The following is a 48,367-nucleotide window of genomic DNA, read 5'->3' as shown; positions in this document are numbered from 1 at the left end:
GGGGTTCCGTGGGGGGGCGGGGGGGCGCCCCGCCCCCCCGCCCGCCGTGGGGGGCCGCCGCCCCCCTACCCCGCCCCGGGGGGCGCCCGGCTTGCCCCCGACCGGAGGAGACCGTCATGCAGACGTTCCTGCCCCACCCCGGCTTCCGGGAGTCGGCGCTCGCCCTGGACCGCCGCCGGCTGGGCAAGCAGCGGGTGGAGGCGCTCCAGGTGCTGCGCGGACTCACCGTGCCCGGCTACGGCTGGCGCCGGCACCCGGCGGTGCGGATGTGGACCGGCTACGAGGAGGCCCTCGTCCGCTACGGCCTGGAGATATGCCGGGTCTGGCGGGAGCAGGGCCACCAGGACGGCTGTGCCGCCCAGCTCGTCGCCGGCCTCGCCGAGTCCCGTCCCGGCATCCCGGTGCGCTGCCAGCCGGAGCTGGCGGCCGCCGGGGAACTGCCGCCCTGGCTCGGCGACGACGCCTTCCACCTCAGTCACCGCTCGGCGCTGGTGCGCAAGGACCCGGATGCCTACGCCGGACAGTTCCCCGGGGTCCCGGACGACCTGCCCTACGTGTGGCCGGCCTCGGACCGCGAGCCGGGGGAGGCGGACACCACCGCGTAGGACCGTCAGGACGCCTGGCCGCCGGCGAGCTGCTTCATGTCGACGGTCTCACCGGCCGGCGGCTGCTCCGGCCGCACCGGCTCGTTGTAGTCGCTGAACGTCATGCTGCCCGGGTTCTTGCCGCCCTCGGTCGTGGTGCGCAGGAGGTAGGGCTCGTCCTCGGTGGCCACGTGCAGGCCCAGCTGCTCGCCCTCCGCGGTCTTCTTGGTCAGTTGCAGCGCCTCCTCGCCGTCCACCTCCGTCGTGGAGCCGCGCTTGAGGTCCTTGCGCTCGGACTTGTCCTCGTCCAGCGCGGCGATGAAGCCCTGCTTGTCGCAGACACCGGCCAGGGACGCGTCGTCGGCCGGCATCTTCACCCACTTGTCCCGCAGCTTGGGCACCATCTGCTGGGCCGCGGCGGGCTGCTGCTGGAGGGCGGTGCGCCAGTACTGCTCGTCACCGCGCAGGTAGAGCGTCGCGTCGGTGTGCCGCACCTCCGCCTTCCCCTTGCCGGTGTCGATGGTGCCCTGACAGTTCTTCTCCTGGTCCACGGCGACGTCGACGGCGAGGGTGCTGCCGTCGGGCAGGCGGGTGTCGCCCTTCATGTGCACGGACTTCGCCTGGCGGGTGGCCTCGACCGCCTTCGCGGCGACGGCGTCGGCGCTCTGCCCCTCGAAGGGCTTGCCGTCGTCACCCGAGCCGTCGCCGCAGCCGGCGAGTAGGGCGAGCGAGACGCTCGCGGTCGCCACGGCGGTCGCCACTTTGCTGGTGCGCACAGTCGATCCCCTCTTCGAAACGCCAATTCCCTTGCAAACCCGGCCTGTTGACGCCGGAGCGTTCCGATTACCCCGATTCCCGCGTCCCTCACGTGATGACGGATTCGTGATCCTTCCGTGAAGAAGTCCCCGCGCGAAGTGGTCCCCGACAGCGGCCGGGAAGTGGACCTCTCGACGGACCGCCGGGCTTCCTAACGTCGTGTCCATGAACGCCACCACCACGCGCGGCACCCTGCTCGCCGCGCTCGCCTGTGTCCTCGTCGGAGGCTCCTTCACCGCCAACAGCCTGCTCGGCGACTACCCGTACGCGGGCGGCCAGTTCCTGCGCTACGCACTGGCGTTCCTGCTGCTTCTCCCGCTCGCCGGCCCGGGCGCCGGAGCCCGGCTGCGCACCCTCGGGGCCGGCCGGTGGCTCCGGCTGGCCCTGCTGGCCGCCGTCGGCATGGTCGGGTTCAACCTGGCCGTCCTCGCCGCCGAACGCACCGCCGAACCGGCGGTACCCGGTGTCTTCGTGGGCTGCGCGCCGGTGGTCGTGGCCGTGCTCGTCCCGCTCCTCGACGGACGCCGGCCGCAACGGGCCGTGCTCCACGGCGCCACGCTCGTGGCCGTCGGGGCGTTCACGGTCCAGGGCTGGGGACGCACCGACGGCGCGGGCCTCGCCTTCTCCGTGTGCGCCCTGGCCGGCGAGGTCGGATTCGCGGTGCTCGCCGTGCCCGTCCTGCGGCCCCTCGGCCCGCGGCTGCTGTCCGCGGTGGTGTGCGGGATCGCCGCCGTCGAGTCCGCCGTGGCCGGCGTGTCGGCCGACGGCGCCGGGTGGCTGCGGCGGCCGGACGCGGTGGAGACCGGTGCGCTCCTGTGGCAGGCCGTGGTGGTCACCGTCGTCGGGTTCGTGTGCTGGTACATGGGCATGCAGCGCATCGGGGCCGAGCGTGCCACCCTGTTCTCCGGCCTGATCCCCGTCGCCGCCGCCTGCACGGCCCCGCTCGTCGGCACGGGTGCCTACGGTGCCGCGCAGGCCGCGGGCAGCGCCCTGGTCTTCGCGGGGGTGGCCGTGGGATCGGGTGCCCTGCCCCGGTTCGCCCGGCGCCGCGGCGCCGGGACGGGTCACGGGTTCGCGGAGCGCTCCTTGGAGAAGCTGTAGAGGTCCTCGGACGTCCTGACCAGCTCCCGCTGTTCCCGCCGGGAACCCACCATGGGCGGTGAACCGTGCAGCGGCACCTGGGCGCTCTCCGGCAGGAACCTCACCGTCACCAGGCCGATGGCGCCGGCCACCATCAGGTAGTAGGCGGGCATGAGGTCGTCGCCGGTGATGCTCACGAGGGCCTCGGTGACCAGCGGAGTGGTGCCGCCGAAGGCGGCGACGGCGAAGTTGAAGCCGATCCCCATGGCCGCGTAGCGGACGGCGGTGGGGAAGAGCGCGGGCAGGGTGGCCGCGCTCGGCGCGGCGAAGCAGGCGAGCAGCGTGGACAGCAGCAGCACCCCGAGGACGGGCGCCGCGGTGCCGTGCGCCCTGAGGAGCAGGAACGCCGGCACGGCGAGGACGATCATCGCCGCCGCGCCGACGGCGTAGAGCGGACGGCGGCCGACGTGGTCGCTGAGCCGGCCGAGGAAGGTGATCAGGACGACGATCCACAGCATGCCGATCAGCACCAGCACGTCGGCGAAGGCGCTGGAACGGTCCAGGGTCTCGGTCTGGTAGGTCGGCAGGTAGCCGGTGACCATGTAGTTGGTGACGTTGTAGAGCAGCACGATGCCCATGCACACGAGCAGGGGGCGCCAGTGCTCCCTGACGATGGTCTTGAACTCGCTGCCCGCCGACTCCTGGGCGAGGCTCTTCTCGTGTTCGTCGAGCTGTTGCTGGAAGGCGGGGGACTCCTCCAGCTTGAGCCGCATGTACAGGCCGATGACGCCGAGCGGACCGGCGATCAGGAACGGCAGCCGCCAGCCCCAGGACAGCATCTGGGCGTCGGTGAGCCACAGGTTCAGGCCGGTGACGAGCGCCGAGCCGAGGGCGTAGCCGACGAAGGTGCCGAAGTCGAGCCAGCTGGAGAGGAAGCCGCGCCGCCGGTCGGGCGAGTACTCGGCGACGAAGGTGGTGGCCCCGCCGTACTCACCGCCGGTGGAGAAGCCCTGGACCATCCGGGCGAGCAGCAGCAGGACCGGGGCGGCGAGGCCGATGGTGGCGTAACTGGGGATCAGTCCGATGGAGAACGTGCCGGCCGCCATCATGATCATGGTGGTGGCGAGCACCTTCTGCCGGCCGATGCGGTCCCCGAGGGGACCGAAGACGAGGCCGCCGAGCGGGCGCACCACGAACGCGGCGGCGAAGGTGGCGAACGACGAGATGACCTGGGCGGCCGGGGAGGCGCCGGGGAAGAACACCTTGCCGATGGTGGCGGCCAGGTAGCTGTAGACGCCGAAGTCGAACCACTCCATGCAGTTGCCCAGCGCCGACGCGCCGACCGCGCGTTTGAGCAGCGGCTTCTCGACGACCTGGACGTCCTCCTCGCGGAAGGCCCGCTTGGAGCGGCGGAGCCGGCCGGCCAGCTCCTCCCGCACCTGCCGCGGCAGGGCCGCGACCGTGCTCGGCATCTTCGTCCGGCCGCGGGGGCCGGTTGGACCGTCAGGCTTCGCGTCCGTCACGCTGCCGCCTTTCTGTGACTGCACCACGTTTCGCCTCAGCGAATTCTGCGCCGCAATGATCGATCGGCGCATGTCAGAGCTGCTGCCCGTGTTCACGCGGGTCACACCGCCGCATGCGCATGTCCGGGCCGCCCGATCTCCACGATGACGCCCGCAGCGTTTGCGACGTCGAACGTTGGGCGAACGTGGGCGCGCACCCCGGCAGGGGGTCGCGGGGGTGCGCGCGGTTCGGGTGCGGGGCCGCTCAGGGCTGTGCGGGCATGGTCCAGCAGTTGGAACCGGCCGGCTTGCCGTCCAGTCGGTCGGTGAGCCAGGAGATGGCGGTTCCCTGGTCGGTGAGCAGCGGAGCGGCGTGGTCGAGCAGGCCGCTGCCCACGCCCGGGAGCAGGACCGGCGCGTAGGTGACCCGGCCGCCCCTGCGGCACCAGTCGACGGCCAGCTGACGGGCCTGGCCGTGCGGGACGAGGCCGTCGCCGACACCCGTGGCAACGCGCACCGGCCCGCTCGGCTTCGAGGTGCCGATGCGCTGCTCGTCGAGGAAGGCCTGGAGCGCGGGCTCGGCGCGGACGATGTCGCCGAGCGACTGTCCGGCCTTCGTCCAGGACGTGCTCTCGTCGCCGCCGTAGGAGAAGAGCGCGTCGCCGATGCACATGGTCGACAGGTCCTCCAGCGCCTTCTCGCCCTCGGCGTTCACATACCGGTCGGCGATGGGCCGCAGGGACGGCTCGGCCTGGAGGAAGCCGTTGAGCGACCAGCCCAGCGCGCCCGCGAGGTCGCTGCCGTCGATCGCCTCCATCACCTTGGCCAGGTCCGCGGGCGGGGCGCCCGCGTAGGTGCCGGCCAGTTCCACGTCCGGGGCGTAGGACGGCTGGAGTTCGGCCGCGGCGGCCGTGGCCCCGCCGCCCTGGCTGTAGCCGAACAGTCCCACCCTCGAGCCGGCGGTGACCGACGCCGAGTCCAGGGAGCGTGCGGCACGCACGGCGTCCAGCACCGCATGGGCCTCGTCGACGCGGTTGACGTAGGTGTGCAGCCGGTCGGTGGCGCCGAGGCCCGCGTAGTCGGTGACGACGACCGCGACGCCGCGCGCCAGCAGCCGGTAGACCGACAGGTCCTCGTACCCGACCGAGACGGTCTCGGTGCCCAGCCGCAACGGGTGCTCGAGGCCCATCGACGCGGCGCACTGGTCGCCCTGGCCCATGGTGCCGGGGGCGACCACGACCAGCGGGCGCGGCCCGCCGCCGTGCCAGCGGGCCGTCGGCTCGATGTAGGCGCCGGTCACGGCGACCGGCTCGCCGTTCGAGTCCGTGGACTTGTACATCAGCCGGGTCGCCCGTCCCGGCAGGGGGCCGCCGAGGCTGGGCAGGCTCAGGGCGAGGCGCAGCGGCTCGCTGCGGATCAGGGCCCCGTCGGCGTCGGGCAGCGTGGCGGGTGGGGTGTAGAAGGCGGGTATCTCGACGCCGCGGGACACCACCGCGGCGGGACCGTCCGCCGCGGCCGCCGGTACGGCCTGGGCGCCGAGCGCGAGCGCCGCGGCGACGGCCGCGGCGAGCATGCGTGGACGTGCGGGCATGGCGAACTCCTGGGGAAGGGCCGGGCCGGCCGTCCGCCGGTCCGGGTGGGTGAGAGGCCGTGGTCGCGCTGCTGCTGTGGGTGTCGGGACCGTAACCGGCCAGGAGTTACCGCGGGTAGCAGGCGATAGGTTACGGTTCAGTAACTTGACGGTCTGTCCAACAGCGGTCACCCGACGGCTGCTGCCGCACAGGTTGACGACCCGTCACCACGTCCACGAGGCGACAGATCGTGACCCATCCCTTCCACGGGTCGGTTCCGTACCCGGCCCCTGTGCCGCTACCGCCTGCTGCGCACCAGCAGGTACAGGAAGTACGGCGTTCCGATCACCGCCGTCATGAGCCCGGCGCCGAGCTGGGCCGGGGCGATCACCGTGCGGCCCAGCAGGTCGGCCGTGCAGACGAGCGCCGCGCCCAGCAGCATCGCGACGGGGACGACCCGCACGTGCCGTCGGCCCACCAGGGCGCGCGCCGCGTGCGGTGCCACCAGGCCCACGAAGCCGATGGTGCCCGCGCAGGCCACGGCGGTCGCGCTGAGCAGCACGCTCAGCACCAGGAAGCCGAGGCGCCCCGGGCCCAGCGACAGGCCGAGCAGACGGGGCGTGTCCTCGTCCAGGGAGATCAGGTCCAGCTCCGTGCGCCGGGCCACCGCCACGACCGTGCCCACGGCCAGCACCAGGGCGACCGGCAGCACGTCCGGCAGGGTGCGCCCGTAGGTGGAACCCGACAGCCACGTCAGCGCCTTGGTGGCGTTGAACGGGTCGGTGAGCACGATCAGCAGGCTGATCAGCGCCGTCGTCGCGGCGGCGACACCGATGCCCACGAGGACCAGCCGGTTCTGCCGGAAACCGCCCCGCGCGGCGAGCCCGAAGACGACGACCGCCGTCACACCGGCCCCCGCGAACGCGGCCCCGGCGACCTCCCAGCCGCCGGCGACGGGCGCGGTCGTCACCAGGAGCACGGCACCCAGCGCCGCCCCGCCGGAGACGCCCAGGACACTCGGTTCCGCCAGCGGGTTGCGGGTGACGGCCTGCACCAGCGTGCCGGACAGGGCGAGCGCCGCACCCGCGCCCAGCGCCGCGAGCACCCGTGGCACCCGGGTGTCCAGGACGAAGGAGACGGTTCGCCCGGCCTTCCCCTGGGCCCAGTTCACGACGTCACCGAGCAGCAGCTTGCTGTCGCCCACCAGGACGGCGGCGACGACCAGGCCGAGCAGGACGGCCACGAGAACGGCCACCGTCGCGAGGAACACCGCCCGGCTCGGGATGCGCAGCCGGTCCGGCGCCCCGGCCCCCGCGGTGTCCCGCAGCCGCACTGCCGTCACGACCAGGAACACGGCGCCGACCAGGCTCGTCACGACGCCCGTGGGCACGGCCACCGACAGGTCGTCCGGCACCAGGGCCCGCAGCAGCACGTCCGACCCGAGCACCAGGGCCGCGCCGCTGAGCGCGGCCACCGGCAGGGTCGCGCGGGAGCGGGCGAACCCGCGGAACCGGCGGGCGAGCGGACGCACCAGGGCGGGCGCGGCCAGGCCGACGAAGCCGATGGGGCCGGCCAGCGTGACCGCAGCCGCGGACAGCAGCGCCGCCAGGACGACCACCGTGACACGCGTGGCCCGCACCGGGACGCCCACACCGCGTGCCGCGTCGTCGCCGAGGGCGAGCGCGTCGATCCGACGGGCGGTCAGCAGCAGTCCCGCCAGGCCGACCAGAGCGACCGGCAGCATCTGGAGGACACCGTCGAACCCGTTCTGGGCGATGCTGCCCTGGTTCCACTGGTACAGGCCCTCGGTCCGTTCCGGGAACAGCAGGAGCAGCCCCTCGGTCACGGAGTTCAGCCCCAGCATCAGCGCGGTGCCGGCCAGGACGAGCCGGACGGTGCCCGTGCCGAGGCCGGACAGGCCGAGCACCACGGCCGCCGCCGCCAGACCGCCGGCGAAGGCGACACCGGAAGAGGCGATCATGGGGAGCGAGACGCCCGCGGCCCCGACCAGCCCGAGGGCCAGGTACGAACCGGCGTTCACCGCGAGGGTGTCGGGCGAGGCGAGGACATTGCGGCTGACCGCCTGGAGCACGGCGCCGGCCGTGCCGAGCACGGCGCCGACCAGGAGACCGGCGGTCATGCGCGGCAGCCGGGACGCGACGACGACGGACGCGTCGTCGGGGGCGGCCCGCCCGGTCAGGGCCTTGAACACCTCGGCGGGTCCGACGGCGGCGGTGCCCTGGGTGATGTCCACGACCGCGAGGACGGCGACCAGGAGGACGAGCCCGGCCGTCACCGCGGCCGCGCCCGGCCGGGACGCGGGAGCCGTCGACGGACGGGCGGCGGGCTTCGTTGCGGTGACGGCCATGGCCCCGCTACTTCGTCAGCGCGCCGACGAGGGCGTCGATGTACGCCGACATCGAGGCCGGGCCGCCGAACATCCAGATGCCGTCGTCGAGCCGGTGCACGTCGCCGGCCTTCACGAACGGCAGGGACTTCCAGACCGAGTTCTTGGCCAGCGCGCCGGTGAACGGGGTGGCGTTCGGGTCGCCGTCGTTGCCGATGTAGGCGAACCGCACGCCCGCGGGCAGCTCGGTCAGCCCCTCGACGTCGGTGGAGCCGAGACCGTAGGCCTCGTCGCCCTTCACCTTCCAGGCGTTGTTCAGGCCGACCGCCTCGTTGACCTCGCCGATGAGCGACGTCGCCGTGTAGGGGCGGACGGAGACCTGGTTGGAGGTGACGTAGCCGTCGGCGAAGGCGATCTCCTTGTCGGCCATTCCCGCGTCGGCCAGGGCCTTCTTGCCCTCGGCGATCTTCGCCTGGAAGGTGTCGCGGACCGTCTTCGCCCGGTCCGCGGTGCCCGTGGCCCTGGCGATGAGGTCGACGTTCTCCAGCATCTGCCCGATCTGGTCCGCACCGTCGGCGGACGTGACCTCCAGCACCGGGGCGACCTCGCGCAGCTGCTTCACGGCGGCCGGCGGCAGGTCCGTGGTGGCGACGATCAGATCGGGGGCGAGCGAGGCGACGGTGTCCATGCTCGGCTCGCCGCGCGTGCCGATGTCCTTGGGCTCGTTCCTCAGCGGGGCGGCGGTGTCCCAGGTCCGGTAGCCCTTGACGTCGGCGACGCCGACCGGGTCGACACCGAGCGAGACGAGGCTCTCGACGACGTTCCACTCGGTGGCGACGACCTTGGTGGCCGGGCCGTCGAGCTTCACCTCGGTACCCTTGCCGTCCTTCAGCGTGATGGCCTCGGAGGCCTTCTTCTCCGTCTTGTCGGCGGCGGGTTCGGTGGTGCCGCAGGCGGCGAGGGTGAGCGCCGCGGCGGTGGTGGCTGCCGCGGTGAGCAGGAGGCGTCTCATGAGGTGGTGCCGAGCCTTTCGGTTCGTATGTGGTGGCGGCCGATCGGGCGGGTGCGCAGACGGCCGGTCAGGGGGTCGGTGTCGACGTCGATCCGGATGCCGTAGACGGCGGTCAGGCGTTCCGGCGTCAGGACGTCCTCGGGCGGGCCGTCGGCGACGATCCGGCCCGCTTCGAGCAGCGTGATCCGGTCGGCGACGGCCGCCGCCTGGTCGAGGTCGTGCAGGACGACGCCGACGGCGATCCCGTGGTCGTCCGCCAGATCACGCATGAGGTCGAGGAGTTCGACCTGGTAGCGCAGGTCGAGGTAGGTCGTCGGCTCGTCGAGGAGCAGTACGCCGGTCTCCTGGGCGAGACAGCTCGCGAGCCAGACCCGCTGCAACTGCCCGCCGGACAGGTGGTCGGCGCCGCGGTCGGCGAGGCCGTCGACCCCGGTGAGCGCGAGCGCCCGGTCCACGGCGGCCGGACCGTCCGGATCGGGCCGCCCCCAGCGGCCCCGGTACGGATAGCGGCCGAACTCGACGACGTCCCGTACGGTCAGTCCGCCGGGCGTCGGCCTCCCCTGCGTCAGCAGCGCGACGTGGCGGGAGAACTCACGCGCCGTCAGCGCCAGTCCGTCGGTGGTGCCGTCGATGCTGAGCGTGGCGCTGCGGGCCCGCTGCAGCCGGGCGATCGTCCGCAGCAGCGTCGACTTCCCGCTGCCGTTCGGACCCACCAGGACGGTCACTTCACCGGGCCTGAGCCCGACCGCGGCGTCGTGTACGACATCGACACCGTCGTACGACACGGTCACGCCCACGGCCGACAGCTCATGGCCCCGCAGGCGCGGGGTACCGGCTGCGTCTTCACCAGATCTCACACAACGAAGGTTAGCCTAACCTAAGAAGTGCTGGTGACAGGGGTGCCGGACGCCGCGGGCCGCGGAGCCGCGCGCCCGGCCTGCCGTCCGGGGAGACTTGATCAACTCACCGGCGGGGTGCGGGACTTCCACAACCCGGCGCGGTTCAGGGACTGCGGGCAGTGCAGGTAGATCTCGTCGATCTCCAGGAGCAGCGCCAGGTCCGGACGCCGGCCGTCCCGCGCCATCGCGTCGAAGAACGGCGCGTCGGTGAGGACGCGGGCCCGGCCGTTGATCCGCAGCACCTCCTTGCCGCCGGGGATCAGGTAGAGGAGCCCGGCGTGCGGGTTGTCGAGGATGTTGTGGAAACTGTCCCCCCGCCGGTTGCCCGGCCGGTCCGGCAGGGCGATGGTGGCGGCGTCCAGTACCCGCGTGAAGCCCGGGGCGTCGCCGCGCGGGGAGACGTCGCAGTTGCCGTCCGCGTCCGAGGTGGCGAGCAGGCAGAAGGGGGAGCGGGCCAGCATGTCCCGGTCCTCGTCGGTGAGACGGTCATGGACCTTGTCGATCACGACGGGCCAGGGCTCGCCCAGCAGCTCGCGGAGTTCGGCGCGGGAGCCGACCTCGGTCCAGCCCCTGTCGGTGACGGCGCCGGGCCGGTCCTCGGTCGTGTCGATCGTGTGCGGCAAGGCCGGCTCCCCACAGGTGTGCGTCCGAAGCGAATGGTTGCACGCAGCACATTAACCGACGTTAGGTTCGGCTTACCTAACCGCCTGGCGAGGTCAGAAGGCGTACCGGATGCGCAGCCAGGGTGCGTGGGCGTCGGCCAGCGCGCGGAGCCGGGCGACCGCGTCCGCCTTGACGCCGGTGCGGTAGCGCACGTTGAGCGCCCCGTTCTCTGAGCGCTTGGCCTGCTGGAGCTCCGGCCGCCACAGGGTGTCCTCCGCACGCGGATGCCAGCCCAGGTTGACCTCGTGCAGCTCCCGGTTGTGCGTCAGCATGATCACCTCGGCGGCGGCCTGCCGCTTCACCCGGTCCGGCAGGACGTCGTCGAGGTGCCTCAGCAGCTCCGCCCAGGCCTCCTCCCAGCCGGGCCGCACGACCACGGGGGACAGGTTGAAGTGCACCTCGTACCCGGCGTCGAGGAAGTCGGCCGCCGCGGCGATGCGTTCCGCGACCGGGGAGGTGCGCACGTCCAGCAGCCGGGAGTCGTCCGGCGGCATCACCGAGAAGCGGATCCGGGTCCGGCCCCGCGGGTCGAGGGCGAGCAGGTCCGGGTTGACGAACTTGGTGGCGAAGGACGCCTTGGCCGTCGGCCACTGCCGGAAGGCGTGCACCAGGTCCGCCGTGTTGTCGCTGATCAGGGCGTCCACCGAGCAGTCGCCGTTCTCGCCGATGTCGTACACCCAGGCCTCGGGGTCGCACTGGTTCGGCTCGGGTTTGGGCCCCTGCCGGGCGATGTGCCGGCCGAGGTGGGCGACGATCCGGTCGATGTTGGTGAAGACGGTGACGGGGTTGGCGTACCCCTTGCGCCGGGGCACGTAGCAGTAGGCGCAGGCCATCGCGCAGCCGTTGGAGGCGCCCGGTGCGATCCAGTCCGCGGAGCGGCCGTTGGGGCGCGTGGTCAGCGTCTTCCTCTCGCCCAGGACGAGCGTCTCGCCCTTGACCCGCACCCAGCGCTCGACGTTGCCCTCGTTGCCGTGCAGACCGGGGATGCGCCAGTGGGAGCCGACCTCGACCACCCGGGCCTCGGGGAACCGGGCGATCACCTGACGGCCGCGCGGGGACGCGGCGGCGGCGGGCTCGGCGTGGATCTCGCGCACGGGCAGCAGCCGGCGGGCCGCCGCCGAGTCCCGGAACAGCGGCCCGGCGCCGGGTGCGGCGGCGGGCGCGGCGGCCGGGGACACGGGCGGCAGGGCGTCGAGGCCGAACAGGGTGCCGGAGCCGTCGTCCGGTGCGGTGGACGGGTCGTGCATGAGAGCTCCGGTGCGTATGTGCCAGGACGGACCGCCTCGGGCCTCGGAGTACCGCGGGACGGTCCCGGTCCCTCCACTGTACGAAAGCGCGCGGTGTCTCCCGTCCCGTCGGGGGCATACGCGTGACACGGCACCGGCCCGGTGCCACCTATCCGAAGGGGTGTACACCGTGCTCGCCATCATCGCGGCGGTCCTGTTCCTCATCGCCTGGCTGATCAACGCGGCGGAGATCTCGACCAACGACGTCTTCACCTCGACCAACGTCATGCTCATCGGCCTCGCCCTGCTGGCCCTGCACGTCGCCGGGATAGGCAGCGGCCTGGCGGCGCGCGGGCGCCGCCGTTGAGCCACCCGACCGGCGCCCCGGGCCGCAGGACGCGCGCGGCGCCCGCCTCCGTCAGGGGATGCGCGCCACGCCCGCGTAGATGCCGCTCTCCTTCGCGACGGGCGGCTCCTGGCCGGCGCCGTACCACTCGGTGGCGGTGACCAGACCCGGCGGCACCAGTTCCAGTCCGTCGAAGAACCGGGCCACCTCCGCCCGGGTGCGGAAGCCGAGCCTGATGCCGCCCTTGGCGTACTGGGCGATCACCTGCTCCGCCAGCTTGGGGAACAGGTCGATCGCGGCGTGCGAGAGCACCAGGTGGCTGCCCGGCGGAAGGGTGGCCACCAGGCCGCGGACGATGCCGTGGGCGTCCTGGTCGTCCGGGACGAAGTGCATCAGGGCGATCAGCGACAACGCGACGGGCCGGTCGAAGTCCAGGATCTCGCGGGCGTGCCGCACTATCTCCTGCGGCTCGCGCACGTCGGCCTGGATGTAGTCCGTGGCGCCCTCGGGGCTGCTGACCAGCAGTGCCTCCGCGTGCCGCAGCACGATCGGGTCGTTGTCGGCGTAGACGACCCTGGCCGCCGGCACCGTCCGCTGGACGATCTGGTGCAGGTTCGGCTCGGTGGGGATGCCCGTGCCGATGTCCAGGAACTGGTCGATGCCCTGAGCGGCGAGGTGGGCCACGGCGCGGTTCATGAACGCGCGGTTCTGCCGCGCCGCGTCCCGTGCCTCGGGCGGCAGCGTCTCGCCCACCGCCTCGTCGACGGGGTAGTTGTCCTTGCCGCCCAGCAGCCAGTCGTAGACCCGCGCGGGATGGGCCCGGCTGGTGTCGAGGCGAGGGGGCTGGGAATGGTCCGTCGTCATGGCACGCTCCGTCGTCCGGGAGGTGGGGGTTCGCCGCTGATCTCGATCATCGTACTGCCCGGCGATCGTGCCATGTGCGGTGTGTATGACCGGAGTTGAGGACGTCTGTGCCCCGGGAGCCCGGCGGGCTCCCGGGGTGCAGATCCCTCCCGTCCGCGGGGAAGGGGCAGTCCGCCCGGGTGGGCGGGTCAGCCGGCGGACACGTCCGTCACCGTCCACCGCTGGTTGGTACCGGAGTTGGGCGGCCAGGTCGTGACGGCCGCGCCCTGGTGCGTCGCCTGGCCGCCGACCTCCAGCAGGCGTCCGGTGGCGGCGTTGACGAGTGTCCAGGTGCCGTCGCCGGTGGTCGACAGGAGCCATTCGGTGGCCGCGTCGCGCCTTCCGGTGTCCCGTTCGGCCACCGGGACGTCGTCGCGTACGGCCAGCCGCGTGCCGGCCCGCGGGTCGGTGAAGACGTAGCGGTCGCGGACTCCGCTGCCGGGGCGCACCGCACTCAGCCGCCACTGCCGGCCGGCCGTGCCGCTCCCCGGGCCGAGGACCAGGCTCGTGCCGTCGTCCGCGACGGTGACGGCCCTGCCGCTCTGCACTCCGGTCAGCGTGTAGGTGTGGCCCCTGCGGAGAGCCGGGGCGTCCTGGGCGACACCGGAGACGCCCTTGATCTCGAAGGAGGTCACGGACTGCGCGGGCACGGTGAAGGTGGCCGCGCGGTCATGGACCCTGATCGGGGCCTGCTTCGCGAGTCTGCCGTCGGCGCTGGTCACGACCGGGGTGACGGTGGCCCCGCGGCCGACGCTGCGGAACTTCGACAGGTCGACGGTGACCGTGCGGGCCTCGGTCGTTCGGTTGACGTGGACGAGCGAGGCCCCCTTGCCGTCCCGGGTGACCGCGGCGGCGCTGGAGGTGTCGTCCGTCCTGATCAGCCGGTCGCCGGGCTTGATGAAGTGGGTGAAGTTGCGTGCCGTGTCGAACTTGGTGTTCGTCCGGATCGGGCAGGTCTCCAGGGTGTCCTGGGCGGTGCAGCCGAACGGGACCTGGATGCTGCCCCAGTTGCCGCCCTTCGCGGACTCGCCGCCGGGCTTCATGTTGTCGTAGTCCTCGACGGGCTGCCAGAACACCCAGGCGCGGGGCTCGAGTTCACGCAGGTCGTCGACGATCTGCTGGGCGAGGCCGAGGCCGGGCCGCATGTCCTCGAAGTCCTGCCCGTCGCCCCAGTCGCCGCCGACCTCGCTCATCCACAGCGGCTTGCCGGCGGCCTTGGCCAGGTCGCGCACGGTGGTGCGCTGGCCGGTGCCGTAGGTGTGCACGTTCATCTGGCCGACGAGGTCGCGGTCGGCCTGGGAGTACGCGCTCCAGTTCTTCGCGTAGGTGCCGGGGTTGGTCTCGTCCATCGCCGAGATGTCCGCCTCGACCTTCGCCTTCCTCAGCGCGGGGGCGAGGGCCTGGATCACCTTGCGCTGGAGCTCGGGGCCGATGTGGGCCCCCTCCTGCCGGCCGCCGACGGGTTCGCCGTCGGCCCCCAGCTGTGTGCCCCAGTACGGTGTGTTGGGCTCGTTGAACGGGTCGACGGTGTCGACCTCGATGCCCTCGGCCTTCTCCAGCCGCCTGGTCGCCCCCGCCAGATAGGCGGCGAAGTCGTCGACGGAGTCGGTCCTGAGCTGGTCGGCGGAGGAGTCGAAGCCGCCGGAGACGTAGCCGCTGACGGTCATGAACCACGGCGGCGAGTTGCTGAACGTCTCCCAGTGGTCGATGTCGTCCTTGATGCGCTCGACCCACCAGCGCTGGGTGGCGTCGGCGTCCTCGTTCCAGTCGGCCGGGTCGTCGGCGCTCCACCACTCGGTGTCCTCGCGGGTGGTGCCCGCGGGCGCCTTCCACCAGCCCTCGACGGCACCGCCGGCGCGCAGGTAGTCACCGACGTCGGGCGCGTTGCCGCCCCCGATGTTGTAGCGGGCGATGTTCAGCCCGAGGCCGTCGTCGCCGAAGAGGAGGCGGGCCAGCTTCTCGCGGATCTCGGGCGGGTAGTCGCCGGTGGCGTTGGCGAACCAGACCAGACTGGTGCCCCAGCCCTCGAACGCCTCCTGCTGGTACGACGGGTCCGGCCGCACGGTGACGGATGCGGCGGTCGCGGCGGGTTCGGCCTGTGCGGGGACACTGATCAGAGCGGCCCCGGTGGCCAGGGCGGTGAGCGCAGCGGCCCCGAGAAGGCGTCTGCTGCGGGTACGGCGTGCCATCGTGTGCTCCCAACGGGAAGGTGTGGTCGCTGCGGTGGCCCCTCCTGCCCGTGAGCGGGCAGGAGGGGACGCCCCCGGAGCGGGCGCGTGCCGCTCCGGGGAGTCGTGGGTGGTGTGCGGCAGGGGGCCGTCAGGCGGTGGGCGTGCGCACGACGGCGACAGCCCTGGGCCCCAGGACGACGGCGCCGGAGTCGTCGGTGGCGCCGACCAGGACGTCTCCGGCCGCGCCCGGGACGGTGACCGTCTCGTCGGTCCGGTTCACCAGGAACACGAACCGCCCGCCGGGACCGCGGCGCACGGTGGTCTCGACCAGCCCGCGCACCTCGGCGGGCAGGCCGCTCGCCACGCCGGCCGGCTCCAGCAGCCGCGGCAGCAGCGAGGTGAGCCCCTCGGCACCGAGCCGGGTGGACACGTACGCGGCCGAACCGCTGCCCGCCGGGCGCCGGGTGACGGCCGGGCGGCCCGCGTGGGCGCCCGTGCGGTACCGGACGAGTACCTCGGTCTCGGGCGCGGTGACGGTGAGGTGGTCGGTCCACAGGGCGCCGGTCGTGGCGTCGTCCAGCTCCACGGTCTGCCCCGCGGGCAGGGGGCCGAACTCCTCGACGCGGACGCCCAGCAGGTCCCGCAGGGCGCCCGGATAGCCGCCGAGCCAGACGTGGTCGTTCTCGTCCACGACGCCGGAGAAGTAGGTGGTGACCAGGTGCCCGCCCTGCTCCGCGAACCGGGTGAGCTCCTTGGCGAGGTCGGCGGGGACCATGTGCAGCACGGGTGCGATCAGCACCCGGTGGCGGGTCAGGTCGGCGCCGGTGGTGACCACGTCGGCGCGGACGCCGAGGGCGAGGAGCGCGGAGTACCAGTCGAGCGCCTCCTGGTGGTAGTCGAGCAGCGAGGTCGGGTGCGAGTCCTGCTCGCTCGCCCACCGCGACTCCCAGTCGAAGAGGATGCCGACCTCGGCGGGCTCCCGCTCGCTCCCGGCGACCGGCGCCAGGGTCCTCAGCGTGTCGCCGAGCGCGGTGACCGCGCGGAACAGCTCGCTGTCGGCACCGGCGTGCGGCACCATCGCCGAGTGGTACTTCTCGGCGCCGGCCGCGGACTGGCGCCACTGGAAGAAGCAGACCGCGTCGGCGCCGTGCGCCACGTGCGTCAGCGAGTCCCGGGCCAGCTCACCCGCGCCCTTCGCCAGATTGACCGGCTGCCAGTTCACCGCGCTGGTGGAGTGCTCCATCAGGAACCAGGGCCGGCCGCCCGCGATGCCGCTGGTGAGGTTCGCCGAGAAGGACAGCTCGTCGCGGGCCTGCGGGTGCGGGACGACGTAGTGGTCGTTGGCGACGAAGTCCACCTCGCCCGCCCAGTCCGCGTAGTTCATGCCCTTGGTGCCGGGCATCACCATGAAGTTGGTGGTGACGGGAACGCCCGGCGTGAGCTCCCGCAGCACCTCGCGCTCGGCCCGCAGGTGCTCCTTCAGCGCGTCCGACGAGAAGCGCTTGAAGTCGAGCTGCTGGGTCGGGTTCGGGTGGGAGGCGGCGAGCCGCGGCGGCAGGATCTGCTCCCAGTCGCTGTAGCGCTGAGACCAGAACGCCGTTCCCCAGGCGTGGTTGAGGGCGTCCAGCGTGGTGTACCGGGCGCGCAGCCACTGCCGGAAGGCGCGGGCCGCGTCGTCCGAGTAGTCGTAGACGTTGTGGCACCCGAGTTCGTTGTTGACGTGCCAGGCCACCAGTGCCGGGTGGCCGGCGTAGCGGGACGCCATCTCCCGGACCAGCCGCAGGGCGTGCTCCCGGAAGACCGGGGAGGTCGGACGCCAGTGCTGCCGCGCTCCCGGCCACAGCGTCTCCCCCCGGTCGGTGACCGGCAGGATCTCCGGGTGCGCCGTGGTCAGCCAGGGCGGCGGGGAGGCGGTGGCGGTGGCCAGGTCGACGCCCACGCCGTTCTCGTGCAGCAGGTCCATGACCTCGTCGAGCCAGGCGAAGTCCCAGGTGTCCGGGCCGGGCTGGATGCGGGCCCAGGAGAAGATGCCGACGGAGACGATGTTGACGCCGGCCGCGCGCATCAGCCGTACGTCCTCCTCCCACACCTCCCGGGGCCACTGCTCGGGGTTGTAGTCGGCGCCGTAGCCGAGACGGGGGGCGGGCGCGCCGTCCGGTCCGCGCTCGAGGCGGGACAGGAGGGTGGAGATCATGGCGGTCCTTCCGGTGTGGTGCGTGCGGCGCGGGGGCGGCGCGGATGCCGCGCCGCCCCGTGCGGGCCGCCGCATCGCGTGCTGGTGCTACTGCTCGACGGTGAAGCCCTGCTCGTTGCCGTACTTGACCGACGCGTCCTGCCAGGACTTCAGCCCCTCGGCGAGCGTGGTGCCGGAGACGTAGGCCTTGCCGACGGTGTCGTTGAAGATCGAGTTCGCGTACACCTGGTAGGGCAGGTACGACCAGTCGTCGGCGACGTTCGCGGCCGCCTCGGCGAAGATCTTGTTGGCCTGCTGGCCGCCGAAGTACGGGAACTTCGTGTCCTGGAACGCGGTGGACTGCAGATCAGCGGTGGTCGCCGGGAAGGCGCCGTTCTCCAGGCGGGTCTGCACGCCCTTGCCCGCGTTGGCGTACTCGACGAAGGCGTACGCCAGCGCCTCGTTCTTGCCGAGCTCGGGCAGGGCGAGCGCGCTGCCGCCGTTCTCGGCCCCGGCCTTGTCGCCCGCCGCCCACTGCGGCAGCGGGGCGGCACGCCAGTCACCGGAGGCGTTCTTCACGCCCGACTCCAGGTTGGCGGGCATCCAGGCACCGGTGGCGAGGGTCGCGATGCTGCCGTCCCCGAGGCCCTTGTACCACTCGTCGCTCCAGCTGGTGACGGGAGCGAGCAGCTTCTCGTCGATGAGCTTCTGCCACACGCCGGTGAACTTCGCGGCGCCCGCGTCGGAGAAGTCGACCTTCACCTTGGTGCCGTTCACCGTGTAGGGGTGCGAACCGGCCTGCCAGAGCATGCTGGTGGCGAAGCCGGCGTCACCGGTGTCGGCGGTGATGTACGCCTTGGGGTTCTTCCTGTGCAGGTCGCGGGCGGCGGTGAGGTACTCGTCCCAGGTGGTGGGCACCTTGATGCCGTACGTGTCGAAGACCTTCTTGTTGTAGAACAGCGCCATCGGCCCGGAGTCCATCGGCAGGGCGTAGACACCGTCACCGCCCGCCTTCACGCCGTTCCAGGGGCCGGGCGAGTAGCGGGTGGCGAGCTTCTCGGCGCCGAATCCCTTGAGGTCGGTGAGCTGCTCGGTCAGCGCGAACTGGCCCATCGCGTAGTACTCGATCTGGGCGACGTCGGGCACGCCCTTCTTCGCCGAGATGGCGTTCTGCAGCGCCGTGTACTGGTCGTTGTTGGTGCCCGCGTTGACCAGGTTCACCTTGACGCCGGGGTGCTCCTTCTCGAAGCCGGCGGCCACCTGCTTGAGGGTGGGCTCCCACGCCCAGACGGTGAGGGTGCCGCCCTTCTCCAGAGCCGCCCTGACGTCCTCCTGGGAGACCGGCTTCCCGCTCGATCCGCCGTCGTCGCCGCCGCAGGCGGTCGCTCCCAGGGCGAGGGCGCAGACGAGACCGATGCCGCGCAGCAGGCGGCGGGATTGCTTGTGCATGGGCGAGCTTCCACTTCTTCGTGGCCGGGGACCGGCACAGTCGAGGGTCGGAGGGGAGAAAGGAGGCGGGACGGGGGCGGAGCGCGGGGGAGGAGGGGTGCCTGGCGGCTACTCCTTGACGCTTCCGGCGGCCAGTCCGGACTGCCAGTACTTCTGCAGCAGCAGGAACGCGGCGATCAGCGGCAGGATCGTGATGAGCGAACCGGTGACGACCAGGTTGAACACGGCCTCGCCGCCGGCGGTCTGGGCCTGCTGGTTCCAGCTGTTCAGGCCCAGGGTCAGCGGATACCAGTCCGGGTCCTTGAGCATGATCAACGGCAGGAAGTAGTTGTTCCAGGTGGCCACCATGGTGAACAGCAGGACGGTGACGATGCCGGGCGCCAGCAGCGGCAGCGCGACCCGGAAGAAGGTGCGCACCTCGCCGGCGCCGTCGATGCGGGCGGCCTCCATCAGCTCGGTCGGGATGGCCTCGCTCGCGAACACCCACATCAGATACAGGCCGAACGGCGAGATCAGGGACGGGATGATCACCGCCCAGGGCGTGTCGGTGAGCCCCATCTTGCTGAACATCAGGAAGGTCGGAACCGCCAGTGCGGTACCCGGCACCGCCACGGCGCCGATGACGACGGCGAAGACCCCGCGCCGGCCGGGGAAGTCGAACTTGGCCAGCGCGTAGCCGCCGAGGACGGCGAGGAAGGTGGCGCCGCCCGCGCCCAGCCCGACGTACAGCAGAGTGTTCAGCAGCCAGCGGGTGAACACGCCGTCGTTGTAGGTGAACGTCTGCCTGACGTTGTCCCACAGGGCGAAGTCGTCGTCGAACCACAGGCCGAAGGAGTCCGACAGGCCGGCCTGCGTCTTGGTGGCGCTGATGACCAGCCAGAGCAGCGGCACCAGGCTGTAGAGCACCACGAGCCCGGTGAGCACGGTCAGCAGGACGCTGCGCCGCGGCTTGCCCGGGGAGCGCCGGCGGCGGGCGGCGCGCAGCTTCGGCGCGGCGCGGCGGGTGCCGGGCGGCGCGGGCGCGGGACGGTCGGAGACGGTGACGACAGGACTGGTCATCGCTGCTTCACACTCCCTTGCGCATGCCGCGCAGCTGGACGACGTAGGCGATGACCATGGTGATCAGCCCCATGACGATGGCGACCGTCGCGGAGTAGTTGTGCTGCTGCCCGTTGAAGGACAGCGAGTACGTGTAGAAGTTCGGGGTGTAGTCGGTGGTGATGGCGTTGGGCGCCAGCGGCTGCAGGATGTTCGGCTCGTTGAAGAGCTGGAAGCTGCCGATGATCGAGAAGATCGTCGCGATGACCAGTGCCCCGCGGATGGCCGGGAGCTTGATGGCGGTGATGACGCGGAGCTGTCCGGCCCCGTCGATCTCGGCGGCCTCGTACAGCGAGTGCGGGACCACCCGCAGGGCCGCATAGAAGATCAGCATGTTGTAGCCGACGAACTCCCAGGTCACGATGTTGCCGATGGAGGCGAGCACCAGATCGGGGGAGAGCGGGTCGGGCAGCGTGACGCCCAGCGCGTCGTTGATGTCGCCGACCAGCCCGAACCTGGTGCCGTACATGAAGCCCCACATCAGGGTGGCCACCACGGCGGGCACGGCGTACGGCAGGAAGACCGAGATGCGGAAGAAGTCCCGGCCGTAGAGGCGGCCGCTGTCCAGGGCCAGCGCCACCAGCAGCGCGATGCCGAGCATGATCGGCACCTGCACGGCCAGGAACAGGGCGACCCGGCCGAGCGAGGCCCAGAACCGGTCGTCCTGGAGGGCCTGCGTGTAGTTGTCCAGGCCGACGAAGGTGGTCCCGCCGATGAGCTGGTCGCGGAAGAGGCTGAGGTACACCGAGTAGGCGATCGGGGCGAGGAAGACCAGGGCGAACACGGCCACGAACGGACCGAGGAAACCCCACCCCGTCCAGGACCGGCGGTCCCGCCTCGCCGGTGGCGGGGCCGGCCGCGGCTCGGCGGCGGCCGGCGGTTGCAGCGTCGTCATGTCGTTCCTCGCTCGTCCACGTGCGGAGCCTCGCGATGTTTACGTAAACATCGAGCGCCGCGAAACGACCCCCGGGCTGTTATGTTTACGTAAACATCTGATGGCGGCATGTCTACACTGCCCCGATGACGACGGTCAAGGGTCCTTGCGCACCGGGGCCCGGCAGCGACAGAGAGGCGGCTGACGGCGAGTGAGCACGGCTGAGGGAGTCCCGACGAGCGCACCCGTACGGTCCCGCCGCGGCCGCGAGCGCACGGCCTCCATGGCGGACGTGGCACGGCTGGCCGGGGTCTCCTCGCAGACCGTCTCCCGCGTCTCCAACGGGTACGCCGGAGTGACCGAGGAGACGCGGCAGCAGGTGCTGGCGGCCATGAAGGAGCTCGGATACCGCCCCAACAGCGCCGCCCGGGCGCTGAAACGCGGTGAGTTCCGCACCATCGGCGTCATCACCTTCTCGCTCTCCACCACCGGGAACGTGCGCACCCTGGAGGCCATCGCGACCTCCGCGGCGAGCGAGGGGTACGCGGTGACGCTGCTGCCGGTCGCCGTGCCCACGCAGGACGAGGTGCGGGGCGCCTTCTCCCGCCTGGAGGAGCTCGCCGTCGACGCGGTGATCGTCATCATGGAGGTCCACCTGCTGGACGCGGCCACCGTGACGCTGCCGCCCCACGTCCAGGTCGTGGTGGTCGACTCCGACGCGGGCGACCACTACACGGTCGTCGACACAGACCAGGCCGGCGGCACCCGTGCGGCCGTCCGGCACCTGCTCGGCCTGGGGCACGGCACCGTCTGGCACCTGGCCGGCCCTGAGGACTCCTTCGCCGCCCAGCGCCGCGCGGACGCCTGGCGCCGGACGCTCTCCGAGGCGGGCCGCACCGCGCCGCCCCTCGCCCGGGGCGACTGGTCGGCCGAGTCCGGTTACCGGGCCGGCCTCGAGCTCGCCGCCCGCGAGGACTGCACGGCCGTCTTCGCGGCCAACGACCAGATGGCCCTCGGCCTGCTGCGCGCCCTGAACGAACGCGGCCGGCGGGTCCCGGAGGACGTCAGCGTCATCGGGTTCGACGACATACCGGAGGCCGGTTCCTTCCAGCCGCCGCTGACGACCGTCCACCAGGACTTCGCCGAGGTGGGACGGCTCTGCGTGCAGGCCGTACTGCGCAAGATGCGCCAGGACGGCGCCGAGCGGGGGACGACGCTCGTGCCCACCCGGCTGGTGGTCCGCACGAGCACCGCACCGCCCCCGGCGCGCGGACGCTGAGCGCGCGGTTCCGCCGGGCGGCCTGGTGACGGCGCGAGCCCCGGCCCGTGGGTATACGCTCGGCCCTCGCCCGCGGCCGGCGAGGGCCGAGCGTCACGCCGGGGGAACGGCGCTGCCGGCGCTGTTCGACGGCTGGGGCGCCCCCGTCCTCGACCTCCTCCACCACGGCACCGCCTTCGCCCACCGCCCTCTTCATGTCCTGCCCGAGTCCCACACCTGGACCCACGTCGCCGGGGTCACACTGCTGGGCGACGCCGCCCATCTGATGCCCCCGTTGGGAGCGGGCGCGAACCTCGCGTTGCTGGAGGGCGCCGAGCTCGCCGAGTCCGTCGCCGCCTGCCGCGGGGATCTGGACGAGGCCGTCCGCGCCTTCGAGGAACGGATGTGGGCACGGGCCGGCCGCTGGGCGAAGATCACGGCAGCCGGTCTGGAACGCCTGGTGAGCCCGAACCCGGCCGAAGCCCTCGCCCTCTTCGACCAGGTCCAGCCGTCCTGAACGCCGCGCCCGGGAGCCCGACGGCGGGGGTCCGGGAGAGGACACGGCGAGCGGGACGCAACCCCCCACCTTTCTGGGATGGGATGTGCCGGCCGGCCACAGCATTCTTTACCTGGCCGGCGGCGGTGAGCCGCCTCCGGCGCATCCGTGACGACACGAGGGGGAAGACATGTCCATGCGAAGAAAAGCCGTCGGGATCCTGGTCGCAGCCGCCGCCGGTCTGACGGTGGCGGGGGCCCCGGCCGCCGTCGCGGCCCCGTCCCCGACGGGCACCGCGCTCACGGCGTCCGTGTGGCGGAACATCGCCCTGACCGGGACGTACACGATCCGCGACGACGAGGGCATCTTCGCCGCCGGCACGTACTGCAACGGCAACGTCGCCTCCGAGGGCTGGGTGAACGAGGTCCGCACGCCGTCGCTGTGGTGGGAGACCACGTGCGGGGGCGAGATCCGGGTGGAGAAGCACGTGTCCGCCCAGACGGACGCCACCGGCGGGGTCATGATCTATGTGACCCTGCGGTTCTACGAGGGCACGAACGACACCAACACCGACCTCGACGCCGAGTACGACTTCAACCGCTACGTCCCCGCGGGACAGAGCTCGACGGTCGCCGAGATCACGCTCCGCAACGGCGAGAACGGCGGCAAGGACTGGGCGAAGCTCAACCTCGTCCTGCGCAACGACCGCTGACACCGGAGCGAGGCGTCGGTCGCGCGCCTCGGACACACCCGGCTCCCGGGCACGGCGAACGCAGGCGCGGCCACCTGCGCGAACCGGTCCCGGGAGCCGCGGCAGGCGCTAGCCTCGGACCATGAAGCGCTACGGGGGAGTAACGCGGATCAGCGGGATGGGGGACACGGCGGCGCGGGCGGTGCGCTCCGCGCGGACCGTCGAGGATTTCTTCTCAGCGGTGAAACAGGTGACGAGGCCCGTGCTGCGGTTCGACGTCTGTGCCTGTGTGACCGTGGATCCGCAGACGTTGATGAACACCGGGGGCGACTATCAGGACGGCCTCCCGGCGGCCATGATGCCGCGCATGCTCGACATCGAGTACCGCGAGGGGGATGCCAACGACCTGTCGCACCTCGCGGCCAGACACACACCGGTGGGCCTGCTCAGCCGGGAGACGGGCGGCGACCTCGACCGCAGCCCCCGGTACCGGGACATCATGCGGCCCCTCGGATTCCGCGACGAATTGCGTGTGCTGCTGCGGGACCGCCACGGGGCGTGGGGTGCCCTGATCATGGGCCGCGGCAACGACATGCCTCCGTTCGGCTCCCCGGACCTGGCCGCTGCGGCGTCGCTGGTCCAGCCGCTGGGCACCGCACTGCGCCGGCTGCACCTGACCAGGCTCGCCGACGAGGGCGCCTCGGCGGTGGCGCCCGGACTGGTGCTGCTGGACGGCGACCACCAGGTGGTGCACGCGACGCCCACCGCGGCCCAGTGGTTCGACGAGCCGGCCCCCGACGGCGGCCCGCCGTCGGGCGGTCGCCGTGGGCTGCCACCCGCCGTCTACGCGGTGGCGGCGGCGGTGCAGGCTCCGGGAGCCCCGGCCTCCCACACCTCCTGGATGCACAGCCGGCGGCACGGACGGGTCCGGTTGCACGCCTGGCGCCTGGACGGGACCGCGGAGTCGCAGGCCCGTGCCGCCGTCGTCGTCGAGCAGGCAGGTCCCGCCGAGCACATCGCACTGATCGTCGCGGCGTACGGGCTGACCCCTCGGGAAAGGGACATCACGGCCCTGGTGCTGCGGGGGCGGTCCACGGCCGACATCAGCCGTGACGTCGGGCTGTCGCCGCACACCGTCCAGGACCACCTCAAGGCGGTGTTCGACAAGACGGGCGTCCGCAGCCGGCGTGACCTGGTCGCCACCCTCTTCGCCCGTCACTACCTGCCGGACGTGGCGCCGTCCGTGTCCGGGCCGCGCATCCGGTCCCGGCCCGCCGCACGTCCGGACGGCGGCTCCGGGCGTGGGTGACGGACGGGTGGATACCGCACGGTTTACGCGCCGCCGGGGAAGGCACTCGGGACCGGCCCACCGTTCCTCGTCCCTGGAGTGCCCATGACTCGAGTCGCCGACCGTGTACTGCCGCGCCGGCAGGAGTGGGGCGCGGAAAGGGTCCACGGCCGTCCGGGCGGCGGCGGTCTGCCCGGTGGGCTCACCGAGCACCTGTCCACCCGGGGCGGGAAGTGAAGGGCGCCGGCCGCCTCGGGCGCGGCCGGCGCGGGACGGGCGGCGCCGAGGTGGTGGTCGTGACCGGCGCGACCGCCGGCGTCGGCCGGGCCACGGCCCGTGCCTTCGGCGCACGCGGCGCCGCCGTGGCCCTGCTCGCACGCGGCGAGCACGCCCTGGAACGGGCGGCCGAGGAGGTCAGGGAGGCGGGCGGACGGGCACTGCCCCTCGTCGTCGACGTCTCGGACCCGGACGCGGTGGACGCCGCGGCGACCCGGGTGGAGGACGAGCTCGGCCCGATCGACGTCTGGGTGAACGCCGCCTTCACGACCGTCTTCGCGCCCGTACCGGACGTGGCGCCCGAGGAACTGAGGCGGGCCACGGAGGTCACGTACTTCGGCTTCGTCTACGGCACCCAGAGCGCGCTGCGGCGGATGGTGCCGCGCGACCGGGGCACCATCGTGCAGGTCGGCTCGGCCCTCGCCCGGCGCAGTGTCCCGCTCCAGGCCGTGTACTGCGGTGCCAAGCACGCCATCCAGGGCTTCACCGAGTCCCTGCGCTGCGAGCTGCTGCACGACGGCAGCGGAGTGCGGGTCACCATGGTCCAGATGCCCGGCCTGAACACGCCCCAGTTCAGCTGGGTCCTCAGCAGGCTTCCCCGGCATCCGCGCCCGGTGGCGCCGGTGTACCAGCCCGAGGTCGCCGCCGAGGCCGTCCTGCACGCGGCCGACCACCCCGGACGGCGTGAGTACTGGGTCGGCGGTTCCACCGTCGCGACCCTCCTCGGGCAGAAGCTCGCCCCGGGCCTGATCGACCGCTACCTGGCCCGCACGGGCTACGACGCGCAGCAGACCGACGACCCCGTGGACCCCTCCCGGCCGGTCAACCTCTACGCGCCGGTGGACGACGCCGCGCCCGTGGACTACGGCGCCCACGGGCTCTTCGACGACGAGTCGCACCCGCGCAGCCTGCAGTTCTGGCTCTCACGCCACCGCCGGCCCCTGGCGCTGGCCGCGGCGGCCGCCGGAGTCCTCGCCGCGGGCCTGACCGGCGGGCGCGGCGACGCCGGCCGGAGCGCGTGCGTGGGAGGCCGGGGGAGGGCATCGCGCGGCTGACGCGAGGGGCCCCCGGTCGGGTCACCGCTCGCGGTCGATGGTGCGCGTCCACCAGTGGTGCTCGCAGAACCAGTGGCCGACCATCGCGCCGCCGAAGACGACGAAGCCCACCCCGATGAGCCAGGACTCCACCACGAGCACGATGCCGACCGCGCCGTAACTGATCGCGTTGTCGAGGATCAGCGGCGTGAAGACGAGGTAGGAGAAGCCGCGCAGCCCCACCAGGCCCACCATGGTGGCCAGCGCCCCCGGCAGCAGGTCCCGCCAGCGGACCTGGCCGCCCAGCAGGAAGTGCTGCCCCCACCAGAAGAACAGCGTGCCGACCGATGTGGAGAGCGCGATCCGCGCCGAGCCGTGCAGCGCGGTCCGTGTCTGCACCTCCTGGTAGAGGTACGCGGTCAGGGCGATCACCCAGGTCATCTGCCGCCAGACGCGGTGCCAGGGGCCGGACGGCAGACCCCAGATGCGTTCGTAGCCGTTCTGGATGCTCGCCGCGAAGGACACGCCGAAGACGGCGAGGGCGATACCGCCCCACACGCTCGTGGTGCCGACCACCTTCGTCGGCGGGCTGATGATGTCCGTCAGCACCTTGGCGGACCGGCCGGACAGCCCCATGCCGTCCGCCAGCCAGGAGGCGAAACCGCCCTTCCCGAGGGGGTCGGCGGCGGCCACCACGATCAGCAGCGGCGCCAGCGTGACCAGGGCGAGGGTGGCGAAGCCCATGGCCCGGTGCATCAGCTCGAGTTCCCGGCCCCGCCGGACCAGCGCGGACGCGGCCAACCCGTCCCACAGACGGACGAAGGGGCGCCGGTACCGGTTCACGGGTGCTCCTCGGGCGGTCCTGGGATCGACTCGCCGCTGCGGAACTGAGTGACCCGTGGCCGGCGGGACAAACGTGACACCAGTATGCGCGCGAGTCCGCACCGGGCCGGACTGCGAAACGGGGGAACCCGCGCGCGTTCCTCCTCGGGGCCGTAGGACGAGAAGGCAAGTCCGGCTCGACACATCACAATCCGCGCCCAAAGCCGAGCCGCCCCCGTTCCCGCGCCCTGGACGGGGCAGGACACGGTTGCTGCGGCCGGGTGAACACGCGGGGGACGAGAATGAAGCGCCCTCCCGGCGGGCGTCGCCCCGCGGCGGGTATGGAAATGCAGTGAGGTGAAGCTGCGCAGGCACCCCTCCTCCCGGCTCGTGCACCAGGGCCATGACCGGGCCCGCACTTGGCGGGTGCGCAAGAGCCGCTGGTACTTCCCGCTGCTGGGGCTCACGTTCCTCGGCGCCTTCGCCGAGGTGTTCCTGATCGCCATGGCAGTCGCCAGGATGGTGGGACCGTCGCCGCTGCACGCTCCGCTCCGGTGGATCGAGGGGCAGTGCGAAGGTGAGGGCCACTTCGCCTGCTCCCTGCTGCAGGGCATCGTGATGCCCTTCCTCACGATCGCCTTGGCCACGGTCGCGTACCTCTTCTTCCGGTTCACGCGGGTGAGCCGGGCCTACCTCCGCAAGGCCAGGGAGGTGCCGCGGGACATGGTGCCGACGGCGGGCGGCATCTTCGGGCGGGTGGTGGGACGCGACCAGCTGTGCGAGGTCCTCATGGAGGACCTGCGCGACAGCCGGTTCCGCCGCACGCATGTGGTGGTCGGCGGCATCGGGACGGGCAAGACCGCCCTGCTCGTGCTGCTCACCGAGCGACTTGCCCGGCGGGGCGCGGTGCCCGTGCCGTTGCGGTTGCGCGGTGTGTCGGGGGACCTGGACTTCCGGCAGCTGGCGTTCGAGCGGTTCAGGCTGGAGGTGCAGGGGCACATCCGTTCCGGCGACGAGGCGGAGAAGGTGTGGCGCCACCTCATTCAGCAGGGCCGCATCGTGGTCCTGGCGGACGGTCTGGAGGACGCTCTCGCCGGGGACACCCTGACGGAGGAGCGCGACACCCTCATCCGGCTGGCCGTCCGCCGGGCCAACGAGGAACGGCTGCCGCTCGTCATCGCCTCGCGTCCGCACGACGCGCTACGGGGGCTGGACGCCTCGCTGACCGACCTGGAGCCGCTGAGCGAGGAGGCCGCGCTCGCGTACATCTCCTCCGGCGCCGTCTGGGAGGATCGGCAGCGGCTCGACTGGATCGTGGAGAAGGCGGCGATCGCCGAGGCGCCCACGTACCTGCAGGTGGCGCGGGAACTGCACGACGAGGGGCTGCTGGAACGGGCGCTCAGCGGCCGGTTCGAAGAAGGCGTGGAGACCCGCGGCGGCGACCGGGCGGCGCTGCGGCTGCACCTGGTGGACACCTGGCTCAGCGCCGTCGTCACCGGACGGCTGTGCCCGTACCTGCCGCTCGGCCAGGACGAACGCCGGATGGCGCTGGAGTACCTGTCCGCCCTCGCGTGCGCGGGTCTGGCCGACGACTCCGCCGAGGTCCGCATCGGCGACGTCGTCGACGAACGCGACCCCACCCGGTCCCGCTTTCCGGAGATCATGACGGAGCTCGCGCGGCGTGTGCAGGGCAGCCAGCTGGACGTCCGGCTCGCCGCGGACTGGGGTGCCGGCATGGAGCTGGTGGAGCTCGCCGGGGACCGGGTCCGCTTCCAGCACAGCGTGATCCAGGCCCATCTCGGCGCCCGCTTCATGAGCGCGGTGATCCATCCGCGGACGTCCGGGGAGACCACGGAGAACCGGTACTTCCCCGCGGCTCTGGAGAACCCGGGACGGGAACTGCTGATCGCCATGGTTCTGCACTCCCGCACACCGAAGGGCTCCTGTACGCACCCGGGAGCGCGGGGCGGCCACGACGGCTGGTGCCCGGTGGCCGCGGCGCGTGACCTGGTCCTGAACGCGGCCTGCCAGGCGCAGCAGAACAACGCCCACCGTCGGGGCGGGGACCGGCAGCCCGGCGGCCGCCGTCCTGACGGGGCACCGCGCGACCCGGCCGACCCGAGGCAGGTCTTCCGCCGCACCCTGCACACCAAGGCGCTCCAGCTCTACGCGGCGGCCCTGCAGATCGACAGCGTCGACGCGGCGTCGGAGCAGCACCGCATCGCGATGGAGCTGACGACGGCGTGGCCCGACCTCCATGCCCGCGATCCTCACTCGCTGGGCGTGGCCAAGGAACTGCTCGTCTCCCGCTTCGGTGAAGCCCTGCGCAGCCTCGATCGCCGGGACGGCGTGCACCCGGCCTACGCGGAGCTGTTGCAGATCGGGTGCCTGGAGCCCTCCTACGGTGTGCGGGTCGCCATCGCACAGGAGATCGGCGCGGGCGGCGACAGTGCCTTCGCACTGCTCCAGGCGCGGCTGCTCGCCCCGCGGACGGAGCCGGAGCAGCCGATGGAGCGCAGACCGGAGTGGATGCTGGACATGTGGGAGAGCCAGCAGCCGCGGACCGTCCGGGCGGGCGAGGACGGCGGACGCACGCAGGCGCCGCGCGACCTCGCACGGCTGCGCCGGCTGGAGGAGCAGGAACGCGAGGAAGAGGAACGCGCCTGGCGGCACGACACGATGGGTGCCTGGCTGATCCCGCTGCTCGTGGGCTCCGTCACCGTCCGCCGCCACCACGACACGCCGTACGAGATCCTGGCGGGCTGGGTGGAGCGCGTCGGCGTGCCGAACGGCCCCGACCGCAGACCGCTGGACCTCACGCTGGAGATCGCCCTGGCCCAGGGGTTCAAGTACGCCGCCAACCGCAGGGCCCGGCACCCGCACGCCCGACCGCAGGCCCGTGAGTACCTCATCGAGCAGGCCTGGGACATGCTCAGACGCTCCCGGTTCTGGTTCACCCGGCTCACACTGCTGCACGCGCTGACGCTGTGGGAACTGCCCGACGACGGCACGGCGGCCGGCGGCCGGTCCGGGCACGGCGCCGACCCGGCTGCACAGATCCGCCAGTGGCTCGGCCTGCGGGACGGCGACCCGCAGCACCCGTTCGTCGAGGCCACCGCGGAACTGTGCGTCCGGGCCCTGGAGACCGGCCGGCCCGAGCGCTATCTGTGGATCGACGAGTGCGGCGTGACCGCGCAGGTCGGTTCCAGGTCGACCGACCGGGAGGCACGTAGGCACCGGTTGTGGATCCCGCCGTCCACTGGCTGGAGCACGCTGCACCCTCTGGCCCGGCAACTCCTCGCGGACATCCTGCTGTTACTCAATCTCGCCGAACGCGGTGACTGGCCCAGGGACCGGCAGCAGCGCCTGCACCGGACCGATCGCCCTGACCTGCCGCCGTGCCTCACGAAGGATCGCCGCCCCCTGGATCCGGACGGGAGCCTCATGCGCACGGCCGCGGCCCACGCCGGCTCCAACTGCCGCGACGACTGCGCCTTCGAACTCTGTCCGTACCCGCCCCTGGGGGCGAGCGGTCACCGTCCGGCGCTGTCCGAGGCCTTCTGCCGCGCCCAGTTCACCCTGCTGTCGCGCTCCTGGTCCTTGCTGCGCCCTGCGGCACCCTGGCAGCGGGAGACGGACCTGCCGCAACTGCGCCTGTTCTGGGAGCGGATGAGCAAACGCTCCCGCGGCAGCCCGAATGGACGCTGACCGAGGCCATCCGTGGGCGGGCTGCCCCGCACAGTGCTACGCCGTACCACTGAAGTGGTCCATGAGCCGTTCAACACCTCGATGCCACAACCAGGTTGGAGAGGGCCTATCTTCTCGGGCATGGATCACCAGGGAGAGTTTCGTCGGGCAGCGCTTGAGTTGGGCGTCCCGGGCGACGAGATCGGCAGATTCGGCCGGCACCTTCGTTTGTCGATCGGACTGTCCGTGGGCGGTGGTTCCCCGGTCGGGCAGGTCGGTGGGTTGCCCAGGCTGCCGGTGGGCATGGAGTGGCCGTCCGCCGGGGACGTTCCGTTGCCGTTGCTCCTCTCCGTCGATTGCGGGTCGCTGCCGAGAGTCGACGGCTTCGATCTGCCGGCGGACGGGACGCTGCTCTTCTTCGTGAACCAGGAGATGGACCATGAGGATGGTTCCGGGAGGTACGCGCGAGTCGTGCATGTACCGGACGGCACCGAAACCGCGGTCGCGGAAGCCCCCAGCTCCCAGTGTGTCCGCGAGCAGTTCGACGTCGGCGCGGAGCTCGGAGCCGAACTGCCCCTCTGGCTCCAGGAGGGCGACGAGGACTGGCACGAGTTCTGGGAGGATCTCGAGTGGGAGGACATGTCGCCCTTCCAGCAGCAGTTGTTCCGGTACATGGAGGATGACCTGCCGCACCTGGACGAACTCCGGGCTCTGGCCCACGACCTCTGGCCGGCCGGCGCCGGCGTTTTCATCGGCGGGTATGCCGATGACGAGGTGATCAACAGCATTGCGGAGCAGACCCTCGCGGGACGCGAGAAGGCAGGCGAGATCCCAGCCATCCCGATCGCGAAATGGTCCTCCCACCTGGAGAAGGAGAAGCACCGGCTGACGAGCGAGTGGATATCGCTCGCCAGTGAAGCCCGGGTCTACGAGGAGTACCGCACGAGTTTCGTGATCCGCCACGACGACTTGGCCGCCGCTCGGGTGGACAAGGCACTAGCCGTGACCCGATTCGAGGCTCCGTGACCAGGTTCGACGCACCTCTACCACGGGGAGGGCCGGCCAAGCCTGTTCACAAAGGCTCCGCGTACGGTGATCCACTCGAGGGGGGCATGGCCATGAGAATGCGTCGGTGGTGTGCGGCGACCGCGGTGGCACTGTTGCTGACCGGTTGCCAAGGCGCACCGGAGAGCGACAGAGCGATCACGTTGGGGATGTGGGATGCGCAACGGCCGCACGGAAGCGCCGGCGAGGGAGCTGTGGCTGCGATGGCTGCCTGCCGTGGTGATCGCGGGGGCCTTCGTCCTCGACGTCGCCACCCGGGGAGGCGTCAACACGTTCCCCTTGCTCGCGGCCGCCCCCGGGGTCGCCGCGAGTGTCCTCTCCCTGGGCGGGACCATCGCCACCGGCGTGGCGGTGAACCTCGTGGGACTCGCGCTGGTGTACCTGGAGCGTGAGCCGGTCCGCCAGGACGTCGCCGTGTTCAGCAGCCTGGTCCTTCTCACCGTCATCGCGGCGGTCCTCAACGTCCAGCTCACATGGAACCGGCGGCAGCTGAGGACGAGTCGCGAGGTGGCCGCTGCGGTCCAGCACGCGGTGCTCCCGGATCCGCCCCGCCGGGTGGGGCGACTGTCCGTGGCGTCCCGGTACGAGGTCGCCCACGAGGAGGCGGCCATCGGTGGCGACCTCTTCGCGATCCATGAGACCGACCACGGCATCCGGATGCTCATCGCCGATGTGCGGGGCAAGGGACTCGAGGCGGTCCGCACGGTCAACGCCCTGCTCGGCTCCTTCCACGAGGCCTGCCACCACCGGCCCGACCTGCCGGGCGTCGTGCGGCAACTGGAGGACCGGATGCAGGAGGTCATCAGGCGGTCGAGCGGCGCGGAGGCCGAGTCGTTCGCCACCGCCGTCGTCGCGGAACTGCCCCCGGACTACTCCGGACTGCGTATCGTCAACCGCGGCCACGCGGCACCGTTGCTGGTCCGCGGCGGCAGGGTGACCCCGCTGACACCGAGCACTCCCTCGCTGCCGCTCGGCCTGGGTCTTCTGCACGGCGACGACGTCGTGGTCGACCTGTTCGAGCCGCCCGCCGGAGCCACCCTCGTACTGTTCACGGACGGCATCAACGAGGCACGGGACGCGGACGGCGTCTTCTTCGATCCCGTTCCGGTCCTGTCCCGGCCCCTTCCGGCGGACCCGGACGCGGTGCTCGACGCCGTGCTCCGCGCCGTCCTCCGGCATACCGGCGGAGATCTGCAGGACGACGCGGCGCTCTTCGCCGCCACCCTGGACGAGTGAACCCGGGTCCGGCCCACGGGGGCGGAGAGGCGGCGCCGCGGACCCCCGTTTGCCTGAGCCGGGACGGGTCACTCACTGATGACGTCAGAGGTGCCTTCGAAGGAGTTCGGGTGATGACGCGGGCCGCCGGCACCACGGCGCTGGACGACTGCACGGTCGACGCGGTCGACGTCCACGCCTTCGAGATCCCCACCGACGGCCCGGAGGGCAGGGAGCAGGACGGCACGCTCGACTGGGACTCCACGACCGTGGTCCTGGTCCGGGTGCACGCCGGCGGAAGGACGGGGCTGGGTTACACCTACGGGGACGCCTCGGTCGCCTCGTTCGTGCGGTCGCAACTGGTGCCGGTGATCGACGGCGGCTCCGCCGCCTCGCCCCCGGCGCTGTGGCGGCGGATGGGCGTACGGATCCGCAACGCCGGGCGTCCCGGTGTCGGGGCCATGGCCCTGTCCGCCGTCGACGTGGCGCTGTGGGACCTCAAGGCGAGGCTGCTGGACCTGCCGCTGGTGCACCTCCTTCCGGCCTGCCACGACCGCGTACCGGTCTACGGGAGCGGCGGCTTCACCAACTACGCCCCGGACCGCCTCACCGGCCAGCTCGCCGGCTGGGTGGAGCAGGGCATCCCGCGGGTCAAGCTGAAGACCTCGCGCGACCCGGAGGCCGACCCGCGGCGCCTGACCGCCGTGCGCCGGGCGATCGGCGACGGGCCGGAACTGTTCGCCGACGCCAACGGCGCGCTCGGCCGCAAGGAGGCCCTGTACTGGGCGCGCAGGTTCCACGAGGAGTGGGACGTGCGCTGGTTCGAGGAACCCGTCACGTCCGCCGACCTCGAAGGGCTGCGGATGCTGCGTGACCGGGGACCGGAGCGCCTGGAGATCGCGGCGGGGGAGTACGGCTTCACCGCTCGGGACTTCGTGAACCTCGCCGAGGGTCCCGCCGTGGACTGCCTCCAGGCCGACGTCACCCGGTGCGGGGGGATCACCGGCGTGCTGGAGATCGCCGGGCTGTCGGCCGCCCGGCACCTCGACCTGTCCGCGCACTGCGCCCCGGCCCTCTCCGCCCACGCCTTCTGCGCCGTACGCCGGCTGCGGCATCTGGAGTACTTCCACGACCACGTGCGCGTCGAGAGCCTGCTGTTCGACGGCACCCTGCCGCCCGTCGGCGGAGCCCTGCGGCCCGACACCGGCCGGCCGGGTCTCGGCCTGGACGTCAGGTGGGCCGACGCGGAGCCCTACCGGGTCCACGGCACGCGGCCGTCCTGACGGCACCGGAGGCCCCGCACGGCACCGGAGGCCGGGCGGGGCGGGACAAAGGCCCGGGGCCGGCTCAGGGGTCCATGCGCTGCCGCTGGCGCATCTGCTCGTTGTGCCAGGCGATCGCGCGGCGGATCTGCGGTTCGTGCAGGCCCGTCCGGCACGCGAGCTGATCCATGGAGAGCGCCGGCGGCCCCGTGGACAGCGCACGGGTCAGTTTCGCGGCCCAGAGCTCCTCCTCGACGAAGGGCCGGTCCTGGTAGCCGTCCTTGACCACGTCGAAGTGGTCGTCGCAGCACGCGGTGATGAGCCGCAGCCCGTCGTAGTACGCGTGGGTGGCATGGGCGGACGAGGAGTCCGGCACGTATCCGCGCACGGCCCGGTCCTCGGGGAACACCTTGGCGCACAGGTCGCACAGCTCCACGGCGGCGGCCCGCGCGCTCCGGCGGTCCTTCCTGCGCTTACGGTTCCACATCGCGCCTCCCGGAATCGCCGTCCAGCAGCGTCGACGCCGTATGCCGTGTCGGGCCGGCGTCCGGAATTCCGGAGTTACCCGATGAGAACGGGACAAACGCCCCTCACGTTCCACGGGTGCCGCTCAGACGGGGCGGCGGGCTCAGGGGAGACCGCCCCGCTCGCAGACCTGGCGGGCGATGTCGCGGAGCTTGACGTTGCGGTCCTGGGAGGCGCGGCGCAGCGCGGCGAAGGCCTGCTCCTCGGTGAGGCGGTGGCTGCCCATGAGAATGCCCATGGCCTCGCCGATCGTGTGCCTGGTGCCGATGGCCTCCTGCAACTGGGCCTGCGTGCGGGCGCTGGAGAACGCGACCGCGGCATGGGAGGCCAGCAGCCAGCCGGCGGTCTCACTGGCCTCGGTGAACGCGCCGGGCCGGCGTGAGTAGAAGTTCAGCGCCCCGAAGTCCTCGTCCTCGGTGAACAGCAGGATGCCCATCATGCTGCCCAGGCCCAGCTTGCGGGCCTCGGGTACGTACTTGGGCCAGCGCCGTGCCACATCGGTGAAGTCGGCGATCCTGAAGTGCCGCTCACCCTCGGAGGTGCGCGCGGCGTCGAAGCACGGCCCCTCCCCGACGCGCTCCTGGAGCTGGTCGCTGTCGATCACCAGCTGCTCGGTGGGCGCCAGCGACTGCACCCGGTTGCCGCGCAGCAGGAGAATGCCGGCGGCGTCGCAACCCTCCACCAGCTCCGTGGCCGAGCCGGTGATTCTCGTCAGCGTGTCGCGTACGGACTCCTGCGCCAGCAGCTCCCGCGCCAGCGAGGCCATCTGCTCGGCGAACGCTCGCCAGTCCATTCCGTCCTCCTGTTCGGCGCCGACCCTCCTGCGAGTGCCCGGGGGCGAGCGGAGCAAAAGGCGGAGTCGCCCCGGGCGAGGCGCCCGGTCACCTTGTTTCACGCTACACCTAAATGCATAATGCGCTTATGGACACGCCCGTCACGGGCCCCGGGGAACCCGACGCCTCCTCGGAGGAGCTGATCATCGCCGTCGAGCGGATGATCCGGTACGTGCGCCACAGCGCGCGCACCGGCGGTCTGAGCACCGCGGCCTCCTCGACGCTGGCGCGGCTCAGCCGCGAGGGCTCCCAGCGGCTGACCGAACTCGCCAGGAGCGAGGGCGTCTCCCAGCCGAACATGACCCAGCTCGTCACGCGCCTGGAACGCACGGGTCTGGTCCGCCGGGTCGCCGACCGCAGCGACGGCCGGGGCGTGCTGGTGGAGATCACCGCCGCCGGCCAGGAGGTCTTCGCACAGCGCCGGGCCGAACGCGCCCAAGCGCTCGGACGGCTCATCGGCGAACTGACCGAGCCGGAGCAGCAGGCCACCAGGACGGCTCTGCTGGCCCTGGCCCGCGTGCTCGGCGACCGCCACGACACCACCTGACGGAGCCCCGTCCCCCTGACCACCTCTCTTCCGTCCCCGTCCTCACCCGAAAGAGAACCGCCCATGAGCGCACCGCACGGCAAGGCCGCAAGTCCGTTCCGGCAGCCCAGGGCCGTCTGGGCCGTCGCGTTCGCCTGCGTGATCTCGTTCATGGGCATCGGGCTGGTCGACCCGATCCTGCCCGCCCTGGCCGAGAGCCTCGACGCCACGCCCAGCCAGGTCTCCCTGCTGTTCAGCAGCTATCTGATCGTCACCGCCGTCGCGATGCTGATCGTCGGCTGGATATGTAGCCGCATCGGCGCCAAGCGGACCCTGGTCACCGGACTGGCGATCATAGTCGTGTTCGCCGCCCTCGCCGGCGCCACCGATTCCATCAACGGCATCGTCGGCTTCCGCGCCGGCTGGGGACTGGGCAACGCCCTGTTCATCGCCACCTCCCTCGCCGTCATCGTGGCCTCCGCGAGCGGCGGCTTCGGCGGCGCGATCATCCTCTACGAGACCGCCCTCGGCCTCGGCATCGCCGTCGGCCCGCTGCTCGGCGGCGAGCTGGGCGGCATCAGCTGGCGCGGACCCTTCTTCGGCGTCGCCGCCCTCATGGCCGTCGCCCTGGTCGCCACCCTCGCCTTCGTGCCCGACCTGCCCAGGCCGGAGCACCGCACCTCACCGATCGCCCCGCTCAGGGCCCTGCGCCACCGCGGCCTGCTCACCATGGGCCTCATGGCCCTGCTGTACAACTGGGGCTTCTTCACCATGCTCGGCTACGCCCCGTACCCCATGGAGCTCGACGCCCACCGACTCGGCCTCGTCTTCACCGGCTGGGGCCTGCTGGTCGCCGCCTTCAGCGTCTTCTTCGCCCCGCGTCTGCAGGCCCGCTACGGCACCGCCCCGGTCCTCTACGCCAACCTGCTCGGCCTCGGCATCGTCATGGCGGTCATCGCGGCCGGCGTCACCAGCCCCACCACGGTCATCGTGGCGGTCATCGTCAGCGGTGCCTTCATCGGCATCAACAACACCCTGACCACGCAGGCCGTCATGCTCGTCGCGCCGGTCGAGCGCCCCGTGGCGTCCTCCGCCTACGGCTTCCTCCGCTTCATCGGCGGCGGCCTCGCCCCCTACGTCGCCGGGAAGCTCGCCGACGCCACCGACCTGAGCGTCCCCTTCTACCTCGGCGCCGCCACCTTCGTCCTCGCCGTCCCCGTACTGGCCAGCGGCCACCGGCTGCTCCGCCGGGCCGAGACCGGGGCCGCCGGCAGCGAGCCCGTGACGCCGGCGCTCACCGCCGTCGGCGCCCCCGCCACGACCGACGCGCCGCCCGTCGTCGTCGCCGTGGGCGCCCACGACCGGGCCGCCTCCATCGTGGACGCCGCTGCACGTCTCGCCCGGGACACCGGCAGCCCCCTCGAAGTCGTCCACGTCCAGCAGACCGCCGTGGTCGAGGAGCAGGCCGTCGACACCGAGACCGACGCCGGGGCCCGCAGGGCGGTCACCGCGCACCTCGAGCGGCTGACCGGCCTCGGCATCGCCGCCTCCGGCCAGATCCTCACCAGCGTCGGCGACCACGCCGCGGCCGGCCGGGCGCTGGCCCGGCACGCCGCCGAGGCAGGGGCCCGCACGGTCGCGGTCGGACGTTCCCCGCGCGGCCCCGTCGCCCAGTTCGCCGACGGCAGCTTCACCAGCGCGCTCACCCACGCCGCCGCCTGCACCGTCGTCCTCGTCGACCCCGACGACGAGCCCCGGCCCCTCACCGCCGCCACCCTGCCCGGCCTGCGCGCCGAGGCGGGCTGAACCGGCCCGGCTCAGCGCCGGATGAGACCGAGACCGGTGGCCGTGGCGACGGCGGCCGTGCGGGAGTCGACGCCCAGCTTGGCGTAGACCCGGGCCAGATGGGACTTCACCGTGCCCTCGGTCAGGTGCAGCCGGCCGGCGATGTGCTGGTTGGACAGTCCCTCGGCGACCAGCGAGAGGACCTCGGTCTCACGACGGGTCAGCGAGGTGTGCGGTTCGCGCAGCCGGGTCAGGAGCCGGTCCGCGACAGTGGGGGCGAGCGCGGTCCGGCCCGCCGCGGCGGTGCGCACCGCGGCGGCCAGCTCCTCCGGCGGCGCGTCCTTGAGGAGGTACCCGGTGGCACCCGCCTCGATGGCGGGCAAGGTGTCGGCGTCGGTGTCGTACGTCGTGACGATCAGGACGCGCGGGGCGCCCGAACGCGCCGTGATGGCCGCCGTGGCCTCGGCACCGTTCATTCCCCTGCCGAACCGGAGATCCATCAGGACGACGTCGATGTCACCGAGTCCGGACCGGACGACGGCCTCCTCCGCGGTCGCCGCCTCCGCGACCACCGTGATGCCCTCCTCGGTCTCCAGCACCGCGCGCAGGCCCGCCCGGACGACCGGGTGGTCGTCGGCGAGCAGCAGCCGGATGGGTGTCGGGGCGATCTCGGTCACGGCCGGTCCTCGGGGTCGTCGTCGGTAGCGTCGTCGGTGGAGGCGAGAGGAAGCCGGGCGGACAGCGCGGTGCCCCGCCCGGGGGCGGACTCGACGGTGAGCGTGCCGCCCTCGGCGCGCACGCGGGCCCGCATCGCGACCAGGCCGAACCCGCCACCCCCGTCCGCGCCGGGCACCCGCACGGCAGCCGGGTCGAAGCCCACGCCGTCGTCCACGACACCCAGGACGACCGCGTCGTCCCCATAGCTCAGGGTGACCTCGGCCGTGCCGGCCCGGGCGTGCCCGACCGTGTTGGCCAGCCCCGACTGGGCGACGCGCAGCAGGGCCACCTCCCGCGCCGTGGACAGCGGGCGCGGCCGCCCCGCGAGGCGGAACCGCACGCCGAGCCGGTGCCGGTCGGCGGTGGTGGCGCACAGCCGCTCCAGCGCGTCGGCCAGCGGGGTGTCGTCCAGCGCGGGCGGGGAGAGGGCGGCGACGAAGCGCCGGGCCTCGGCGAGACTGTCCATCGCGGCCTGCCGGGCCTGGGTCACGTGGGTGACGGCGGACTCCGGCCGGCCGGGCAGCGCCCGCTCCGCGGCGCGCAGCAGCAACTGGATGCTCGACAGCCCCTGGGCGAGCGTGTCGTGGATCTCCCGGGCCAGGCGCTCGCGCTCCTCGAGGACCCCCGCGGCACGCTGAACGTCGGCCAGGTCGGCACGCGTGACGGTGAGCTCCTCGATCAGCCGGCGCCGCCGCTCGCTCTCCCGGTACAGCGCCTGGTAGCCCCACACCACCGCCACGGCGACGGCGGCACCGAGGGCCGGGCCGATCGCGGTGGCCGCGGTGAACGTGCCCTCGTGGGCGGAGAAGGCGGCGACCGCCGCGACCGCCGTGCCGAGCACCGCGCCCAGCCCGGCCCGGCGCGGCAGGAGATGGAGCTGGACGAAGTACAGCGGGAACGCCAGCCACACCGCCTCGGCGGACAGGACCAGCAGCACCAGCCACACCGCGCCGACGGCCGTGAGCCACAGGGCCGCGGCCCGGCGGGACGCGCCGATCGCCGGGACGGCGGGGCCCACGGCGTACACCGCGCCCAGCACCGCGGCCACGGCGACGACGGCGGGCGCGTGCGGCCGGCCGTCCGCCACTGCACGCAGGGCCACCAGGGCGAGCAGGCCGGCCACGAGCAGGTGCATGGCCCGGGCGAGGGAGCGGGGGGTGGGAGTCAGCGCGTTCACGGTCGTTCCAGCCTACGGACCTCCCGGCAGGCCGGGCATCTGCCGAAAGTGAGAGGCCGGCCCGCACCCTTCGGCCCGCGAAGTCCCCGCCCAGGGCCGATGCCCGACAGGGTCCCGAACGGCGACGGTGGAGACGTCGCCGATTCCGCGGCGACAGCTCCTCACTCCACCACGCCGCATCGAGAGGCCGGGCGAAAGACGTGTTTGTCGCCTTGAGAGACCTGACGTTCGCCAAGGGCCGGTTCGCCCTGATGGGAACCGTCGTCGTACTGATCACCCTGCTGGTCGGGCTGCTGTCCGGACTGACCGCGGGCCTGGCCCGGGAGAACGTCTCCGCCGTCACGTCCCTGCCCGCCGACCGGATCGCCTTCGCCGCGCCGAGCGGCGGCCAGGACCTGTCGTACGCAGACTCCACGGTCACCGGGGCGCAGTGGCGCCGGTGGGCCGACGCCCCCGGCGTCCGCGGCGCGGAGCCCCTCGGCATCACCTCCACCCGGGCCCGCGCGGGCGACCGCAGCGCCGGGGTGTCCGTCTTCGGCGTCCGGCCCGGCTCCCCCCTCGCGCCCTCGGGCAGCCGGATCGACGACCGTACGGTGGTGCTGTCCGCCGACGTCGCCGACGAGCTCGGCGTCCGGACGGGGGACGCCGTCACCGTGGGCAGCCGGCGGCTGACCGTGGCCGAGGCCGGGGACGACGCCTCCTTCAGCCACCTGCCGGTCGTCTGGACGAGCCTGCGGACCTGGCAGGCCGTCGCCCCGCCCACCGGCGACGCGGCCGGCCCCACCGCGACCGTGATCGCCCTGGACACCACCCCCGGCGCCGACCTCGAGGCGACGGACCGGGCGGCCGGCACCCGGACCGTCACCAGGGACGACTCACTGGCCGCGATCGGCTCCTACCGTTCCGAGAACGGCTCCCTGCAACTGATGCGCGGCTTCCTGTTCGCCATCTCCGCCCTGGTCATCGGCGCCTTCTTCACCGTGTGGACGATCCAGCGCAGCGGCGACATCGCCGTCCTCAAGGCCCTGGGCGCCACCACCGCCGGGCTGCTGCGCGACGCGCTCGGGCAGGCCGTAGTCCTCCTGGCCGGCGGCACCCTCGCCGGCACCGCCGGCGCCGTCGCGATCGGCGCCGCGGTCTCCGGCTCCGACGTGCCGTTCGTCCTGGCTCCCGCCACCGTCCTCCTGCCGGCCGCCGTGATGATCCTGCTCGGCGGTCTCGGGGCGGCACTCGCCGTCCGCCGCATCACGTCCGTCGACCCGCTGACCGCCCTGGGGAGCGCCCGATGAGCCTGCACCTGACCGGCATCACCCTGACCTACCCCGACGGCGACGGCCGTCTCACCGCCCTCGACCGCGTCACCCTGGACGTGCCGCGAGGCATCCTCACGGCCGTCGTCGGCCCCTCCGGATCCGGCAAGTCCAGCCTGCTCGCCGTCGCCGCGACCCTCGTCACCCCCGACTCCGGCACGGTCACCGTCGACGGCGCCGACACCGGCCGGATGAGCCGCGGCGAGCTGGCCGACCTGCGCCGGCGCCGCATCGGGATCGTCTTCCAGCAGCCCAACCTCCTGCCGTCCCTCACCGCGGCCGAGCAACTCCAGGTGATGGCGCACATCGACGGCCGCAGCCCGCGTGCCGCGCGGGAGCGCGCCCTGGAGCTCCTCGCCGCCGTCGGCCTCGCCGACCAGGCCGGCCGCCGGCCCCACCAGCTCTCCGGCGGCCAGCGCCAGCGCGTCAACATCGCCCGCGCCCTGATGAACGACCCCAAGGTGCTGCTGGTCGACGAGCCCACCAGCGCGCTCGACCACGAGCGGGGCGCCGCCGTCGTCGGCCTGATCACGCGCCTCACCCGTGAGCGGGACACCGCCACCGTGCTGGTCACCCACGACCGCACCCACCTGGCCGCGGCCGACCGCGTCACCGAGGTGCGGGACGGGCGCCTGAGCGTGCCCGCGCCGGCCGGCTGACCGGGCCGCCGTTCAGGCGCCGTCGGGACGGAGCCGGGCGGCCGCACCGGGCGGCTGGATCCGCAGGCCGGGCCGGCGCCGGTGGACCGTCAGGTACGTCACCCCGTCGGGTCCGGCCTGGACGGCGCGCGTGGAACCGTGCGGAAGCCAGGTCAGGAGCCCCGGCCGCAGCGGGCGCTCACCGTCGGTGCACTCGAGGGTGGCCGCCCCGTCGAGGACGAGCAGCAGGACGTCGAGGTCGGGCTCCGTGTGCGTGCCGACCCGTCCGGACGCGGGGACGCGGACGACGTTGGCGTCCAGCTGGCGTCCCGGTTCCGCGAGCCGCCACAGGGCGCCGGCGGGTGCGTCCCCGGCGAGGGCGAGCAGTTCCGCGGTGTCGCACAGCACCCGGGGGAGGGGAGCCCCCTGGTCCGGAGCGGGGGAGCCGCCGTCTTCCGCTGTCATCGGATGTCACCGTCCGCCGTGTCCAACCGCGACCGCCCGCCGCCCCGTTGGGCGGCCGTCCCGGCACGGCCCGTCAAGTGACGCACTCCACAGGCCCACAGCCGCGGGTAAAGGGGAATCTAACATGCGTATTTGTTAGGGTCCGGGTGTGCGGCTGACGAAGTTCACCGACCTGGCGCTGCGTTCCGTGATGCGCCTGGCGGTCGTGAAGGACGGCGACGATCCCCTGACCACCCGCGAGGTGGCCGAGGTCGTCGGGGTGCCGTACACGCACGCGGCGAAGGCCATGACCCGCCTCCAGCACCTCGGTGTGGTGGAGGCCCGGCGCGGCCGCGGCGGCGGACTGACACTGACCGGTCTGGGGCGGCGGGCCTCGGTCGGCTGGCTGGTCCGGGAACTCGAGGGTGACGGCGAGGTCGTCGCCTGCGAGGGCGAGACGCCGTGTCCGCTGCGGGGAGCCTGCCGGCTGCGGGGCGCCCTGCGTGACGCCCAGGAGGCGTTCTACAGCGCGCTCGATCCGCTGACCGTCGCCGACCTGGTGGCCTCACCCACCGGCCCGGTCCTGGTCGGCCTGACGGTTCGCCCGTCCGGCTGACGGGTGAGCGGGGCCGCACGTGTCTGCCTGTGACTCAAAACACGAATCTCATCTACCAATTAAGGAGTCGCCGTGCTCTCCGAACAGTCAGTCCCCGTGGTCCGGGCAACCCTTCCGGCGGTCGGAGCGGCCATCGGTGACATCACCGAGCTGTTCTACCGGAAGCTCTTCGACGCCCACCCCGAGCTGCTGCGGGACCTGTTCAACCGGGGCAACCAGGCCAGCGGGGAGCAGCAGAAGGCACTGGCCGGTTCCATCGCGGCGTTCGCCGGCATGCTGCTGGAGCGTCCCGACGCCCGTCCCGACGCGATGCTCTCCCGGATCGCCCACAAGCACGCCTCCCTCGGCATCACCTCCGACCAGTACAAGATCGTCCACCAGCACCTGTTCGCCGCGATCGCGGAGGTCCTCGGCGACGCGGTCACCCCGGAGGTCGCCGCGGCCTGGGACGAGGTCTACTGGCTGATGGCCAACGCGCTCGTCGCCATCGAGACCCGCCTCTACCAGGAGGCCGAGGTCGTCGAGGGAGGGGTCTGGCGCCGCATGGAGATCGTCCAGCGGCGCGAGGAGAGCGCCGACGCCGTCTCCTTCGTGCTGCGGCCGGCCGACGACCGGCCCGCGCGGCCGTTCCGCCCGGGCCAGTACGTCAGCGTCCGGTCCGAACTGCCCGACGGCTCGCGGCAGATCCGCCAGTACAGCCTGTCCGCCGCCCCCGGCCGCTCCGACCGGCGGATCACCGTCAAGCGCGTCCAGGGCGCCGGACAGCCGGACGGCGAGGTCTCGTCCTGGCTCCACGCCACCGCGCGCGAGGGTGACGTGCTGACCGTCTCCGAGCCGTTCGGCGACCTCGCGCTGGCCGACGGCGACGGGCCGCTGCTGCTGGCCTCCGCCGGAATCGGCGTCACCCCCATGCTGGCCATGCTGGACCATCTGGCCGCCACCGGCACCGGCCGTCCGGTCACCGTCGTCCACGCCGACCGCACCCCCGCCGACCACGCCCACCGGCAGGAACAGCTCGACCTGACGGGCGCCCTGCCGGACGCCCGGCTCCACCTCTGGTACGAGGAGCCCGGCGACCAGGCGCCGGAGGCGTCGGCCGGACTCGTCGACCTCGACGGCGTCGACCTGCCCGCCGGGCTCACGGTCTACCTGTGCGGCCCGCTGCCCTTCATGCGCGCCGTCCGCGGCGACCTGCTGCGCCGCGGCGTACCCGCCGAGGCCATCCACTACGAGGTCTTCGGGCCCGACCTCTGGCTCGGGCAGCAGTAGACCCGCCGGAGCCGCCACGCACCGGCCGGCGGCACCGCGTGCCGGCGACGGACCCCGCCGCCGGCAATCCCGGCCCCGGACCGGGTCAGGCCGCCGCGGTGAAGGCGGTGGTGATGGCGGTGTCGACCCGGGCGTGCACGACCAGACGGGGGCCGGACGAGTCGGCGTTGTTCTCCAGCAGCCGCCGGACCGGGGCGCTGTGGGTGACGACGCTCATCAGGACACCGAGGCGGCCGCACCACTGATGGGCCCGGAGCACGGCACTGACCGCGGCACCGCTGGAGGCCTCCTCGGTCAGGACGATGACGACCGGAGCCGGCTGATGGGCGTCGACGAGAGCGGTGATGTGCGTGGACAGCCCGGCCCGCCCGTCGATTCCCGGATCCCGGTCCACCGTGATGACGAGGACTCCGTGCTCCAGGGTGTGGGACAGCATCGTGGTGGCCTCCGATCTGACGCCTGACGGCGAAGTGCCTTCAGTGAAAGTGCCCAGGACCCGGTCCGCAATGCGCGGCGACGGCGACACCACCGCCAGGGCGGACCCCGCGCAGCCGTGCCGCCGCACCGGGCGCCCGGCGACGGGCGGGTGGACACCCGGCCGCCACGGGGCCCGGCGGAACCCCGCACCGCCGCCGCGTACGATCGTCCGGTCCGTCCCCGAACCGGCAAGGAGTCCCGACCGGTGCCCGCCCTCCTCCCGCCGCCCCGAACCGGGTCCCGCCTGCTGGACCCGGAGCGCCTGACCCGCGTGGAGGACGGTCAACGGCTGCACGCCCTGCTGTGGCGGCCCGGACCGGGCTGGCGGATGGCCGGCAGCGCCGTGCTCGGCGGCGGCATCGCCGACTGCGTCTGGGTCCTCAACGCCCAGGTGGAGCACGGCTATCGGCGCACCGACCCCGCCCGGCACCTCGCCGAACTGGCGCGCGCCGCCGGAGCCGAGGGCCGGGGCATGGGCCTGATGACCGCCGCCGACGTCCGCGAGCCCGGCCGCGCGCGGGACGGGGGCGCGGAGGCCGTCGTCACCGCGGGCGTCTCCGTACGCGGGTGGGCGGCGGCACCGCAGGAGGGCTCCCCGGGGACACCCGGGCCGGGAACGATCAACATCGTCGCCGCCCTGCCCGTGGCCCTGAGCGACGCGGCCCTGGTCAACGCGGTCATCACGACGACCGAGGCCAAGGTGCAGGCACTGCTCGAAGCGGGCCTCGACTGCTCCGGCACACCGACCGACGCCGTGTGCGTCGCCGCCCGCGCGCCGCGACCCGGCACGGAGGTCCACGCGTTCGCCGGACCCCGCTCCGAGTGGGGCGCCCGGCTGGCACGGGCCGTGCACCGCGCCGTACTCGACGCGCTGCCCGCCGCCCCCGGCTGAGCCGCCGCCCAGCCTCGAGTCCCGTGCGCCACAGCCGGCTTGGGCCGCCCGGACGGCCGCGGGGACCGGCTACAGGGAGGTCCTGCGCCGCGTCGCCGCCGCGCGCAGGGCCAGTGCCGCGGCCAGCAGGACCCAGGCCACGGCGCAGTACGCCCAGGCCGTCGCACCCCGGGCCGCGCCGACCGCGCTCCACACGGCCCACAGCGCGAGCACCACGCACAACGCCGTCCACGAGATGTCGGCGACGCGGCTGCGCAACTGCGCGCGCTGCCGCGTGCCGGGTTCCAGATCACCGAGACCGTTGCCGGCGGGTGCTTTCCGCTCGTCCACGCAGGGCTCCTTCGACGCATGCTCACGAGTGGACGTCGGGTACCCCCTCGGGGATCTCGCACGCGCGCCGGGCACACGTGCGCGGGGACGGCCCGCTCCGGCCGTCCCCGCGACTGTTCCTCAGGTACTGGTCAGCGCTGTCCGCTCTTCTCCAGCGCCTTGTCCAGGGCGGCCGCGAACCCGTTGGCCCACAGCTGGTTCACCCGGCTGCGCTCGGTGGAGTTGGGGTACGCGTTGGTGCAGGACGTGCCGGGGCCGCCGCCCGACATCAGTTCGCTGCACGGGCCGCTGTAGTGGTCGGGCAGACCGAGCACGTGCCCGGTCTCGTGGGCGGTCACGCGAGTCGAGTCGTACTGCCGGTTCTGCGTGTAGTCGAGGAAGATGTAGCCGCTGCCGTGCCCGTTGGTGGAGGCGTACGAGCCGCGCGAGTCGTTGCCCTCGTAGTACGAGAAGTCGGCGCCGGAGCTGGCCTCCTGGAGGCGCACGTTGGACACGGTGCTGTTCCAGATCTGGGCACTGCGGGATATCTGGGTGCGGAAGCTGGGCGCGTTTCTGGTGCTGTAGTAGACGGTGACGGCGGCCGCCGCGGACGGGTTGGCCGCCCGCTTCTTGGCGACGGACTTGACGACCGCCTCGAAGAACTCCTGGTTGGCGCGGGCGTCCTCGCCCGAGCCGGCCGAGGGCACGTAGCCGGCCTGCGCCGCGGGGGCCTGGGGCTGGGGAGCGGCGGCGGTCACGGCCGGGCCGGTGCCGAGCACGGCGGCGGTCAGACCGAGGCCGACCGCGGTGGACAGCAGGGGCAGGGTGATGCGCATCGATGACTCCTTGTGTGGGGGAGTGGGGAGAAGTCGTCACCGGTGAGTGTGGGGCGCCCATGAGCCCGCTGTGATGATGGCAACAGGTGATAGGGCCGGGCTATCGCCCAGGTTCGACCGACGTGCAGAACTCGCCCTGTTCCGCCGCCTTTTGTTCACCTGGCGCAACCAACTGTTCCGCTCTACGCTCCCTGCATGGAGCTCGAGGTGAGGCACCTTCGCGCGCTGTGCGCCATTGCCGACGCCGGCAGCCTGCACCGCGCGGCACGCCAACTGGGCGTCTCCCAGCCCACGTTGAGCACCCAGTTGAGCCGTATCGAACAGGCCCTGGGCGGGCAGCTGTTCGTCCGGGAACGCACCGGGTGCCGCCCCACCCCGCTCGGCCGCACCGTCCTGGGCCGGGCCCGCCCGCTGCTGGCCGACATGCGGACCCTCGTCCGCGAGGCCCGCGCCGCCGCGGCCGGCGGCGAAAGCCGGCTGCGCGTCGGCTCCACCGCGAGCCGGGCCCTCGCCGGCTGGCTGCGCCGGCTCAGACGCCCCGGCCTGGAACCGACGCTCCAGATGGACGTCTCCGCCAACGCGCTGCTGCGCAGGGTCTGCGACGGCCAGCTCGACGTCGCCTTCGTGCACGAGGTGGAGGGCTGCCCGCTGCACGTCCCCGAGGGCCTGCGGGTGCGGGTGCTGGTCGAGCGGGAGCCGCAGTTCGTCATGCTGCCCGCCGACCACCCGGCGGCGGCCCGACCCGTCGTCCACCTCACGGACCTCGCCGACGACCGGTGGATGGTCGACCCCACCGTCGACGGCGAGTGGGACGGCGTGCACCGCATGCTGCGCGCCGTCGGCCTCGACCCGCGCGTCCTGCACGGCGACTACCACACCGCCGCGTCCCTCGTCGCGACCGGCGAGGTCGTCACCGTCTGCCAGCCCAGCTCCCAGTCCCGGCCCGACATGGCGGTACGGCGCCTCCACGGCGACCCCCTGGGCGTGCGCCTGCTGCTGGCGGCGCGCACCCGGGCCGAACTGGACGCGGTCTACCCCGCGCTCGAGGAGGCCTACTGGGAGGTGGCCCGGCAGTCCTCCGCCTACCGCGAGTGGCTGGAAGGCCCCCGGACGCACGCCGTGGCCACGTGCCCGCCGGTGACCGGTGCGGGGCCCGGCCGGGCGGACTTCGTTCCCGTCCGCTGAACCGGACCATCCGGCCATTCGGGTGCTTCAACTCCCGAACCGGTATGACAACAGGGCCAAACGGTTACGCAGAGGTGCATGAGCTCTGTGCGACGACTTCCCCCCATGCGTTCTGCGGCCGTGCTGTGTGCCCTGGGCAGTTCCGTACTGCTGATGACGGCCTGCACGAATGCCGACACGACCCGCTCGAGTGTCGCCGAGGCGGCCCAGACCGGTTCTCCCACCGGTTCCCCCTCGGCCACCGACACCGCCTCCCCCACCTCGGCTTCCCCCTCGGCCTCGATGGACGAGGACAAGGCCGAGCGCAAGGCCCTGGTCCCGATGGCCAAGGTGACCTGGGACCAGGCCGCCGACACCGCCGTCAAGGAGGTCTCCGGCGGCAAGCTCGTCGACCTCGAACTGAAGATGACCCCGGCCGACGCGACCGCGTCCCCCACGGGCTCGCCGATGCCGAGCACCCCGAACCCCGCTCCCAGCCAGGGCTCCCCCGAGTGGGAGGCCAAGGTCGCCGCCTCCGACGGCACCGTGCACATGATCGACATCGACGCGGTCAGCGGCAAGGTCTTCCGCACCCAGCCCGAGGCGGACCAGAGCGCCGACGACAAGAAGAAGATCGCCGGCTGGCTGAGCAAGGCCACGCAGACCCCGCAGCAGGCGGTGAAGGTGGCCACCGGCAAGGTCAAGGGCACCGTCACCGGCGTCGAACTCGAGGAGAACGACAACCAGCAGGTGATGTGGGCCGTCGACGTCGTGAACACCGGCAACTGGAACGAGACGACCGTCGGCGTCGACGCCACGAACGGCAAGATCCTCAGCGAGGACGTCGACACCGACTGAGTGCCGGTCCGGCAAGCACTTCGGGAGCAGCGGGCATCGCCCGGCTGCTCCCTTTTCTCGTGCGGTACGGTGCGGTGCGGCGTCAGGCGGCGGCCTCGGCGGCCCCGGTGGCTTCCGCCTCCGCGCCCCGCATCCGGCCCGGCAGGGTCAGTACGGCCAGGAAGCCGCACACCGCGACCGCCG

General features: G+C 72.8%; 45 protein-coding genes and 1 pseudogene (1 of these 46 running past the window's edge). 22 read left to right on the top strand and 24 right to left on the bottom strand.

Annotation, left to right across the window (positions count from 1 at the left end):
- Positions 1-116 precede the first annotated feature (116 nt).
- Entirely contained in the window at positions 117-605 is a 489-nt protein-coding gene (locus ACFWJB_RS09090; protein ID WP_386921206.1) for an MSMEG_6728 family protein, read from the top strand.
- A 5-nt stretch (positions 606-610) separates the two neighbouring features.
- On the opposite strand, the gene ACFWJB_RS09085 is transcribed toward ACFWJB_RS09090, so the two are convergent.
- Positions 611-1,360: a hypothetical protein gene (locus tag ACFWJB_RS09085; protein ID WP_386921204.1), complete on the bottom strand. Its 750-nt coding sequence runs from the start codon at positions 1,358-1,360 to the stop codon at positions 611-613.
- Between the two features lie 205 nt (positions 1,361-1,565).
- On the opposite strand from ACFWJB_RS09085, the gene ACFWJB_RS09080 reads away from it, so the two are divergent.
- The gene (locus ACFWJB_RS09080; protein WP_385468646.1) at positions 1,566-2,501 is read left to right on the top strand and encodes an EamA family transporter; all 936 of its coding nucleotides are present in this window, start codon (positions 1,566-1,568) and stop codon (positions 2,499-2,501) included.
- Here the strand turns inward: ACFWJB_RS09080 and ACFWJB_RS09075 are convergent.
- The 7 genes from ACFWJB_RS09075 to ACFWJB_RS09045 form a co-directional block, all read right to left on the bottom strand.
- Positions 2,465-3,952, bottom strand: a complete 1,488-nt coding sequence (locus tag ACFWJB_RS09075; RefSeq protein ID WP_386921202.1) for an MFS transporter — start codon at positions 3,950-3,952, stop codon at positions 2,465-2,467. The genes ACFWJB_RS09080 and ACFWJB_RS09075 overlap by 37 nt on opposite strands.
- 295 nt (positions 3,953-4,247) lie before the next feature.
- Positions 4,248-5,573, bottom strand: a complete 1,326-nt coding sequence (locus tag ACFWJB_RS09070; protein ID WP_385468652.1) for a lipase family protein — start codon at positions 5,571-5,573, stop codon at positions 4,248-4,250.
- A gap of 278 nt (positions 5,574-5,851) precedes the next feature.
- On the bottom strand, positions 5,852-7,921 hold the full coding sequence (locus ACFWJB_RS09065; RefSeq protein ID WP_385468655.1) for an iron ABC transporter permease: 2,070 nt from the start codon (positions 7,919-7,921) through the stop codon (positions 5,852-5,854).
- Positions 7,922-7,928: 7 nt separating this feature from the next.
- Complete coding sequence (locus tag ACFWJB_RS09060; RefSeq protein WP_385468658.1) at positions 7,929-8,912, bottom strand: iron-siderophore ABC transporter substrate-binding protein; 984 nt, start codon at positions 8,910-8,912, stop codon at positions 7,929-7,931.
- Entirely contained in the window at positions 8,909-9,769 is an 861-nt protein-coding gene (cdtA, locus tag ACFWJB_RS09055) for a siderophore ABC transporter ATP-binding protein CdtA (RefSeq protein ID WP_385468661.1), read from the bottom strand. Before cdtA ends, ACFWJB_RS09060 begins: the two co-directional genes overlap by 4 nt.
- Before the next feature lie 101 nt (positions 9,770-9,870).
- Positions 9,871-10,434 carry an MSMEG_1061 family FMN-dependent PPOX-type flavoprotein gene (locus tag ACFWJB_RS09050; RefSeq protein WP_385468664.1) on the bottom strand — a complete coding sequence of 188 codons (564 nt, stop codon included), beginning with the start codon at positions 10,432-10,434 and terminating at the stop codon, positions 9,871-9,873.
- Positions 10,435-10,527: 93 nt separating this feature from the next.
- The gene (locus ACFWJB_RS09045) at positions 10,528-11,721 is read right to left on the bottom strand and encodes a spore photoproduct lyase family protein (RefSeq protein ID WP_385468667.1); all 1,194 of its coding nucleotides are present in this window, start codon (positions 11,719-11,721) and stop codon (positions 10,528-10,530) included.
- Between the two features lie 169 nt (positions 11,722-11,890).
- Here ACFWJB_RS09045 and ACFWJB_RS09040 point away from each other — a divergent pair, with 169 nt between their 5' ends.
- Entirely contained in the window at positions 11,891-12,067 is a 177-nt protein-coding gene (locus ACFWJB_RS09040) for a hypothetical protein (RefSeq protein ID WP_385468670.1), read from the top strand.
- A 51-nt stretch (positions 12,068-12,118) separates the two neighbouring features.
- Here ACFWJB_RS09040 and ACFWJB_RS09035 read toward each other — a convergent pair whose 3' ends face one another.
- The 6 genes from ACFWJB_RS09035 to ACFWJB_RS09010 form a co-directional block, all read right to left on the bottom strand.
- Positions 12,119-12,910 (bottom strand): SAM-dependent methyltransferase, encoded by a 792-nt coding sequence (locus ACFWJB_RS09035; RefSeq protein WP_385468673.1) that lies wholly within the window; start codon positions 12,908-12,910, stop codon positions 12,119-12,121.
- 188 nt (positions 12,911-13,098) lie between these two features.
- Entirely contained in the window at positions 13,099-15,138 is a 2,040-nt protein-coding gene (locus tag ACFWJB_RS09030) for a glycoside hydrolase (RefSeq protein WP_386921198.1), read from the bottom strand.
- Positions 15,139-15,268: 130 nt separating this feature from the next.
- The gene (locus tag ACFWJB_RS09025) at positions 15,269-17,314 is read right to left on the bottom strand and encodes a beta-galactosidase (protein ID WP_386921196.1); all 2,046 of its coding nucleotides are present in this window, start codon (positions 17,312-17,314) and stop codon (positions 15,269-15,271) included.
- 87 nt (positions 17,315-17,401) lie between these two features.
- Positions 17,402-18,742 carry an ABC transporter substrate-binding protein gene (locus tag ACFWJB_RS09020; RefSeq protein WP_385468682.1) on the bottom strand — a complete coding sequence of 447 codons (1,341 nt, stop codon included), beginning with the start codon at positions 18,740-18,742 and terminating at the stop codon, positions 17,402-17,404.
- Between the two features lie 108 nt (positions 18,743-18,850).
- Entirely contained in the window at positions 18,851-19,801 is a 951-nt protein-coding gene (locus tag ACFWJB_RS09015) for a carbohydrate ABC transporter permease (protein ID WP_385468685.1), read from the bottom strand.
- A gap of 7 nt (positions 19,802-19,808) precedes the next feature.
- Entirely contained in the window at positions 19,809-20,735 is a 927-nt protein-coding gene (locus ACFWJB_RS09010) for a carbohydrate ABC transporter permease (RefSeq protein WP_386921193.1), read from the bottom strand.
- Between the two features lie 190 nt (positions 20,736-20,925).
- Here ACFWJB_RS09010 and ACFWJB_RS09005 point away from each other — a divergent pair, with 190 nt between their 5' ends.
- The 6 genes and pseudogenes from ACFWJB_RS09005 to ACFWJB_RS08980 all read left to right on the top strand — a co-directional run bounded on the left by ACFWJB_RS09005 (position 20,926) and on the right by ACFWJB_RS08980 (position 25,778).
- Positions 20,926-21,993, top strand: a complete 1,068-nt coding sequence (locus tag ACFWJB_RS09005; RefSeq protein ID WP_385468690.1) for a LacI family DNA-binding transcriptional regulator — start codon at positions 20,926-20,928, stop codon at positions 21,991-21,993.
- A 112-nt stretch (positions 21,994-22,105) separates the two neighbouring features.
- Positions 22,106-22,489, top strand: a pseudogene (locus ACFWJB_RS09000) (FAD-dependent oxidoreductase); the annotation flags it as partial.
- A 169-nt stretch (positions 22,490-22,658) separates the two neighbouring features.
- Positions 22,659-23,180 (top strand): hypothetical protein, encoded by a 522-nt coding sequence (locus ACFWJB_RS08995; protein ID WP_386921191.1) that lies wholly within the window; start codon positions 22,659-22,661, stop codon positions 23,178-23,180.
- A gap of 121 nt (positions 23,181-23,301) precedes the next feature.
- On the top strand, positions 23,302-24,468 hold the full coding sequence (locus tag ACFWJB_RS08990) for a helix-turn-helix transcriptional regulator (protein ID WP_386921189.1): 1,167 nt from the start codon (positions 23,302-23,304) through the stop codon (positions 24,466-24,468).
- Positions 24,469-24,552: 84 nt separating this feature from the next.
- Positions 24,553-24,684 (top strand): hypothetical protein, encoded by a 132-nt coding sequence (locus tag ACFWJB_RS08985; RefSeq protein WP_385468704.1) that lies wholly within the window; start codon positions 24,553-24,555, stop codon positions 24,682-24,684.
- Entirely contained in the window at positions 24,681-25,778 is a 1,098-nt protein-coding gene (locus ACFWJB_RS08980) for an SDR family oxidoreductase (protein WP_386921186.1), read from the top strand. The genes ACFWJB_RS08985 and ACFWJB_RS08980 overlap by 4 nt, the downstream gene beginning before the upstream one ends.
- 21 nt (positions 25,779-25,799) lie before the next feature.
- Here the strand turns inward: ACFWJB_RS08980 and ACFWJB_RS08975 are convergent, their stop codons facing one another.
- A complete protein-coding gene (locus ACFWJB_RS08975) occupies positions 25,800-26,600 on the bottom strand; it encodes a ribonuclease BN (protein WP_385469770.1) in 801 nt (266 codons plus the stop codon).
- Positions 26,601-26,936: 336 nt separating this feature from the next.
- On the opposite strand from ACFWJB_RS08975, the gene ACFWJB_RS08970 reads away from it, so the two are divergent.
- From ACFWJB_RS08970 to ACFWJB_RS08955, 4 genes are all read left to right on the top strand, one after another.
- Complete coding sequence (locus ACFWJB_RS08970; protein WP_386921184.1) at positions 26,937-30,287, top strand: hypothetical protein; 3,351 nt, start codon at positions 26,937-26,939, stop codon at positions 30,285-30,287.
- 120 nt (positions 30,288-30,407) lie between these two features.
- On the top strand, positions 30,408-31,292 hold the full coding sequence (locus ACFWJB_RS08965; RefSeq protein ID WP_385469774.1) for a DUF1963 domain-containing protein: 885 nt from the start codon (positions 30,408-30,410) through the stop codon (positions 31,290-31,292).
- Between the two features lie 195 nt (positions 31,293-31,487).
- Positions 31,488-32,567 carry a PP2C family protein-serine/threonine phosphatase gene (locus ACFWJB_RS08960; protein WP_386921182.1) on the top strand — a complete coding sequence of 360 codons (1,080 nt, stop codon included), beginning with the start codon at positions 31,488-31,490 and terminating at the stop codon, positions 32,565-32,567.
- Positions 32,568-32,680: 113 nt separating this feature from the next.
- Positions 32,681-33,829: an enolase C-terminal domain-like protein gene (locus tag ACFWJB_RS08955; protein ID WP_385469780.1), complete on the top strand. Its 1,149-nt coding sequence runs from the start codon at positions 32,681-32,683 to the stop codon at positions 33,827-33,829.
- Between the two features lie 64 nt (positions 33,830-33,893).
- On the opposite strand, the gene ACFWJB_RS08950 is transcribed toward ACFWJB_RS08955, so the two are convergent.
- Entirely contained in the window at positions 33,894-34,295 is a 402-nt protein-coding gene (locus ACFWJB_RS08950; protein ID WP_385469781.1) for a hypothetical protein, read from the bottom strand.
- Between the two features lie 141 nt (positions 34,296-34,436).
- The gene (locus ACFWJB_RS08945) at positions 34,437-35,126 is read right to left on the bottom strand and encodes a GAF and ANTAR domain-containing protein (protein ID WP_385469783.1); all 690 of its coding nucleotides are present in this window, start codon (positions 35,124-35,126) and stop codon (positions 34,437-34,439) included.
- Between the two features lie 128 nt (positions 35,127-35,254).
- On the opposite strand from ACFWJB_RS08945, the gene ACFWJB_RS08940 reads away from it, so the two are divergent.
- Together ACFWJB_RS08940 and ACFWJB_RS08935 are read left to right on the top strand one after the other, a co-directional pair.
- Complete coding sequence (locus ACFWJB_RS08940) at positions 35,255-35,713, top strand: MarR family winged helix-turn-helix transcriptional regulator (RefSeq protein WP_386921179.1); 459 nt, start codon at positions 35,255-35,257, stop codon at positions 35,711-35,713.
- Positions 35,714-35,776: 63 nt separating this feature from the next.
- Positions 35,777-37,498, top strand: a complete 1,722-nt coding sequence (locus tag ACFWJB_RS08935; protein WP_386921177.1) for an MFS transporter — start codon at positions 35,777-35,779, stop codon at positions 37,496-37,498.
- Between the two features lie 11 nt (positions 37,499-37,509).
- Here ACFWJB_RS08935 and ACFWJB_RS08930 read toward each other — a convergent pair whose 3' ends face one another.
- Both ACFWJB_RS08930 and ACFWJB_RS08925 read right to left on the bottom strand, forming a co-directional pair.
- Entirely contained in the window at positions 37,510-38,145 is a 636-nt protein-coding gene (locus ACFWJB_RS08930) for a response regulator (protein ID WP_385469806.1), read from the bottom strand.
- Between the two features lie 5 nt (positions 38,146-38,150).
- Positions 38,151-39,329 (bottom strand): sensor histidine kinase, encoded by a 1,179-nt coding sequence (locus ACFWJB_RS08925; RefSeq protein ID WP_385469808.1) that lies wholly within the window; start codon positions 39,327-39,329, stop codon positions 38,151-38,153.
- 242 nt (positions 39,330-39,571) lie between these two features.
- On the opposite strand from ACFWJB_RS08925, the gene ACFWJB_RS08920 reads away from it, so the two are divergent.
- Entirely contained in the window at positions 39,572-40,660 is a 1,089-nt protein-coding gene (locus ACFWJB_RS08920; protein WP_385469789.1) for an ABC transporter permease, read from the top strand.
- Positions 40,657-41,340 (top strand): ABC transporter ATP-binding protein, encoded by a 684-nt coding sequence (locus ACFWJB_RS08915; RefSeq protein WP_385469791.1) that lies wholly within the window; start codon positions 40,657-40,659, stop codon positions 41,338-41,340. Before ACFWJB_RS08920 ends, ACFWJB_RS08915 begins: the two co-directional genes overlap by 4 nt.
- 12 nt (positions 41,341-41,352) lie before the next feature.
- Here ACFWJB_RS08915 and ACFWJB_RS08910 read toward each other — a convergent pair whose 3' ends face one another.
- A complete protein-coding gene (locus ACFWJB_RS08910) occupies positions 41,353-41,784 on the bottom strand; it encodes a hypothetical protein (protein WP_385469793.1) in 432 nt (143 codons plus the stop codon).
- A gap of 148 nt (positions 41,785-41,932) precedes the next feature.
- Between ACFWJB_RS08910 and nsrR the strand changes: the two genes are divergently transcribed.
- Complete coding sequence (gene nsrR, locus ACFWJB_RS08905) at positions 41,933-42,379, top strand: nitric oxide-sensing transcriptional repressor NsrR (RefSeq protein WP_385469795.1); 447 nt, start codon at positions 41,933-41,935, stop codon at positions 42,377-42,379.
- Between the two features lie 72 nt (positions 42,380-42,451).
- Entirely contained in the window at positions 42,452-43,648 is a 1,197-nt protein-coding gene (locus ACFWJB_RS08900; RefSeq protein WP_385469797.1) for a globin domain-containing protein, read from the top strand.
- 85 nt (positions 43,649-43,733) lie between these two features.
- Here ACFWJB_RS08900 and ACFWJB_RS08895 read toward each other — a convergent pair whose 3' ends face one another.
- Positions 43,734-44,084 (bottom strand): hypothetical protein, encoded by a 351-nt coding sequence (locus ACFWJB_RS08895; RefSeq protein ID WP_385469798.1) that lies wholly within the window; start codon positions 44,082-44,084, stop codon positions 43,734-43,736.
- Positions 44,085-44,330: 246 nt separating this feature from the next.
- Here ACFWJB_RS08895 and ACFWJB_RS08890 point away from each other — a divergent pair, with 246 nt between their 5' ends.
- Entirely contained in the window at positions 44,331-45,017 is a 687-nt protein-coding gene (locus tag ACFWJB_RS08890) for an adenosylcobinamide amidohydrolase (RefSeq protein WP_385469800.1), read from the top strand.
- Between the two features lie 69 nt (positions 45,018-45,086).
- On the opposite strand, the gene ACFWJB_RS08885 is transcribed toward ACFWJB_RS08890, so the two are convergent.
- Entirely contained in the window at positions 45,087-45,347 is a 261-nt protein-coding gene (locus ACFWJB_RS08885; RefSeq protein WP_385469802.1) for a hypothetical protein, read from the bottom strand.
- Between the two features lie 131 nt (positions 45,348-45,478).
- Positions 45,479-46,162 carry a snapalysin gene (snpA, locus tag ACFWJB_RS08880; RefSeq protein ID WP_386921173.1) on the bottom strand — a complete coding sequence of 228 codons (684 nt, stop codon included), beginning with the start codon at positions 46,160-46,162 and terminating at the stop codon, positions 45,479-45,481.
- A 195-nt stretch (positions 46,163-46,357) separates the two neighbouring features.
- Here snpA and ACFWJB_RS08875 point away from each other — a divergent pair, with 195 nt between their 5' ends.
- Together ACFWJB_RS08875 and ACFWJB_RS08870 are read left to right on the top strand one after the other, a co-directional pair.
- Entirely contained in the window at positions 46,358-47,347 is a 990-nt protein-coding gene (locus tag ACFWJB_RS08875) for a LysR substrate-binding domain-containing protein (protein ID WP_385470137.1), read from the top strand.
- A gap of 105 nt (positions 47,348-47,452) precedes the next feature.
- The gene (locus ACFWJB_RS08870; protein WP_385470135.1) at positions 47,453-48,184 is read left to right on the top strand and encodes a PepSY domain-containing protein; all 732 of its coding nucleotides are present in this window, start codon (positions 47,453-47,455) and stop codon (positions 48,182-48,184) included.
- A gap of 82 nt (positions 48,185-48,266) precedes the next feature.
- Here the strand turns inward: ACFWJB_RS08870 and ACFWJB_RS08865 are convergent, their stop codons facing one another.
- On the bottom strand, positions 48,267-48,367 hold the 3' portion of the coding sequence (locus tag ACFWJB_RS08865; RefSeq protein ID WP_385470133.1) for an MFS transporter. The gene runs 1,162 nt beyond the window's last position; 101 of the gene's 1,263 nt are visible here — the last part of the coding sequence; its start codon lies off the right edge, out of view — the gene reads right to left on this strand; the stop codon is at positions 48,267-48,269.

It is taken from the genome of Streptomyces sp. NPDC127100 (assembly GCF_042724095.1).
Lineage (GTDB): Bacteria > Actinomycetota > Actinomycetes > Streptomycetales > Streptomycetaceae > Streptomyces.
The sequence above is the reverse complement of the archived record's forward strand: the minus strand, read 5'-3'. Positions and strand labels throughout refer to the sequence as shown.

Coding starts and splice junctions, on each gene's coding strand:
- ACFWJB_RS09090 (WP_386921206.1), top strand. CDS start 117: ATGCAGACGTTCCTGCCCCACCCCGGCTTCCGGGAGTCGGCGCTCGCC.
- ACFWJB_RS09080 (WP_385468646.1), top strand. CDS start 1,566: ATGAACGCCACCACCACGCGCGGCACCCTGCTCGCCGCGCTCGCCTGT.
- ACFWJB_RS09075 (WP_386921202.1), bottom strand. CDS start 3,952: ATGCCGAGCACGGTCGCGGCCCTGCCGCGGCAGGTGCGGGAGGAGCTG.
- ACFWJB_RS09070 (WP_385468652.1), bottom strand. CDS start 5,573: ATGCCCGCACGTCCACGCATGCTCGCCGCGGCCGTCGCCGCGGCGCTC.
- ACFWJB_RS09065 (WP_385468655.1), bottom strand. CDS start 7,921: ATGGCCGTCACCGCAACGAAGCCCGCCGCCCGTCCGTCGACGGCTCCC.
- ACFWJB_RS09060 (WP_385468658.1), bottom strand. CDS start 8,912: ATGAGACGCCTCCTGCTCACCGCGGCAGCCACCACCGCCGCGGCGCTC.
- ACFWJB_RS09045 (WP_385468667.1), bottom strand. CDS start 11,721: ATGCACGACCCGTCCACCGCACCGGACGACGGCTCCGGCACCCTGTTC.
- ACFWJB_RS09035 (WP_385468673.1), bottom strand. CDS start 12,910: ATGACGACGGACCATTCCCAGCCCCCTCGCCTCGACACCAGCCGGGCC.
- ACFWJB_RS09030 (WP_386921198.1), bottom strand. CDS start 15,138: ATGGCACGCCGTACCCGCAGCAGACGCCTTCTCGGGGCCGCTGCGCTC.
- ACFWJB_RS09025 (WP_386921196.1), bottom strand. CDS start 17,314: ATGATCTCCACCCTCCTGTCCCGCCTCGAGCGCGGACCGGACGGCGCG.
- ACFWJB_RS09020 (WP_385468682.1), bottom strand. CDS start 18,742: ATGCACAAGCAATCCCGCCGCCTGCTGCGCGGCATCGGTCTCGTCTGC.
- ACFWJB_RS09015 (WP_385468685.1), bottom strand. CDS start 19,801: ATGACCAGTCCTGTCGTCACCGTCTCCGACCGTCCCGCGCCCGCGCCG.
- ACFWJB_RS09010 (WP_386921193.1), bottom strand. CDS start 20,735: ATGACGACGCTGCAACCGCCGGCCGCCGCCGAGCCGCGGCCGGCCCCG.
- ACFWJB_RS08995 (WP_386921191.1), top strand. CDS start 22,659: ATGTCCATGCGAAGAAAAGCCGTCGGGATCCTGGTCGCAGCCGCCGCC.
- ACFWJB_RS08990 (WP_386921189.1), top strand. CDS start 23,302: ATGAAGCGCTACGGGGGAGTAACGCGGATCAGCGGGATGGGGGACACG.
- ACFWJB_RS08985 (WP_385468704.1), top strand. CDS start 24,553: ATGACTCGAGTCGCCGACCGTGTACTGCCGCGCCGGCAGGAGTGGGGC.
- ACFWJB_RS08965 (WP_385469774.1), top strand. CDS start 30,408: ATGGATCACCAGGGAGAGTTTCGTCGGGCAGCGCTTGAGTTGGGCGTC.
- ACFWJB_RS08960 (WP_386921182.1), top strand. CDS start 31,488: ATGCGCAACGGCCGCACGGAAGCGCCGGCGAGGGAGCTGTGGCTGCGA.
- ACFWJB_RS08955 (WP_385469780.1), top strand. CDS start 32,681: ATGACGCGGGCCGCCGGCACCACGGCGCTGGACGACTGCACGGTCGAC.
- ACFWJB_RS08950 (WP_385469781.1), bottom strand. CDS start 34,295: ATGTGGAACCGTAAGCGCAGGAAGGACCGCCGGAGCGCGCGGGCCGCC.
- ACFWJB_RS08945 (WP_385469783.1), bottom strand. CDS start 35,126: ATGGACTGGCGAGCGTTCGCCGAGCAGATGGCCTCGCTGGCGCGGGAG.
- ACFWJB_RS08940 (WP_386921179.1), top strand. CDS start 35,255: ATGGACACGCCCGTCACGGGCCCCGGGGAACCCGACGCCTCCTCGGAG.
- ACFWJB_RS08935 (WP_386921177.1), top strand. CDS start 35,777: ATGAGCGCACCGCACGGCAAGGCCGCAAGTCCGTTCCGGCAGCCCAGG.
- ACFWJB_RS08925 (WP_385469808.1), bottom strand. CDS start 39,329: ATGCACCTGCTCGTGGCCGGCCTGCTCGCCCTGGTGGCCCTGCGTGCA.
- ACFWJB_RS08915 (WP_385469791.1), top strand. CDS start 40,657: ATGAGCCTGCACCTGACCGGCATCACCCTGACCTACCCCGACGGCGAC.
- ACFWJB_RS08910 (WP_385469793.1), bottom strand. CDS start 41,784: ATGACAGCGGAAGACGGCGGCTCCCCCGCTCCGGACCAGGGGGCTCCC.
- ACFWJB_RS08895 (WP_385469798.1), bottom strand. CDS start 44,084: ATGCTGTCCCACACCCTGGAGCACGGAGTCCTCGTCATCACGGTGGAC.
- snpA (WP_386921173.1), bottom strand. CDS start 46,162: ATGCGCATCACCCTGCCCCTGCTGTCCACCGCGGTCGGCCTCGGTCTG.
- ACFWJB_RS08875 (WP_385470137.1), top strand. CDS start 46,358: ATGGAGCTCGAGGTGAGGCACCTTCGCGCGCTGTGCGCCATTGCCGAC.
- ACFWJB_RS08870 (WP_385470135.1), top strand. CDS start 47,453: ATGCGTTCTGCGGCCGTGCTGTGTGCCCTGGGCAGTTCCGTACTGCTG.